The sequence below is a fragment of the Deltaproteobacteria bacterium genome, from assembly GCA_016218975.1.
Classification (GTDB): domain Bacteria; phylum Desulfobacterota; class Deferrimicrobia; order Deferrimicrobiales; family Deferrimicrobiaceae; genus JAENIX01.
On record JACRCO010000080.1, the window covers coordinates 57,222 to 113,305 of the forward strand.

A 56,084-nucleotide genomic window follows, 5' to 3' on the forward strand; every position below is an offset into this window, starting at 1 on the left:
CAGCAGCAGCGCGGCGATCCCCAGGAAAGGGTGGACGAGCGCAAGGATCGCGCCCGCGACGGAAGCCATTGGCCTCAAGGCCCCCCAGAAATAGGCGTCGCCGATCGCGCCCAGCGATCCCATCAGCCCAACCTTGAACGTGCCGATTTCCCTGGGGTCCGCCTCCCCCGCAGCGGCACGCTCCTCGAGCCGCATCGCGGCGCCGAGGATCACACCTCCCATGGCCGGCTGGGTGTTGAAGTACTCCATGTGCCTCTTAAGAGCTTTCACAAGCTCCTCCGGCCGGTCCGCGTAGAGCTCCCTCAAAACCGGGAGCATGCTGTAGGCGAAGCCGACGTTCTGCATCCCTTCGTAGTTCCAGCAACCCTGGATCAGGAACTGGCGTAGCCATGCGCTCCTCATCGCCGTATTGCGCCGCCCTTCCATCTCAGCCGACCCACCGGAAAATGTACGTAGCCGCGAACACAAGCGCCATGGTCAGGTAGAACACGGGAGCAGTCCGGTCGGTCCTGGTGCAGGAGAAAACGGAGGCGGCTCCCAGTAGGGGAAGAATCGGCAGAAGCGCGGCGAACAGCCCCTTGCCGGCGGGGCCGAATCGGGGGAGGAGCAGTTTCCCGGCGGCGACGCCCGCCCCGGTGAACAGAAGCGACAGGATGGCCCCCGAAAGCGCGAACAGCGTGACCCCCGCGAGGAGCCCGTTGTCGACGGCCCGGGTATCGCCTCTCTCCACCGACTCGGCGGTCAGGGTGGCGATCCTTCCGTTGATGCGGCGCACGAGCCGGTCTGCGGCCTTTCCGAGTTCCGCGCAGGGCACCGACAGCAACAGCACCGCGGCGAAGCTTCCCGCGGAGAGCCCGACGGACGAAGAAGCGGCGGCCGCCGCTGCCCCGGCGAACATCGCGGCCCCCGTATCGTCCGGGGGGATCGATGCGCCCACGGGCAGGCGGGCCAGGTATAGGAGCTCCATGACCGCTCCCGCCTGGGCGCCCGCGAAGACGTTCCCGAACACCGCCCCCATGGCGGTGGCGACCACGAGCGGACGGTGCAGCATGACCTGGAACGCCGCCGTGCGGTCAAGATACGCGACCGCCCCGAGCGCCGCCGCGAGCAGGAACCGAAAGGCCATATCTAATCTTTCTCAGGCTCGTATGAGGTTGCCGGCTCGAAGGGGGTGGCCCGGACCTCGACCGCTATTCCTTCGTGGCAGAAGCAGTGGACCGCGTCGAAATCCTCCGGCGAGAAGAACACCGACGGGGATATCTCCACCTTCCCCGCGGCGTAATGGAGGTTGCCGATATTGATGGAGGAGAAATTGACCCCCGCCCGGTGGATCCGGAGCGCATCCGCGAACGTCGCGCAGAGAAGGATGGCCTTCCTTCCCTTCCGGTCGATCTCGTCGAGCGTCCCGGCGGCCTCCGAAAGGCGGCAGAAGACGACGCAGACCGTGGATGGCACGGCCAGTTCCATGACCGAGCGCAGGAAAGGGTTCGACGAGAGCTCATCGTTGGCCACCAGGAGGCAATCGGCCCCCGTGTGCGGGACCCAGGTTTCCACGACCTGCCCGTGTACCAGGCGGCAATCGACCCGTACCAGCGCAAGCGACATGGGCTACTTCTTCTCCGCCCGCTTTTTAAGCATGTCCCCCGGGATGGTGATGTTGCGCTGTCCGTATCCCTGGAGGTGCCTGGCAAGGTCCGAGAGGGACATCGTCACGCGGGCCATCGGAAGCTTGATCATCATCGGCAGGTTGACCCCCGTCACCACTTCCACCTGGTGCGTACCGAGAAAGGAGAGGCCGATGTTCGACGGAGTGCCGCCGAACATGTCCGTGAGAAGGATCACGCCCTTCCCCGACTCCACCGTGCGGATCGCGCCCTCGACAGCCTTGTGGATCTCGTCCATCCCCAGCTTCGGATCGATGTCGACCGCGACCGAGTTCTCGACCTTGCCGACGATGATCTCCGCGGCGCGCAAAAGCTCCGTGGCCAGACGCCCATGCGAGACCACGACGACTCCGATCATGTGACACTCCTGCCCGGATCGGTCGACCGGTGTAGGTCGCGGTGGACCACGACCGGCGCGACCGCGCCGTCGAGGGCCTTCGACAGGGCTTCCGCGACGGCCACGGAGCGGTGCCTCCCGCCGGTGCAGCCGATCCCAAGTGTGAAATAAGCCTTTCCCTCCTTTGTATAAAGCGGAAGGAGGAAATGCAATACGGTGGACATCAGGTCGAGGAACTTCCTGGTGGTGGGAGCGGAGACGACGTATCGCTGCACCTTGCGGTCGAGCCCCGTCAAGGGTTTCAGGGCAGGAACGAAGTTGGGGTTCGGGAGGAACCGTACGTCCAGCACCATGTCGGCCTCCGAAGGTATCCCGTACCGGTAGCCGAACGATACGACGCTGACGCGCAGACCGGCCTTTTCCCCGCCGCGAAAGCGCTCCAGCAGCGTGTCGCGAAGCTGGTGGACGGTGAATTGCGCCGTGTTCAGCACCGTGTCTGCCATTTCCCTCAGCGGGGCAAGGACCTTCCTCTCGCGCTTTATCGCTTCCTTGGCTCCGCCCCGGCCTCCCAGCGGGTGCTTCCTGCGGGTCTCGCTGTACCGCCGCAGGAGCGCTTCGTCGTCGGCGTCGAGGAAGAGCACGTGGACGCCGTGTCCGCGCGTCCGGAGATCTTCGATCACACGGGCGAAGTCCGGGAGGAACTCCTTTCCCCTGACGTCGGCCACGAGCGCGATTTTCGCGCCTTCGCCTCTTGCCTCGGAGACGAGGTCGATGATTTTCGGAAGGAGAACGGGAGGCGTGTTGTCGACGCAGAAATAGCCGAGGTCCTCGAACACCTTCGCCGCGGTGCTCTTCCCCGAGCCTGAAAGCCCCGTCAGCAGGACGAGGCGGGTGCGGTGCCTGGAGCTTTTCGCAGGTTTCACCGGGGAGTCCCCTCCTCGGTCCGGCGCGACTGCCGCTCCACCAGTTCCCTCGCGGCGTGGACCCCCTGCGTCTTCAGTATGTGGTTCCGGACCGCGACCTCCACGATCGTCGCGAGGTTCCTCCCCGGCGAGATCGGGATAAGAAGGGTTGGAAGGGAAACGCCCAGTATCGGCGTCCTTCGGTCCTCAAGCCCGAGGCGGTCGTATTCCTTCCCGGGGTCCCATTCCTCTATCCGGATGACCACCTCCACTTTTTTGAGGTCGGTGATCGCCGAGAGCCCGAACAGGTCGCGGAGGCTTATGATTCCGAGGCCGCGGATCTCCATGTGGTGCCGGGTCAGGTCGCTGCCGCGCCCCAGGATCGTGCTCGGGCCGCGCTTCTCGAGGTGGATGATGTCGTCGGCGACGATCCGGTGCCCGCGCAGGATGAGATCGAGCGCGCACTCGCTCTTGCCGATGCCGCTCGGCCCCTGGAGCAGAACTCCCAGGCCGAGCACGTCCATCATGACTCCGTGGACCGTGGCGGTCTCGGCGAAGATACGCCCGAGGGCCTTGAGCATTTCCTCGATCAGTTCCGTTGTGGGGAGCGGCGACGACAGGACGGGGACCCCGTGCTTGTCGGCTGCGGCGAGCAGGATGGGGGACACGGGCAGCGATCCGCCCGCAACGGCGCACGCCATGGGGCCCGAGAAGAAGGCGTCGGAGATCGCGATCTGCCGCACCTGCGGCTGCCCTTCGAAGTAGGTGACCTCCGTCTCCCCCATGACCTGGATGCGTCCCTGGTGGATCGATTTCACCTCCCCGGTCATCGCGAGCCCCGCCTTCTGGACCCGCTGGTCGGTGATCTCCCGCGCAAGACCGGCGGCCCCGGCCAGTACCTTCAAGCCCAGCTGCGCGGCGCACGCCTGGAGGAACCTGTCGACCGTGATGGGCACTTCCCCCGCCTCCTTTACCTACTCCCCCCGGGTCAGGACTTGTCGTCCTCCTCCTTGAGTATCCTGCGGAGATCTTCGGCGTCCCCGGCAGCGAGAAGCTCCCTGCGGAACCGGGCGTCCTTCAGCAGGCGGGAAACCCGGGCCAGGACCTTCAGGTGCATCCCTGCGGACTGTTCGGGGGCCACGATCAAAAAGAAAAGCTGCGCCGGCTTGCCGTCGCTTGAATGGAACATTACTCCCGAGCGGCTTCGGCCGAATACGGCGGCGAGGCGGGCGAGCCCCGGGACCTTGCCGTGGGGGATCGCCACGCCGTCTCCTATCCCCGTGCTTCCCAGGCTCTCCCGCTCCATGAGGATGGAAGTCAGATTCTGTGCGGAGAGCGACGGGATGCCGGCCGCGATAGTTTCGGACATCTCCCGCAGCACTCCCTCCTTCGTCTCCGCCCGGAGGTCGTCGAGGATGCCTCCGGGGGAAACGATATCCAGGAGCTTCATCGGGCGGAAGGCTCCGTGAACCCTATGTTTCCGTCCTGCTGCCGGAAAACGACGCTGGGCTGGTTTGTCTCCTGGTTGACGAACATCACCACGTCCACCCGGAGGAGATCCAGGTGGTGGGCGGCCTCCTCGACGCTCATCGGCTTGGTGAGGAAATTGTCGGACCGGACGATCCGCGGCCCCTCGGCGCTTTCCTGGATGGTGAGCGAAGAACCGGAGACGACCGGGGCAGGGTAGGCCCCCGTCGCCTTCTCCTTCCTCCGCTCACGGTATTTCTTGAGCTGCCGCTCGACCTTGTCGCACACGAGGTCGATCGCGGAGTACAGGTCTTCGGTGGACTCGAACGCCTTGATCGTTATCCCCTTGCCGGTGGTGAACACTTCGGCGATGTGCCGGTATTTCTCCACCGAGAGGGTGACATGCGCATCGAACGGCTTGTCGACCACCTTCTGGACTTTCGAGAGCTTCTCGATCACGTAATCCTTCAGGGGCTTGCTCGGATCGACGTGCCGGAACGTGACGGTTATGTTGCTCACTCCCAATACCTCCTTTGCGGAAACGGTGTTCTGCGGCGGATCCGGATCCTTTCAGAACAGCTTCTTTCTCCTCGACGACGGGAGCATCCCCAGCTGCGCCCGGTATTTCGTGACGGTGCGGCGGGCGATCCGGATCCCCTGGTTGCGGAGAAGGCGCATCAGCTCCTGGTCGGACAGCGGTTTCTCCCCCCCCTCGGCGGAGATGATCTCGCGGATCTTCTCCTTCACCGATTTGGAGGCGATGTCCTCCTCCCCCCCGTCGCGGTTCAACCCCGAGTTGAAAAAATACTTGAGCTCGAAAATGCCGTGGGGGGTGTAGACGTACTTCCCGCTCGTCACGCGCGAGACCGTGGACTCGTGCATCGAAATGTCCTCGGCGACGTCCCGTAACGTAAGCGGCCGAAGTGCCTTCGGGCCGCGCTCGAGAAACTCGCGCTGAAGCTTGACGATGCTTTCCACGACCTTATAGATGGTCCGCTGCCGCTGCTGGATGCTCTTTATGAACCAGAGCGCCGAGTTGATCTTCTGCTTCAGGAATTCCCGGTCCTCCTTCGGCAGCGAATCCCCCTCCTGCAGGAGCCGTCGGTAATAGGAGCTCAAGCGCAGCCGGGGTTGGCCGTCCTCGTTCAATGTGATCACCCACTCGTTGTCGACCTTGAAAATATGGACGTCGGGGGTGATGTAGTGGACTTCGTCCCCGGAATACTCTCTTCCAGGCTTCGGGGAGAGGGTCGTAAGCTTCTGGTACGCCTCCTTGACCGCCTCTTTCGTTATCCGCAGACGCCGGGAGATCCCCGCCAGGTCGCCCCTGGAAAAGAGGTCGAAATGGTCGGAAAGGATTTTCAGGGAAAGCGTGAAATCCTCTCCTTTTTCCCGTGCCTGGATAATCAGGCATTCCCTCAGGTCCCGTGCGCCTACCCCCAGCGGATCCAGGGTCTGGATCTTCGCGATTGCCCCGTTCACCGCCTCCGCGTTCTCAGAGAGCGATTCGGCCGCCTCCTCGGCGGACACTTTCAGGTATCCGTTTTCGTCGATGTTACCGATGAGATAGGCTGCAATTCGGCGGAGCGATTCGTCCGCGTCGGACAGGCCCATCTGCCATTCGAGGTGCTCGGCCAGATTCGGTTTCCGGGACAGCAGGTTCTCGTAATAGGGACGGCCGTCTTCGTCCTCGCGCTCCCGTTCGCCGCGTCCCTCCGACTGCGCCCCTTCCCCGAAGTAATAGTTCCAGTCGAGCCTGTCGATAAGCCCTTTTTCGGGGCGGTCGGAGTTATCCTCTCCGGCCGCCGCCGTGCTTCCCTCGGGCGCCGCATCGGCATCGCCGGAAGCCGGACGCTCCTCCTGTGCCTCGCCTCCTTCGGAACCCCCTTCCTGGGATTCTTCGAGAACCGGGTTCTTTTCGATCTCTTCCCGGATGGCCTGCTGTAGTTCGAGGCGTGAAAGTTGCAGGAGCTTGATGGCTTGCTGCAGCTGTGGCGTCATCACCAGCTGTTGGCTCAGTTTCAGTGACTGTCTCAGCTCCAGCGCCATTCCGCTCCCATGCCGTCAGAGAGTAAATCCATCTCCGAGATAGATTTCCCGAACGCGCGCCGACGCTGCTATTTCTTCCGGGTTTCCCGATAGCAGGATTTCTCCCTCCGAGATGATGTACGCCCGGTCGCACACCTTGAGGGTGTCGCGCACGTTATGATCCGTTATTATAACCCCGATCCCCGTTTCTTTTAAGCCAAGTATGATCTGTTGGAGGTCGGCGACCGATATAGGGTCGATTCCAGCGAACGGCTCGTCAAGGAGCAGGAATGAAGGCGACATCACCAGCGCACGGGCGATTTCCACCCTGCGCCGCTCTCCGCCGGAAAGCGAATGCCCCCTCGTTCCGGCCACGTGCGAGATCCGCAGGTTGCGCATGAGGTTTTCGAGCCGCTCCTGCCGCTCTCCGTCGGATATGGGAATCTCTTCGAGAAACGCCAGGATGTTCTCGCGGACCGTGAGCTTCCGGAAGACCGACGGCTCCTGCGGAAGGTAACCGAGCCCCATGCGCGCCCGCAGGTGCATGGGAAGGCGGGTTACCTCCTTTCCGTCCAGCAGGACATCGCCCTTCTCCGGAGCCACGAGTCCCACCATCATGTAGAAAACGGTCGTCTTCCCGGCGCCGTTGGGACCGAGAAGCCCGACGACCTCTCCCGGTCCGATGTCGAGCGAGACGCCCCGGACCACTTCCCGCTGGCGATATCGCTTGGAAAGGTCCCTTACGGCGAGAGACTTCAACGGCCGCCCTTCCCCTTGCCGTCGGGCTGCCCCTTCGGCTGGATGACCGCCCGGACGCGGCCGCCTTCCCCGCCCGACACGACTGAACGGTTCTCGCGAAGAAAGACGGTTACCGTTTCGCCTTTAAGGCTGTTACCTGCCTGGGTGACGTCAGCTCCCCCCGAAAGAACTATGCGCTGCTCCAGGTTGTAGAAGACGGCGTGGGGGGCCCGCGCCTCCCTGTCGGCCTGGATCATCCGCACGTTACCCTCCGCCACGATCTTCTCGACGGCGCCGGAAGCCGCGGCGTATTCGACGAAAAGCCGGTCGGAGTAAAGGGTAAGGTCCTCCTGCTTCGCGATCACGTCCCCATCGAAAGTTACAATGTTCCGGCCGCTGTCCGCCTGGAGCCGCGCGGCGGTGATCTCGACGGGCCTGTTTCCCAGGTCCTTCGGAGCCGGGATCCGGCGCTCCTCCGCAATGGCGGCGGAGGCCGCCAGCAGGACCGCAAGGACCGTCAGCGCAAACCGGTGCCGCATCCGTCACCCTTTACCGCCGAGCGCCCGTGCAGGCAGCACACGGGTCTTCGGCCGTTCGAGTTCCATTTTTCCTTCCATCCAATTCCAGACCAGGTTGTCCCCCGCGACCGCCAGGCCGGGACCCGAGAGCCTAGCTTCCCCCGGCGCGGAAAAAACACTGGTCGCAAGGGAAATGCGCGCGGAATCCACGAAGGCCGACCATCCGGCACGGTCCTCGGCGGTTCCTCCCGCGGGAAGGACGATCTGTCCCATCCGCATGTCCCACCGCGCTTCGGGGGCGCGAACGACCACCTCGCCCCTCTTTCCCTGAAGCACCACGGTCACCCCTGAGGCCGATACTTTTTCCGGGATCACCCGATATGTAGCCCGCTCGGAGACCAGCCGGTAAGTCGCTTCCCCTCTCCGGATCTCCCGCATTTCCACATCATGCAGGACGATTTCCGGCCCCGCCGGAGATTCGGCGCCTGCGAAGGCTCCGGAGTCCGTAGTCCCCGCCTGCCGCCACGGGAAGAAAACCGCGAACGCAACCCCGCCCAGGACGGCAAGCAGTCCGGCAAGGAAGATCAGGCGACGACGGCTCATCTACCGCCCGCCTCCGAGGTACTTCGAAGCGGCCTTTTCCCAAGCCCCTCCGGATTTCAGCAGGAACTCGATTATTTCGCGGACGGCTCCCTGCCCGCCTTGCCTGGAGGAGACGTAATCGACCGCATCGCGCACATATTCCTCGGCGTCGGCGACCGAGGCCGAAAATCCCACTTCCCGGAGCAGCGGGACGTCGACGATGTCGTCCCCGACGTAGGAAGTCTCGCGCGGGGAGAGCCCTTTCTCCGCCATTATTTCCCGCCAGGTTTCCACCTTGTCGGTCGCCCCCTGGCGCACGATGGAAATTCCCAACTCACGCGCGCGGACCTCAACCACCCGGGAGGTCCTCCCGGTGATGATCCCCACTTCCACCCCCGCACGCTGGAGCATCTTGATCCCGTGTCCGTCCCGAACGTGAAACCTCTTTATCTCGGTGCCGTCGCCGTCGTAGACGATTCCGCCGTCGGTAAGGACGCCGTCCACGTCGACCAGGAAAAGGCGCACCCCGGCCGCTTTTTGCGCGGCGCCGGACCGGATCACGGGAGCGCTCATCCCACGCCCGCCTTAAGCAGATCGTGGATGTGGACGATGCCCACCAGCCTCGCCGCATCCGCTCCGTCGAACACGAACAGGCTTGTGATCGAGTGCTCCTCCATCTTCCGCAGGGCCGAGGCGGCGATCTCCGTGGACGATATGCGCTTCGGGTCGGTGGACATGACCTCCGCGGCGCGGGTCCTGAAAAGGTCTGTTCCGCGGGCCATCGCCCTGCGGACGTCCCCGTCCGTGATGACGCCCTCCAGCACCCCGGCTCCGTCGAGGACGCCGGTGACGCCGAGCCGCTTGGAGCTGATCGTGAAGAGCGCGTCTTTCAACGGCGTGTTCCGTGAGACCAGCGGTATCTCCTCTCCGGCATGCATGAGGTCCTCCACCGTCAGGAGCTTGCGGCCGAGGGCGCCCCCGGGGTGCAGCATCGCGAAATCGCGCTCGGAAAACCCCTTCTCCTCGAAAAGGACGACGGCGAGAGCATCTCCCATCGCCAGCGCAGCGGTTGTGGATGCCGTCGGGGCAAGCCCCATCGGGCAAGCCTCCTCGGGCACCCCGACGTCGATCACCGCATCGGCGTGGCGGGCAAGAGTGGAATTCCTCTCTCCCGTCAGCGCTATCATCGGAAGTCCCAGGCGTTTGAACACCGGGATAAGCGAGATCACTTCCGTCGTCTCGCCGGACTTGGAGAGCGCGATGACGACGTCCCCGGCGAGCACCATGCCGATGTCCCCGTGCAGCCCTTCCGCAGGATGAAGGAAGAACGCGGGCGTTCCCGTCGACGCGAGCGTCGCCGCTATCTTCCGCCCGATGAGGCCGGACTTTCCCATTCCCGTCACGACGACCTTCCCCGAAGCGTTCAGCAGCAGTTCGACGGCGCGCTCGAAATTATCGTCCAGCCGTTCCTTGAGCCCGAGGATGCCTTCCGCCTCGACCGAAAGAGCGCGGGCCGCGCGTTCCACCATGCTGCGGGTCATGCCCGTCCTCCTTCCGCCGCCGCGTCCTGCTTCTCCGCCGCACCGCGGATCGCAAGGAGGGCCCGCAGCAGCGGCTCCACCTCGGAAAGCGGCAGGCTGTTGGGACCGTCGGAGAGGGCGCGCTCCGGCGCCGGATGGACCTCGAGAAACACGCCGTCCACGCCCGCTGCAACCGCCGCTCTCGCGAGAGGGGCGACGAAACGGCGCTCCCCCGACGAAACCTGCCCTGCCCCGCCGGGAAGCTGAACGCTGTGCGTGGCGTCGAAGATCACGGGGCATATCCCCTCGCGGATCTGCGGGATCCCCCGGAAGTCGACGACGAGGTTGTTGTATCCGAACATCGTCCCGCGCTCGGTGACGAGGACCGACGAATTCCCGGTGGCGACCACCTTATCCACGGCGTTCGCCATGTCCCAGGGAGCCATGAACTGCCCCTTCTTGATGTTCACCGGGAGGCCGGTCCTCCCCGCGGCGACCAGCAGGTCGGTCTGCCGGCACAGGAACGCGGGGATCTGGATCAGGTCGACCACCGTTCCCGCGGACCCGGCCTGTTGCGGGTCGTGCACGTCCGTGGTGACGGGAAGGCCGAACCTTCGCTTGACCTCTCCCAGGATTCGGAGGCCTTCCGCCTCGCCCGGCCCCCTGTACGACTTGCCGGAGGAACGGTTCGCCTTGTCGAAGGAGCCTTTGAACAAAAGGTGGAGCTTCAGGCGCGCCGCGATCCCGGCGAGATGCTCCGCGACGGACATCGCAAGCTCCTCCGATTCGAGGACGCACGGGCCGGCGATGAAGACCGGGGGATTCCCCGTGCCGATCCGGAATTTTCCTGCGATATCGACCTGGCGGATCATGAGGGATTCTTCTTCCGGGAAGCGGTCCATGAGGCTCCGATGAAATCCCGGAACAGCGGATGGGGGGACATGGGCCGGGACTGGAATTCCGGGTGGAACTGGCAGCCGAGGAACCACGGGTGCGCCTCGTCTATCTCGACGATCTCGACGAGGCGGCCGTCAGGCGAAATGCCCGTGATCCGAAGCCCCCTGGAGGACAAGGTCTCCTTGAACTCGTTGTTGAACTCGTAACGGTGCCGGTGCCGCTCAGAGACTTCGGCCGTTCCGTATGCCTTCCGCGCGAGCGACTTGTCCGACAGGCGGCAAGGGTAAGCGCCCAGCCGCATCGTCGCCCCCTTCTCCACTATCCCCCGCTGGTCCGGCATGAGGTCGATGACGGCGCATTCGCTGTTGGTGTCCAGCTCCCTGCTGGTTGCCGCCGCGAGGCCGCAGACGTTCCTCGCGAACTCCACCACGGCGACCTGCATTCCCAGGCAGATGCCGAAATACGGAACGCCGTTTTCGCGCGCGTACTTGACGGCGGCTATCTTGCCTTCCACGCCGCGCGATCCGAATCCCCCGGGAACCAGGATGCCGTCGGCGCCCTTGAGGAGCGCCTCCGCCCCCTGCCGCTCGATCTCCTCGGAGTCCACGAAGCGATGATGGACGCGCACCGCGTGGGAGATCCCCCCGTGGGTGAGCGCCTCGTTCAGGCTCTTGTACGATTCGCGCAGGTTGACGTACTTCCCCACGATCGCGATCGTGACCTCGCCCACCGGGTTCTTCCACTTGTCTACGGTCTTTTCCCACGCGTCGAGCTTCGGCTCCGCGGCCCAGATGTTCAGGCACTCCATGATCTTGTCGTCGAGACCTTCCTGGTGGAAGACCAGGGGCAGCTCGTAGATGTGCTCCACGTCCCGGGCCGTGATGACGGCGTCCTCGGTCACGTTGCAGAAGAGGGCGATCTTCGCCTTGATCTCCTTGGGCAGCGGCCGGTCGCAGCGGCACAGAAGTACGTCGGGCTGGATGCCGATGGAGCGCAATTCCTTGACGCTGTGCTGCGTGGGCTTGGTTTTCAGCTCTCCCGCGGTCCCTATGTACGGGACGAGCGTGACGTGAACATAGAGGGTGTTCTCCTTTCCGCGGTCGGTCCGCACCTGCCGGATAGCCTCGAGGAACGGCAGGCTCTCGATGTCGCCGACCGTGCCGCCCACCTCCACGATCACGAGATCGTATCCTTTCGCCGCCGCGAAGATGACCCGCTTGATCTCGTCGGTGATGTGGGGGATGACCTGGACCGTCCCGCCGAGGTAGTCGCCGCGCCGCTCCTTCGAGATCACAGAGTGGTAGATTTTTCCGGTCGTGCAGTTGTTCTTCTTCGCCATCTTCGACGAGACGAACCGTTCGTAGTGGCCGAGGTCGAGATCGGTCTCGGCCCCGTCGTCGGTCACGAACACCTCGCCGTGCTGGAAGGGATTCATCGTGCCGGGGTCGACGTTAATGTAGGGATCGAGCTTGAGCATCGTTATCCTCAAGCCCCTGGCTTCGAGGAGCGCCCCGATGGACGCCGCGGCGAGCCCTTTTCCGAGAGAGGAGACGACCCCGCCCGTGACGAAGATGAACTTCGGCTTTACCGTACGTTCCGCCCGCATAGCATCTCCTCCACGGCCATCAAGTCTTCGGGGGTGTCCACGCCCACGGAATCGTGCTCCACGTCGACGACGCGGATTTTATACCCGTTCTGAAGCACCCGGAGCTGCTCCAGCCGCTCCGCTTCCTCCAGCGAGGTCGGCGAAAGGGAGGCCACGGCGAACAGGAAATCCTTCCGGTACCCGTAGATGCCCAGGTGCTTCCGGTACCGCCCGGTCCCGGCATCGCGGTAATGCGGGATGGGGGCCCGGGAAAAATAAAGCGCGTCGCCGCGCGCATCGACGACCACCTTCACCACGGAAGGCCGGAGAAACTCCTCAGGGTCCGATCCGGGAAGCGCTGCCGTGGACATCGAAACGGAAGGATCCCGGATCAGGGGAGCGGCCACCGCGTCGATGACGGAAGGATGCATCATGGGCTCGTCGCCCTGGAGGTTGACGACGATCTCCTCGTCGAGGCCCCGCGCCGTCTCCGCCACGCGGTCCGTTCCCGAGGCGCAGGCGGGCGACGTCATCACCGCCTCCCCCCCGAACCCGCGGACCGCCACGGCTATGCGGTCGTCGTCGGTTGCGACCACCACCCGGGTCGCAAGCCGCGATTTCCTTGCCTTTTCCCAAACATACCATATCATCGGGCGACCGTCTAACTGCGCCAGGGGTTTCCCCGGCAGCCGGACGGAGGCGTACCGCGCAGGGATGACGACGGCTACTCCTTTCGCGGGAGCGGTCATGGGAAAAGAGGCGCTCCGCGGAGCCCTTCATCCTCGGGGAACCCCATCATAAGGTTGAAGCACTGGACCGCCGCTCCGGAAGCGCCTTTCACCAGGTTGTCGATGACGGATACCGCGACGACCCTTCCCGATTTCGCGTCGGCACGGAACGCGATGTCGCAGAGGTTGCTCCCCGCGACGTCCTTGGTCGACGGCAGAACGCCCTCCGGGCAGAGCCGCACGAACGGCTCCTTCGCGTACTTCTCGCGGTAGGCCTCCGCCACGGCCTCCTCGGTGACTTTCGGGCGAAGGACGGCGTAGCAGGTCGCGAGGATCCCCCGGATCATCGGGATCAGGTGCGGAACGAAAGTGATCGACAACTTTTCGCCCGCCGCAAGGGACAGCTCCTGGTCCATTTCGGGGTTATGCCGGTGCTTCGGCAGGCCGTACGGCCGGACTCCGCCTTCGACTTCCGGGTAATGGAATCCGGGAGAAGGGCTTCTGCCCCCCCCGGACACTCCCGTCTTGCAGTCGGCAACGATCCCTTTAAGTTCGACCAGTCCCGCGGCGAGGAGCGGGTAAAGCGCAAGGATGACGGCCGTGGGAAAACAGCCGGGAACGGCGGCGAGCCTCGTCTTCCGAAGCGCCTCCCGGTGCACCTCGGGAAGTCCGTACACCGCCTTGGCGCTCAAACCGGGACTTTTGTGGGTCACCCCGTAGACCGACTCGTACAACGGGATGCTCCGGAAACGGAAGTCCGCGGAGAGGTCCACCACGGGGATCCCCCTTGCAGCTATCTTTTCCGCTACGGATGCCGACACCGTGTGGGGGAGGGCAAGGAAAGCGGCATCGAAGCGGGCCGAAAGCATCTCTTCCATCTTGCCGAATGCCGCATCCGCCAAACGCCCGCGGAACGGCGGGAACGCCTGGTCGGCAGGCAGCGCGGAGTATTGCTCCGAGGTGAGCGCCGTGATCTTCACGCGCGGATGGGACGACAGGAGCCGGATAAGCTCGAATCCCGTGTATCCCGTCGCACCGAATATCGCCACTTTCTTCATATCGATCTCCTTAAAAAAAAAGAGGGGAAGGCGGCGGTAGCGGCCTTCCCCTTCGGGAACCGATCGGCGGGGTGGGTATCCCCCTCGCAAATTACCGCTTGGAGAACTGGAACCGTTTCCTTGCCCCCGGGCGGCCGTATTTCTTCCGCTCCTTGATCCGGGAGTCCCGGGTCAGGAACCCGGCGCGCTTGAGCGCAGTGCGAAGCTCGGGGTTGTCCGCCTGAAGCGCCTTCGCCAGCCCGAACTTCACCGACTCGGCCTGGGCCGCGGGCCCCCCGCCGCAGACGTTGACTTCAACGTCGACGGACTGCCGCTTGCCGGTGAGCACGAGCGGCTGGACGGCGACGGCGCGAAGCGCCAGCACCGGGAAGTAATTCTCGAATTCGCGGCCGTTGACGCTTATGCGCCCGCTCCCCTGCTTCACGTAGACGCGCGCGATCGCGGTCTTCCGTTTGCCCGTAGCGTACATTCTCGCTGCCTGTGCCATATCGCTTCGATCCTCTCCTATTCGTTGACCGCCAGCGCCTTGGGCTGCTGGGCCTTGTGGGGATGCTCGGGACCTGCGTAGACTTTCAGCTTGGTGAAGAGACGGTCTCCCAGGCGCGTCTTGGGCAGCATACCGCGAACCGCCCATTCGACGATCCTCTCCGGGTTCTTCGACGCAAGAACTTTCTCGGGCGTGGTGGACTTCAGCCCCCCCATATAACCCGAGTGATGGTGGTAGGCCTTTTCCTTCATCTTGTTCCCGGTCAGTTTTATCTTCCCGGCGTTGACCACGATGACGAAATCGCCGATATCGGCGTTGGGGGTGAACTTCGTCTTGTTTTTCCCGCGAAGGACCTCGGCCACCTTCGTGGCGAGACGCCCCAGGATCATGCCGCTGGCGTCCAGCACGTACCAGGCCTGGTTTGCCTCGTCCCTGGTGAAATATTCCGTCTTCTTCATCGGCGCAAACCTTTCCCCTTGAAAATCAAAGGGTATATTTAATCCCACGCCGCGTTCATCGTCAAGGGGAAAGTGATACGCGCGGCGTTTATGCCGTGCGCCTTGCAACGGGACACCCCCCCTATTATTTCTCCTTTGCCGAATCCTTTCCCTCCTCTTTTGCGGGAAGGGGGATCAGCTTGCACTCGACAATTTCCTTTTCAGCGATTTCGTTCGGTACGACGATCAGGTGGGGACGACCCACGAAAAACCCGACGCCGACCGTCCCTTTCACGAAATACACCCCCCCGGGTTTAACATCGAGCGTAACTGAACTCCTGGACTCGGTCCTCGCCCAGAACTCGTTTTCACCCGTATTCGAGTAATAGGGGAAGTATCCCCCGCTGTGCAACGTGGTGATGACATTGTTATCCGCTGTTTTTATATCGTACGCAACGGCGCCGCCGACGAAACCGCTTGGGCGATAGAAGTACACCAATCCCATTTTTTCCGGGGCTTTGTTGGCCTTTTGGAATGGGGGACCGAGCGTTGCGCAGGCGGATAAGAACAAGATCGCGGAGAAAACAACCGACAGCCGCAACAGTGATTTCCCGTTATTCTGCATACTACCCTCCTTTACCGTTTGGAATGGAATCATGCTTAACGGGGGATCTTCAGTTCGGTCAGAAATTTTCTGTCGAGGTACATCTGGGTTTCTATATTCTTCTTTATCTGCATCAGTCCTTCCCTTCTCAACTCCGTATACGTGTCCCCCTCGTAGAAAAGATTCCTCGTCACCTCGAAGGCGCAGGTCGACGTGTAGGACTTGACGACCTTTTGTCCAACGATGACTTCGAGAGTTCCCCCCACGATGAAGGTATTTCCGCCGATCGGGAAACCGATCCCGGTGAGGGGATTGAACAGCGCCACCGCCTGGTTGATGCTGTCGTCGCCGTAAGCAGAGTTGTAAGTGTATTTGATCACCAGGCGGGCATCGGCGGTATTGTCCCCTGCAACCGTCGCCGGGAGATAGTCCGGCCTACCTTCATATTCGATCTTGCCCAAGATGCGGAAATCCGCCTTGGCCGTCGATTCGACCTGTGGGATGACGACCATTTTGGTCCCGCATCCGCACAGGACGACGATCAGGAACACGATAGTCAATCCGGCATAACGCCGGGATTCACCGATTCGCTTCAACCTCCACCTACCTTTAGCTGTACTGTTTCCTTCGGCGCATCACCGCCCGAAAGGTTTCCCGTCAACGTTTTCACTAACGTCCGCAAGCTCGACGCGGCGCGGATGGTCTTTCGGAAGCGCCTCCAGCGCCATCCGGCGGCATTCCCCGGTGCCATCTTGCCTGCACCACTCGACGATTTCGGCGGCGAGCCTGTCGCCGTAACGGCTATCCGGGTATAACTCGAAGAATCGTTTCGCTTTCTCCATCGACATCAGGGAAACCGCCTCTTCATAAGCTTTTCTGTCGGGAGACACACCACAACCCGAAAGGAAGAGATAACACGCCGAGAAGAAGAGCAGAATAAGCACCGTTTTCCGGCACGATGAAAATGTCGACAAGCACAATGACGATATCGCCCCTGATGGGAATGCACACATTATGGCAAAGCGCAGGGAGATAGCAAGGAACGAATGGCAGAAAGAGGCCTTTGGGCTTAATAGCGCACCGACCAGAGAAAGAGGCCCGTGGCGGGGGCGGTGGGGCCCGCCTCGGAACGGTCCTTCAATGTGAGAAGGTCCCGCAGCCGTTCCGGCGGGATCTTCCCTTTTCCTGCGTCCACGACCGTGCCCACGAGATTGCGGACCATGTGCCGGAGGAAGCCGCTGCCTGCGATGGACACCGAGAAGAGCGCCGGAATTTCCTCCCTCAATTCCGACCGGTAGATAGTCCGGACCGTCGTCTTCGCCGTGCATCCCTGCCCGCGGAAGGCGGAAAAATCGTGCTCCCCCGTCGCGTGAGACAACGCTTCCCGCATCGATGCCAGGTCGAGCGGCTTTTCCAGGTGCCAGGAGTAGCGCGAAAAGAACGGCGACGCCACGGGATGCAGGTGAAGAAAATACCGGTACTCTTTTTCCTTCGCATCGCGGCGGGCATTGAACGATTCCGGAACTTCCGAGGCGGCAAGGATACGTATGTCGGGCGGGAGGAGGGCATTTCCTCCGCGCATGATCGTTTCGACAGACCGTTTCCCGGAATCGCCGAAATCGACCGTCTGCTCGCGCGCGTGGACGCCTGCGTCGGTCCGCCCCGCCGCGCGCAGCTTGACAGGTTCCTGCAGGAGCCGGGAAAGCGCATCCTCCGCCGCCGACTGGATCGTCGGTCCGTTGGGTTGGACCTGGAATCCGCGGTAAGCGGTACCGTCGTAGGCCAGCGTCAGCTTGACCCGCCGCATCCTGTGCTCCCCCACCGTTTGCTGGATTCGTTCCTGTCCGCTGAACCCGTAATTCTTACCAGGGTTCGTCGCGAGGCGGTGGAGACGGGCGTGGGCCGCTCCCGGCCATCCATGGCCTACGCGGCATGCTGCCGTCCTGGCAGCAATACAAGGCGCGCGACCGAGGGCCCCGGAGACGTAGTTTACACTACGTCGAGGAGCCCGACCGAGTGCAACGCAGTAGTCATGCCCGTATCCGCAGCCGCAGCAGAAGCCTGGTAAGAAATGCGGGTTATGCGGGAACCAGGTGGTTCTTCACGAGCAGCTCCCCGATCTGGATGGCGTTCAGGGCCGCCCCTTTCCGGAGCTGGTCGCCGCACACCCAGAAGTTGAGCGCGTTCTCCGCGCTGACGTCCTCGCGGATGCGTCCGACGTAGCAGTCGTCCTTCCCGGCGCAGAAGAGCGGCATGGGGTAGACGTTGTTCGCCGGATCGTCCATAACCTGGCAGCCGGGGAACTTCGCGATCAGCTCGCGCGCCTTCTCGCGGGTGATCTTCTTTTCGAACTCGGCGTTGATGGAGATCGAGTGGGCGGTGAGCACCGGCACCCTCACCGTGGTGCAGGCTACGCGAAGGTTCGGGATCTCCATGATCTTCCGCCCCTCGTTCGTCATCTTCATCTCTTCCTTGGTGTAGCCGTTCTCCAGGAATGCGTCGATGTGCGGGATGACGTTGAAGGCGATCTGGTGCTTGAAGGCCGCCACTTCCATCTTCTCGCCCTTCGCGAAGGACTTCGTCTGCGTGATCAACTCCGCCATTGCCTTGGCGCCGGCTCCGGAGGTCGCCTGGTAGGAGGAGGCCACCACCCTCTTGAGCCTTCCGTAGTCGTGGAGGGGCTTCAGGGGCATGATCGCGACGATGGTGGTGCAGTTGGGGTTGGCGATGATCCCGCGGTTCCTGAACTGCGCGATCGCGTGGGGGTTTATCTCCGGCACCACGAGCGGAATGTCCGGCTCCATCCGGAAGGCGGAGGAGTTGTCGATCACCACCGCGCCCGACTCCCATGCAGCCGCCGCGAATTCCTTGCTCCGGGATGCGCCTGCGGAAAACAGGGCGATGTCGATCCCCTTGAAGGCGGTCTTTTGGAGCAATTCTACCGGAACCTGCTCCCCCTTGAACTTGAGCCTTTTGCCGACCGAACGCTCGGACGCGAGCAGGCGGATGTTCTTCACGGGGAACTTCCGCTCCTCGAGAATTTGCAGCATCACTTCACCGACGGCCCCGGTCGCACCGGCCACCGCGACGTTGAAACTCCTGGCGCTCATCGCTCCACCTCTCCTCTTGTGTTTATCCAGAATGCGCTGCCGAATGCTTACGCCTCAGGACCGTTTCCGTATTTCCTCGCGAACCTTCCCGCCCATTTCTTTCGTCCCCACGCGGCGCACGCCCGGCCCCTCGCGGAAAATGTCCCCGGTGCGGTATCCGTCGGCGAGGACCCGCTCCACCGCATCCTCGATAAGAAGGGACTCACCGGGAAGATCGAAGGAATACTTTAGCATCATCGCGATCGAAAGTATCGTCGCCAGGGGGTTTGCCACGCCCCTCCCCGCGATGTCCGGTGCGCTTCCGTGGATCGGCTCGTACATCCCCACGTCCCCGCCTATCGAGGCCGACGGAAGCATGCCGATGGAGCCGGTGATCATCGACGCCTCGTCGGTCAGGATGTCGCCGAAGAGGTTCGTCGTGACGATGACGTCGAATTGCTTCGGCCAGCGGATAAGCTGCATAGCGCAGTTGTCCACCAGCATGTGGGAAAGCTCCACGTCGCCGTATTCGCGGCCGTGAACCTCGGTCACGATCCTGCGCCACAGCTCCGTGGCCTCCAGCACGTTGGACTTGTCGACCGACATCACCTTGCGGTTCCGTTTTCTCGCCAGTTCGAAGGCGACGCGGGCGACCCGCTCGATCTCCGGCCGGGTGTATATCTCCGTATTGATTCCCGTCTCGACGCCGTTCACTATCCGGACGCCGCGCGGCTCGCCGAAGTAGATTCCTCCCGTCAGCTCCCGCACGACCATGATGTCGATCCCCTCCACGAGCTCCCGGCGGAGGGGTGACGCGTCCAGCAACGGGGTGTAAACCTTCGCCGGGCGGAGATTCGCGAAAAGCCCCAGGTTTTTCCTCAAGCCCAGAAGCGCCCTCTCGGGCCGCACCTCGAACGGCAGCGTGTCCCACTTCGGGCCTCCGACGGCTCCGAGCAGCACCGCGTCCGCCGACTTCGCCAGCGACATCGCCTTATCGGTCATCGGGACCTTGTGGACGTCGTAAGAGGCCCCGCCCAACAGCTCCTCTTCCGTTTCGAACCGGCGGCGGCCCGATATCTCCTCTATCGTCGCCAGGACCGAAAGCGCTTCACGCACGACCTCGGGGCCTATCCCGTCGCCGGGAAACACGCAGATATTGGGCATCGGCTTACTTCCCCTTTCGGCGGGCCGACACGTAATTGAGCAGCCCACCCGCGGCTACCAGTTCCTGCATGAACGGGGGGACGGGAACTATCCGGTACTCCTTCTTGTTCGTCTCGTTTCGCAGGATGCCCTTCTCCATGTCCACGGAAAGGATGTCGCCCTTCCCGATCTCGTCGACCGCCTGCGGGGCCTCGAAGATCGGCAGCCCCATGTTGAAGGAGTTTCGGTAGAAGATCCGGGCGAAGGACCTGGCGATAACCGCGCTTGCCCCGGACGCCTTTATGGAGATCGGAGCATGCTCCCGCGACGAGCCGCAGCCGAAGTTCTTTCCGGCCACGATGAAGTCGCCGGGGGAAACCTTCGACGCGTACTCCGGGTCGATGTCCTCCATGCAGTGCTTAGCCAGCTCCGCCGGGTCGCTCGTGTTGAGGTACCGCGCGGGGATGATGACGTCGGTGTCGACGTCGTCGCCGTACTTCCATGCACGCCCTTTCAGGATCACGTCTGTTTTTCCCCCATTCCGTTTGTAAGTGGTGCGTGTTGGAAGATGATGCAGCTACGGTGGGCTTCGCCCGGCCTTTCCGTTAAAGTCCCAATTCGGCCGGGCTCGCGATGCGGCCGAGGACGGCCGAGGCCGCCGCGACGGCGGGATTTGCGAGGTAGACCTCGCTCTCCGGGTGTCCCATGCGGCCGACGAAGTTGCGGTTGGTCGTGGCGATCGCCCGCTCCCCTTTGGCGAGCACTCCCATGTGTCCGCCCAGGCAGGGCCCGCACGTGGGGGTGGAGAACGCGGCGCCCGCCGTGACGAAGACCTCCATCAGCCCTTCCCGCATCGCCTGGAGGTAGATCTCCTGCGTGGCGGGGAAGATGAGCATCCGCACGCCGTCGTGCACCTTGCGCCCCCGCAGCACGGCGGCCGCGCTTCGCAGGTCCTCGATCCTGCCGTTGGTGCAGGAGCCCACGACCACCTGGTCCACAGGCACGTTGCCCACCTGCGAAAGGGGCCTCGTGTTCTCCGGCAGGTGCGGGAAGGCCACCTGCGGTTCGAGCGACGAAAGGTCCACAGACATCCCGGCGGCGTATTTCGCCTCCCGGTCGGCCTCGACGACCTCGAACTTCCGTTTCGCGCGCGCTTCCGCGTAGGCGCGGGTCGCGGCGTCGAACGGGAAGATCCCGTTCTTGGCGCCCGCTTCTATCGCCATGTTGGATACCGTGAACCGCCACGCCATGGGAAGATGGGCGAGCCCGTCTCCGGCGTACTCCATCGACTGGTAGAGCGCGCCGTCCACGCCGATCTTTCCGATGATGTGGAGGATGACGTCCTTCCCCTCCACCCACTTCCCCGGCTTGCCGGTGAGGACTATGCGCAGGGCGTCGGGAACCTTGAGCCACACCTCGCCCGAGATCATCGCCGCGGCCAGGTCGGTGCTTCCGACGCCGGTTGAAAAGGCGCACAGGGCGCCGTAGGTGCAGGTGTGGCTGTCGGCGCCGATCACGAGGTCCCCGGGAACGACGAGCCCCTCGTCCGGAAGCAGGACGTGCTCGATCCCCATGCGGCCGACCTCGAAGTAGTTGACGATGCCGTATTCGCGGGCGAACTCCCGCATCATCTTCATCTGCCCGGCGGACTTTATGTCCTTGTTCGGGGCGAAGTGGTCCGGGACCAGGGCGATCCTTTCCCTGTCGAACACCTCGCGGACCCCCATCTTACGTACCGCGTCGATCGCGATGGGGCTCGTAACGTCGTTGCCGAGTGCGAGATCTACCTTGGCCAGTATGAGTTCCCCGGGCTCCACCCGGTCTTTCCCCGCATGCTTAGCGAGGATTTTCTCTGTAAGCGTCATGCCCATCCGCGCGTTTCTCGCTTTCCGGTAATTTCCCCCGCCGGCGCCGGACGAAGGCGAACAGCTCGCCGATCGGCCCCGATATGACGTATCCCGCCGTGAAGATGAATATCATCACCTGAGGCTCCGCCGCCAGCAGGAGCGCAAGGAATATGAAGACCACGAGCGTGTTGAACGGCCGCCGCCTGAACGCCTCGAGGTCCTTGAAGCTGTTGTACTTGACCGTGCTCACCATCAGGAAGGCAAGTATGTATATGGCAAGCAGCAGCGCGAGGTGCTTGAGGCTCCCCGATCCGTCGAGATAGTAGAAAAGAAGTATGATCGACGAGACGAAAGTGGCGGCCGCCGGAATCGGCAGCCCGTTGAACTTCCCCTTCTCGACGGTATTCACCTGGACGTTGAACCGCGCCAGCCGGAGCGCGCCGCAGATGAGGTAAAGGAACGCCGCGAGCCACCCCCACCGGCCGAACTGCGACAGCGCCCATCCGTAGACAAGGAACGCGGGCGCCACGCCGAACGAAACGAGGTCCGCCAGCGAGTCGTACTCCACGCCGAACTTCGTGGTGGTGCGGGTCATCCGCGCCACCCGGCCGTCCAGCCCGTCGAGCACCACCCCCGCGATGATCGCCATGGCCGCCTTCTCGAACTGGCCGTTGTAGGTGGACGCGATCGAGTAGAAGCCCGCGAAGAGGGACCCCGACGTGATCAGGTTGGGAAGAACGTAGATCCCCTTGCCGATCCCCTGCTCCCTGCGGATCCTTTTCCTCATGGAATCACCCCCACGATGCTTTCTCCCGCCCGGACCCGGTCCCCCGCCTTGACTCGCAGGACCGCGGAGGCGGGCAGCAGAACGTCCACGCGCGAACCGAACCTGATCATCCCCACGCGCTGACCCTTCATTACTATATCTCCTTGCGACAGGTAACACACGATTCGCCTGGCTATCAACCCGGCGATCTGCACGTACGTGACACGGTGGCCCTCCGCGGTTTCCAGGGCCACGCCGTTCTGCTCGTTTTCCAGCGACGCCTTGTCCACGCTCGCCACGAGGAATTTCCCCGGGTTATACAGCACCGACGCCACTTTTCCCGAGACCGGCGCGCGGTTGACATGGACGTCGAACACCGACATGAACACGCTCACCATCTTCACCGGTTCCGCGGAATATCGGCCCGGCGGAAAATCCCCGCAGAAGACGATCTTCCCGTCCGCCGGGGATATTACAGCGCCCGGCTCGGGCGGAGGGACCCGTTCCGGATCCCGGAAGAACCACGCCATGAAGGCGGTCAGTACCAGCGCGACCGCCGCAAGCGGAACGCTCTTCGGCCACACGAAAAACAGCGCCGCAGTAACACCCGCCGCGCCCAGAACGAAAGGTATGCCTTCCGGGGCGATCAATGCGCTTCCTTCCCGCTGCCCGCCAGCCTCCGGAGCGGGATCAGTTCTTCGACTTGTCAACCAGCCGTCCCTTCGCGATCCACGGCATCAGGGCGCGGAGCCGTCGCCCGACCTCCTCGATCGGGTGCTCTTCTCCCCGTTTCGTGAGCGCGTTGAACATGGGACGGTTGGCCTGGTTCTCAAGCATCCACTCGCGGGCGAAGGAACCGTTCCGGACCTCTTCCAGCATCCGCTTCATTTCCTTCCGGGTCTCATCCGTTATGACCCGCGGGCCGCGCGTCAGGTCGCCGTACTGAGCCGTGTTGCTGATCGAATACCGCATCGTGGAGATCCCGCCCTCGTAGATCAGGTCCACGATGAGTTTCAATTCATGCAGGCATTCGAAGTACGCCATCTCCGGCGCATAACCCGCCTCGACGAGCGTTTCATACCCCGCCAGGACCAGCGCGGTGACGCCGCCGCAGAGGACAGCCTGCTCTCCGAACAGGTCCGTCTCCGTCTCCTCGCGGAAGGTCGTCTCTATCACCCCCGCGCGCGCGGCGCCGATCCCCGCCGCGTAGGCAAGCGCGACTTCCTTGCTCTTCCGTGAGGGATCCTGATGCAAGGCGATGAGAGCCGGCACTCCTTCACCTTTCAGGTACTGCGACCTGACGAGGTGGCCGGGTCCCTTCGGCGCAACCATGATTACATTTATGTCGTCCCCGGGCACGATCTGCCCGAAATGGATGTTGAAGCCGTGGGCGAACAGGAGAAACGCCCCTTTTTTCAGATTCGGCCCGACCGAGTCCCGGTAGATCCGCCCCTGAAGTTCATCGGGGAGAAGCATGCAGACCACGTCCGCCTTCGCGACGGCCGACGACGCGTCGAGCACCTCGAACCCGGCATCCTCCGCCTTCTTCGAAGCGGGGCTTCCCGGCAGCTCTCCGACTATCACGTTCATCCCGCTTTCCTTCAGGTTGTTCGCGTGGGCGTGCCCCTGGCTGCCGTACCCGAGGATCGCTATAGTCTTCCTCTTGAGCGTGGCGAGCTTTGCGTCCTTCTCCCGCAGTATCTTCACCATGGTTCTCCCCTCCCCTCGCATCTTCGTGATGGAATCCGTCCGTTCCGGGCGGATCTCCGCTGCATTTCGTTACATGCCCCGTGCGATCGACACCAGCCCGGTGCGAACGACCTCCTTGATGCCGACCGGCCGGAGAAGCTGGAGGAATGCCTTTACCTTGGCCTCGTCTCCGGTCATCTCGACCGTGTAGCACCGGGGCGCGACGTCCACGATCTTCGCCCGGAATATGTCCACGAGCCGCAGAACCTCGGTCTTCGTCTCCGGGTCGGCGTTTACCTTGATAAGGACGAGCTCCCGGTCCACCGTATCGGCTCCCGTGAGGTCGACGACCTTGATGACCGAGATGAGCTTGTTCAGCTGCTTCAGGATCTGCTCGATGATCTGGTCGTTGCCGCTGGTTACGATGGTCATCCGCGAAACGGAAGGATCCACCGTCTCGGCGACCGAGAGGGATTCGATGTTGAAACCGCGGCCGGAAAAGAGGCCCGAGACGCGGCTCAAAACCCCGAATTCGTTCTCGACGAGCACTGAAATGGTGTGGCGCATCGGCGGCTCTCCTTGACGGCCTGTCGAAGGTCCGTCAGACCAGCAGCATCTTCGTAAGCGGCGCCCCCGCGGGCACCATCGGGTAGACCATCTCGTTCGGGTCGCAGGCGATGTCGATGAACACCGGCCCGTCGGCTTCGAAGCCTTTCTTGAGGACCCCCGCCACGTCCTCCGTGCGGGTCGCGCGGAACCCTTTCGCGCCGTACGCCTCGGCCAGCTTCACGAAATCGGGGATCTGAGGCAGGCACGTCTGCGAATACTTTCCCTGGAAGAAGAGCTCCTGCCATTGGCGGACCATCCCCAGCACCCCGTTGTTCAGGATCACCACCTTCACCGGCTGCCGGTACTGGACCGCCGTCGCCAGTTCCTGGATGTTCATCTGGATGCTGCCGTCCCCGGCGATGTCGACCACGAGTTTCCCCGGCATCGCCACCTGGGCTCCGATCGCGGCGGGGAACCCGTACCCCATCGTACCCAGCCCGCCCGAGGAGAGAAACGTCCGAGGCCTGTCGTACTTGTAGAACTGCGCGGCCCACATTTGATTCTGACCGACCTCGGTCGCTACGATCGCATTCCCTTTCGTGAGCTCATATACCTGCTCGACGACGTACTGGGGCTTGATCTTCCCCTTCGTCTTCTTGTAGCTCAAGGGGTGGGTGGTGGCCCACTTCCTGACCTGCTCCCGCCAGGGGGCGATCTTTTCCCTGTACGCCGCCGCTTCCTTCGTGCCCTTGACGAGCTTTATCATTTTCTTGAGAACGTCTTTAAGGTCCCCCACGATGGGGATGTCGACCGGCACGTTCTTCTGGATCGACGTCGGGTCGATGTCGACGTGGATGATCTTGGCATGCGGGGCGAACTCGTCGACCTTTCCCGTCACCCGGTCGTCGAAGCGCGCACCCAGCGCCACGATCATGTCGCTGTGCGATATCGCCATGTTCGCCTGGTAGGTGCCATGCATGCCGAGCATCCCCATGTACAGCGGGTCGGTGCCGGGGAAGGCCCCCATTCCCATCAGCGTCGGCGTTACGGGGATGCCGAGGATGCGCGCGAAATCCGTGAGCAGGGAGGCGGCGCTCGATAGTATGATCCCGCCCCCCACGTAGAGGACCGGGCGCTCCTTCTCCAAAAGGGCCCGGATGGCGCTTTCCACCTGCTTCGGGTGCCCTTCGTAGTTCGGATGGTAGCCGCGCACGCTGACTTCCTTCGGAAGGACGTATTCGGCCGTGCTCATGAGCACGTCCTTAGGCATGTCGACCAGCACCGGCCCGGGCCTTCCGGTCGATGCCAGGTAGAACGCCTCTTTCATGATGCGTGCCAGGTCCTTCGTCTCCTTGACCAGGTAATTGTGCTTCGTGCACGGACGGGTGATGCCGACGATGTCGGCCTCCTGGAACGCGTCGTTCCCGATCATGAGCGTGGGCACCTGCCCGCTGAACACGACGATGGGGATAGAGTCCATGTTCGCCGTGGCGATGCCGGTAACGGTGTTCGTCGCGCCGGGGCCGGAGGTCACCAGGGCGACGCCGGTCCTGCCCGAGGCCCGCGCGAACCCGTCCGCCATGTGGACGGCTCCCTGCTCGTGCCGCGTCAGGAGATGCCGCACTTTCGTGTTCTTGAACAGCTCGTCGTAGATGTGCAGGACCGCGCCGCCGGGATATCCGAACACCACGTCGACGCCGAGGTCGGCCAGCGCCTTTACGAATATTTCCGCTCCGCTCATCTTCACGGCTTTTCACCTCCATCCGGGAAAACAGGGACAGTCCTGCCATCCCCTTGCGATTGGTCCACCCCGGTCGTGGACTGCGTTCCTTTTACGGCCCTGCCGAGTCCTCTCCCGGGACGTTCCTTATGATATGACCGCGCCGGTGCCGGCAGAGCGCACCAGCTTCGCGTAACGAGACAGGTATCCCGCCAGGATCTTTGGCGCCGGCGCCTTCCACGCCTTCCGGCGGCGGGCCAGCTCCGATGCAGGAACATCGAGCGTCAGTTTTCTCTTCGGTATGTCCAGGACGATTTCGTCCCCGTCCCGGACGAGCCCGATCGGACCGCACTCCATCGCCTCGGGGGATATATGGCCTATGCACGGCCCGTGCGTCCCGCCGGAGAAGCGCCCGTCGGTGATGAGCGCCACCTTCGTCCCGAGCCCCATTCCCATGATCGCGGAAGTCGGCGAGAGCATCTCGCGCATCCCCGGCCCGCCTTTCGGGCCTTCGTACCGTATGACGACGACCATGCCCGGCCGGATCTTGCCGGCCATGATCGCGGCCATTGCGGCATCTTCCGAGTCGAACGCCTTCGCCTTCCCGCGGAACCTGAACATCGAGGGATCGACCCCGGACTGCTTGACGACCGCGCCGCCGGGGGCGAGGTTCCCTCTCAGGATGGCGATCCCGCCCTCTTGCCTAACCGGTGCTTCGAGCCGCCGGATGATTCCGTCGTTCAGCACCTTTCCGCGCCGTGCGATCGAGGTGATGTCCTCCCCCGACACCGTCGGGTTTTTCTTAAGCATCGGCAGGAGCCGGTTCAGCACCGCCGGGATCCCGCCGGAGAATTCCACGTCCTCCATCATGTGCGGCCCCGCGGGCGTGACCGTCGTGAGCTGGGGGGTCTCCCTCGACAGCCGGTCGAAATCATCGAGCGGAAGCTCCACATTCGCCTCGTGCGCGATCGCCAGAAGGTGGAGTACGGAGTTGGATGAGCCTCCCAACGCCATGTCCACCCGGACTGCGTTCTCGAAAGAGGCGCGGGTCAGGATCCGCCGGGGGTTGATCCCCTTGCGGACGAGTTCCACGATCCTCTGACCCGTCGCGTAGCCGATGTGGCGCTTCTTGGACATCCCGGCGAGCGCCGTCGCGCAGCCGGGAAGGGACATCCCGAGCGTTTCCGTAAGGCAGGCCATGGTGTTCGCGGTGTAGAGCCCCTGGCAGGAGCCTTCGCCGGGGCACGCCTCCGCCTCGAGGCGGCGCAGCGTTGCAGCGTCGATCTCGCCGCGCTGGAAGCGCCCCACAGCCTCGAAGGTGTCGCTCACGAGAGACAGGCGCCGGTCCCCCAACCGCCCGGAAAGCATCGGGCCCGCGGTCAGCACGATGCAGGGGATGTCGAGCCGCGCGGCGGCCATCAGCATTCCCGGTGTGATCTTGTCGCAGTTGGTCAGCAGCACCAGGCCGTCGAGCGCGTGGGCCTCGGCGACCGACTCGACCATGTCCGCGATCAATTCGCGAAGAGGCAGGGAATAGTGCATGCCCCTGTGCCCCATGGCGATCCCGTCGCACACCGCCGGAACGCCGAACAGGAAAGGGTACCCCCCGGCGGCGTGGACGCCGTTTTCCACGACACGCTCCAGGCTGCGCATCCCCACGTGGCCCGGCACGAGGTCGGTGAACGAAGTCGCCACGCCGATGAACGGTTTCCCCATCGCGGCCTGCGGCACCCCCGATGCGCAGTAGAGCGCGCGGTGCGGCATCCGCTCCAATCCCTTTTTCGTTCGGTCGCTTCGCATACTTTTTTCAAGCCGCCTTTCCCGAAATAAAAAAAGCCCCTCGTGGGGGAACCCCGCTCAAGGGTCGTACGGTTCCGGATGAAAACGGTCTTCCGGCGGGTCCGCCTATTGGCCGGTAAGAATCTTGGCGATCTGATCCTTTTTGGCCAGCTTCAGTTTCTGCAGACGCTTCCGTTCCATTTCCTCGTCGGGCGTCAGGTAGACCTTCCGGTCGAGTTCCTTCAGTTTATCGTCGAGCATCCGGTGTTCGTGGACCAGGTTCTTGAATTCCGGATTGGTTTCGAGAAGAGCCGCCATTCTGGCTTCCTGGCTCTGTCCCATCGGGACCTCCGGGTTTGAGATGGTTTTTCAGTCTATCAAAGGCGTTAAAATTGTCAATTGAGACGCCTGTATGTGCCCGCATTCGCCTCTGCCTGGCAACGGGAATGGATGCTACCCCCGGCGCTTGACTTCCGCCTCCGGGGAACGGAGGTAGGCGGGGACAAGGGTCCGAACGTCCGCCTCCGCCCCTTCGAGAAGGAGCCGGGAGGCCAGGATTCCCACGCTCGACGCATCGGGACGGCCATTCCCGTCGGGTGGGAAAACCGCCCGGTCCCCGAGACGTTCCACGAAGAACGCCCGGAACGAAAACGCTCCGTCGCCGCAAAAGAAAACCTTGCCGCCGGGCAGGCGGTCCGGCAGGGATTCCGGCGCTACGGCGATGTCGGATTGTATCCGCCTGCACTCTCCGTCATCCCAGCGGAACAGGGCGGAATAGACTTCGTTCTTTTTCGCGTCAAGGACCGGGCACACCGTTCCGCCGGTAAACGGGAAGCGCAGCGCCAGCGCGTGGAGCGTCGGCACCGGGATGATCCGCGCCTCGATGCCGTAGCAGAAACCCTTGGCGGCGGCCATCCCGACCCTTAAACCGGTGAAGGAGCCGGGTCCCGCAGACACTGCAACGTGGGTCACATCGACCGCCGCCGCGCGGGCGTCCCGGAATAGTCCATCGAATGCGGGAATGATCGTCCCGGATGCCTGTCGTCCCTCGGGGAGCCTGGCATTCGCGAGAACGATATCTCCGGAAACGAGCGCGACGCTGCCGCACGGCGTCGCCGTCTCGAGGGCGAGGATCAAAAACCGGGATGCTCCGGCCAAATCGCGCTCCGGAACGTCCTTACCTGGAGATGATGCGCGCGATGTCGTTGTAGAAGACCAGAGCCGTGAGCATGAGGATGATGGCCAACCCCACCTGTTGCGCCATGGCGCGCGCCTCGGGGGAAAGCGGCTTGCGGCGGAGAGCTTCGATCGAGAAGAAGAGCAGGTGCCCGCCGTCGAGGATCGGAATCGGAAGAAGGTTCAGTATCCCCAGGTTCACGCTCAGAAGCCCCAGGAAATAGACGAAAGGCGAAATGCCCTGCCTCGCCTGGTCGCCTGCAAGCTGGGCGATAAGAATCGGCCCCCCGAGCGCTTCCGACGGCAGGACGCGCGTCACGAGCTTCACGACCGTCATGGCGGTCAGTTCGATCAGCTTGCCGGTCTCGCTGCCCGCCCGGAACAGCGCCTGTACCGGACCGAGCTTCCGCTTGACTATCTCCTGCCCCGCGACGATGCCGATCCTCGGCTCCAGCACCTTTTCCCCGAAGATGCTCTTCCCTTCCTTGATCTCGGGGGAGACCGATACGTCGAACTCTTTCCCGTCCCGACGGACCGTAAGGGTCATCTCCTTTCCCGCCCCGGACTTCCGTATCCGCACGGCAAGATCTTCCCATGTGGCGACGTTTTCCCCGTTGATCCGCACGACGACGTCACCGCCCGCAAGACCCGCCTGTGCCGCGGGCGAATCGGCCACCACGCTCCCGATTTTCGGGGTAAGCGTCGGCACTCCGCCAAGGAACACGATCCAGAATACCAGTACCGCGAAAAGGAGGTTCCCCAACGGACCGGCGGCGACGACCGCCATCTTCACCCCGATCGGCTTATGGAAGAAAGACCGCTTCCGCAATTCCTCGGGAACCTTGTCGCCGTCGGTTTCTCCGACGAGCTTCACGTATCCGCCGAGCGGGATCGCCGATACCAGGTACTCCGTCTCTCCCCTCGTCACGCCGAACAGCTTCGGGCCGAATCCGAAGGAAAATTTGGTGACGCCGACGCCGAGTTTTCGCGCGACGATGAAATGCCCGAATTCGTGCACGAATATGAGAATCCCCAGCACCAGGATGAACGCCGCGGGGGTCGTAAGATACTGCGATGCGTAAGATAGGATATCCATCAGTTCCTTTAGCCCCTTTTCCGGGAAATCAATCGCCCGGTCTCCTCCCTCGCGTCATGGTCGGCGCGCAGGACATCTTTCAGTGTAACCGGACGACGTCCCCTCCGCCATCCATCCATAAGGGTACGGACGATTTGCACGATATCGGTAAACCGTATCCGCCCGGCAAGAAACGCTCCGACCGCCACCTCGTTCGCCGCGCTCATCGCGGCGGGGGCCGTTCCCCCCGCTTCAGCCACGGCGTAAGCGAGCGAAAGTGCCGGAAATCTCCGTAAATCCGGCGGCTCGAAGGTCCATCCGTCCATTCGATGCGGCTTGAATCTCGGCAGTTCCAGGGGAAGCCTCTCCGGGTAGGATAGCGCGTACCCTATCGGGATCCGCATGTCGGGAATCCCCAACTGCGCGATAAGGCTGCCGTCGCGGTACTCCACCATGGAATGCACGATCGACTGCGGATGGATCAACACGTCGATCCGCGAGGGGGGAAGCCCGAAGAGCCAGGTCGCCTCGATAACCTCCAGCCCTTTGTTCATAAGGGTGGCGGAGTCGATGGTTATCTTGTTGCCCATCCGCCAGACCGGGTGGCCGAGCGCTTCCGATACCGTCGCAGTCCGCATCCTTCGCACCGTGTGGTTCCTGAACGGGCCGCCGGATGCGGTGAGCAGGATCCGCCGGATGTCCTCACGCCTATGCCCCGAGATCGCCTGGTGCACCGCCGAATGCTCGCTGTCCACAGGCAGGATCTCGGCCTTCCCTTTTCTCGCGGCGGCAATCAGGAATTCCCCCGCCATCACCAGGAGCTCCTTGTTGGCCAGGGCGATCCGCTTCCCCTTCCGCGCAGCGGCGATCACCGGCCGGATGGAGGAAACCCCCGACGCCGCGGCCAGAACGATGCCTGCGCCGTCCGAGCATACAGCTTCGCTCATCCCCTGCTCGCCGAAGACCGCACGGGTCCCGCGTGGAAGGTCCCCGAGCCTGCCCGCAGTGACTTCCTCGGAGAGGCAGACGAGCGAGGGGCGGAAGCGCCGTGCCTGTTCACCCAGCAGCTTCGCATTCTTTCCTGCACAAAGCGCGGTGACCCGGAACCTTTCCGGAAACCGTCCGATCACTTCAAGAGCGCTTCGCCCCACGGATCCGGTGGAACCCAGTATGGCTACGCCTGCCGGGGCTCCCATTTCAGGAGCCTCCCATCGGGTAATTGCAGGCAACAGCCAGCAGATGGAGGACTGGTCCCGCCGCGATGATCCCGTCCACCCGGTCGAGGAGCCCGCCGTGCCCCGGGAGCAAGCCGCCGCTGTCCTTGACGTCCGCCGCCCTCTTCAGCATCGATTCGAAAAGGTCGCCGCACTGGCCTGCGATTCCGACTGCCGCGGAGGCCGCAAGAGAGAACCATGACGGCACATCGGGAAGAAAGTACGCCGCATACGCTCCGCCGAAGATCATGCTGGCGGCGAGGCCTCCCGCGGCTCCTTCCACCGTCTTTTTCGGGGAAACCGTGGGAGCGAGAGGCCTCTTTCCGAAGGCCCGCCCGACGAAATAGGCGAGCGTGTCGCCTGCGGCCACTGAGCCGATCCCGAAGAGGACCCATTGACCGCCTCCGGGGAGGAGGATCGTCCGGGGCCATGTCGAAAGGAAACCGCCGATGTACACCACGCCCAAAACGGAGAACGCCGCCCGGCGCGCCTTCTCTTCCAGGGTCCCGGCGGCGGGAAGGAAATGGAACGCCGCCGCTGCGACGCACAGGAGAAGCCCGGAGAGAGAAGCGGGGAACGGAAGGATGGAGCCGGAGGCGCAGGCGAGAAATACCGCCAGGACGCCCGTCCAGCGGTCCCGTGAAGAAGGGAAAAACATCCGGTAATATTCCTCGGCGCACAGCAAGGCGGCGGCCAGTACAAGAATGGAGAAAGGCCACCCCTTTCCGTACAGGACGGCGGCGACAAGCACCGGGACGAGAACGGCGGCGGTGGCGACCCTCTTCCAGAGCACTACGACAGCCCGCCGGACGGAGGTTCCGCTTGTTCCTCCGTCAGCCCGAACCGCCTGTGACGGCGGGAATATTCGTCGAGCGCCTGGAGGAATTCCGCCTTCCCGAAATCGGGCCAGAGAACGTCGGTAAAAACGAATTCCGAATACGCCGCCTGCCAGAGAAGGAAATTGCTGATCCGCAGCTCGCCGCTCGTGCGTATGACGAGGTCGGGATCCGGCATTCCGGCGGTGTCCAGGCGCTCCGCGAACCCGCTTTCGGTGATTTTTTCCAGGGAGATCCTTCCCTTCGCCGCGTCCTCGGCCAGCCGCCTCGCGGCGCGGAGGATCTCGTGCCTGCCTGCGTAGGAAAGGGCCAGGGTGAGCGTCATCTCCGTGTAGCCTGCCGTAGCCGACAGCGTCCTCCCCAGGACCTCGCGCACGGCCGCAGGGAGTTTCTCCGGCTCGCCGATGACGTTCAGGCGTATGCGTTGGCGTATGAGCTCCGGGAGCTCCTTCAGCAGGAACTCCCGGAGCAGGCTCATCAGTGTGGTTATCTCCGTTGCGGGCCTTCCCCAGTTCTCGACGGAGAAGGCGTACAGCGTCAGGTACGGGATGCCGAGCTCCCGCGCGCATTCCACTACCGCGCGGACCGAGCGGATCCCCATCCGGTGACCTTCCACGCGCGGAAGATTCCGCTGCCTCGCCCACCGGCCGTTTCCATCCATGATGATTGCGACGTGCCGTGGAAGCGCGGCCGCATCGGTTCCGCCGCTTGGCATATTGCTATAGGTCTCGTTTCCCCGGGAGCGTATCAGCTTTCCTGTAAGATGGCTCCGGTCGGGCAGGCGTCGACGCAGGCCAGGCACTCCGAGCAGGTGTCGTTTATCTTGTACTTTTCGCCTTCCTCGATCGACCCGGTGGGGCAGGTCTCCATGCAGGCTCCGCAAGCTGTGCATTCATCGGTGATCTTTACGGCCATGACTTTTTCCTCCTCTTTCTTCTGCGGTATACGCGGATGACACGGAAGCATAAAACCAGGATCAAAAACAGGGACGTTCTTAAAAACTCGGTTGATAGTTTTCCCGCGAGTTTTTAAGAACGTCCCTGTTTTTGACTTTTTTATACTTCCATGATTTCTTGCTCCTTCGCTTTCACGATCTCGTCTATTTTCTTGATGAAGGCGTCGGTCTCCTTCTGTGCCCGCTCCTGACCGCGCTTCATCGCGTCCTCGGAGATCTCCTTCTTCTTTTCCTTCTCCTTGATTCTCTCGATCGCCTCGCGGCGTATGTTGCGCACCGCCACCCGTGCGTCCTCGGCCATCTTCTTCACCAGTTTGACCAGCTCTTTGCGCCGTTCCTCGGTGAGCGGCGGAATGGGGATCCGTACCACCTTGCCGTCGCTGGAAGGGTTCAGGCCCAGCCCGCCGGCCTGGATCGCCTTTTCGATCGGACCGATCATCTTGGCGTCCCAGGGAGTCACGGTGATCAGTCGGCTTTCAGGCACCGAAAGCGTACCCACCTGGGACAGGGGCGTCGAGGTCCCGTAGTAGTCCACCTTGATTCCGTCGAGCAGCGAGAAGGAAGCCCGCCCCGTCCGGACCTTCCCCAAATCCTTCTTGAACGCGTCGATGCTCCGGGTCATTTTGCCGGAAGCGTCTTTTAGCAGGGCCTCCATTCATCGGCCTCCGTGGACGACGGTCCCTATCTTTTCCCCCTTGACCACCCGGACGACGTTCCCCCGCTTCGTCAGGTTGAAGACGACGATAGGGAGACTGTTGTCCATGCAGAGGGAAACGGCCGTGGCGTCCATCACCTTGAGGTTTTTTTGCAGGACTTCGATGTAGGTCAGCTCCGGGAACTTCCTTGCCTTCTTGTGGATCATCGGGTCCTTGTCGTACACGCCGTCAACCTTCGTGGCCTTCAGGATCGCGTCGGCGTTGATCTCCATCGCCCTCAGCGCGGCTGCGGTGTCCGTGGTGAAGTACGGGTTCCCCGTTCCCGCCGCGAAGATGACGACCCTGCCCTTCTCCAGATGCCGCAAGGCGCGCCGCCGTATGTACGGCTCGGCTATCGCCCGCATTTCGATGGCGGACAGGACCCTCGTCGTCACGCCGTCACGCTCGAGCCGCTCCTGCAGGGCCAGGCTGTTGATGACGGTGGCCAGCATTCCCATGTAATCGGCCGATGCGCGGTCGATCCCGTATTCCTTGCTGGTTCGTATGCCGCGGAAGATGTTCCCGCCGCCGACGACCAGGGCAGTCTGCACGCCCAGCTTCGTGACCGCCCGAACTTCCGCGGAAAGGTCGGAGAGCACCCCGGGGTCGATCCCGTATTCCTGCCTGCCCATCAGGGCCTCCCCCGACAGCTTCAGCAGGATCCTGCGGTAGACCGGCTTTGCCACGGCCCCTCCAGGGACGTTCAGATCGCTCAACCCCGGTTAAGCTGTTTCGCCACCTCTGCTGCCAGATCGTCCGACCTCTTCTCCAACCCCTCGCCCACCTGGAACCGCGCGAAACCGGCCACCTTGACCGCGGCGCCGGTCTTCGAAGACATCGCTTTCAGCAGGTCCCCCACCTTGCGGTCGGGGTCCTTTATGAACGCCTGCTCGACGAGGCAGAAATCGCCGTAGTATTTTTCCAGCTTCCCGGTCGCTATCTTGTCCAGTATCTTCTCCGGCTTGCCGGCCGCCAGCGCCTGCTCCCGGTAGATGGCCTTCTCCCGTTCGATCACGTCGACCGGGACGTTTTCCCGGGATACGTAGGTCGGGTTGGCCGCCGCGACCTGCATCGCAAGGTCCTTGGCGAGCGCCGCGAAATCGGCGTTCTCCGCCCCGGCGCCGTGCAGCTCCACGAGCACGCCGATCTTTCCGCCCGCGTGGATGTAAGGGACGACCACGCCGGGCACGCCGCCGGGAAGGGCAAACCTGGCGAACCGGCGGAACGAGATCTTCTCACCGATCTTGGCCACCCGCTCCGTCAGCATGTCTGAAAGCGGGACGCTCCCCGCTGGAAGGGTCAGTGCAGCATCCACGTCACGAGGGGCCTTCTTGTGGACCAGCGCCGCGACTTCCCGTACGAACCCCTGGAAATCGTCGGTCTTCGCCACGAAATCCGTCTCGCAGTTGACCTCCACGAGCGCCCCGGCGGTGTCGTCGACGGACGCGGCGACCGTTCCTTCAGACGCGATGCGGGAGGCTTTTTTCGCCGCGGCGGCGAGCCCTTTCTTGCGAAGGTTGTCGATAGCCTCTTCCATGGCGCCGCCCGCTTCCGCGAGGGCCTTCTTGCAGTCCATCATCCCCGCGCCTGTCTTCTCGCGGAGTTCGCGTACCATCTCGGATGTTATCTGCATTTTTCCCTTCTTGCCGTGCCGAAGCTAAAAAAGCATGCGATCTTCGTCATGCTTTTGAGCGAAGGCCGGTCCTGGTCGAATATCGAAAAAGTATTTGCGGTCCGGGACTGCGGCTATTCCTCCGCCGCGGCGGAAACGCCGGTCGGGGCCTCCGCCGGTTCGTCCTCGGTGGAGATAAGCGACATCGTGACCTCCTGGGCCGCGGCGTCCTTGTCACCCTCGGAAGCCGTCTTCTCCGCATAGGCGGCTTTTCCTTCGATGATCGCGTCCGCAACCTTCGAGAGGAAGAGCTTGATCGCCCGGATGGCGTCGTCGTTGCCGGGGATGACGAAATCTATGAGGTCGGGGTCGCAGTTGGTGTCGACGATCGCGATGATGGGAATCCCCAGGCGGCGCGCCTCGAGGACGGCGATCTGCTCGCGGGAGGGGTCGACGATGAAGAGTGCGTCGGGGACCCGGCGCAGCTCCTGGATTCCGCCCAGGACCTTCTCCATCTTTACCCGCTCCTTGTCCAGCTTGAGCACTTCCTTCTTGGGGAGCTTTTCTGCGGTGCCGTCCGTTCCCATTTCCTTCAGGCGCTGGAGGCGGTCCAGGCTCTTTCTGATCGTCTGGAAGTTGGTGAGCATCCCGCCCAGCCAGCGCTGGTTCACATAGGGCGCACCGGCGCGTCGCGCTTCCTCTTCCACGGCTTCCTGCGCCTGCTTCTTGGTGCCGACGAAAAGGACCGTCTTTCCGTCGGCCGCCATGTCCCGCACCACATCATATGAGTGGCGGAACATCTTCACCGTCTGCTGAAGGTCGATGATGTAGATTCCGTTCCGGGCGGTGAATATGTACTTCTTCATCTTCGGGTTCCACCGCTTCGTCTGGTGGCCGAAGTGGACGCCCGCTTCCAGCAACTGCTTCATCGTGATGACCGAACCGTGACCGTTTGCCATGCCTTCCCTTCCTCCTTACGCTCGGGGTTGTTCCTCCGGGCGTTCCGCCCCTCCCCATCCACCCCGGCCTTTCAGGCCAAAGGGCACCCCGGGGAGAGTCCCGCCCGTGGGAAATGATTGCCTAACCGCAAATATATACCATATTGCGAGCCGCCACTTCAACCTGTCAGGTGCGATACCCCGCGTTGATCCGGATGTAATCGTGAGTCAGGTCCGAGAAATAAAGGAAATGGCTCCCCTTCCCGAGCCCGAGGTCCAGTTCGATGTCGTAGGACTCCCCGCGGATTTTCGGAGCAGCCCTGCGCTCGGCGGCGCGGTCGATCCTCAGGCCACGCCGCAGGACCTTTTCCCCGGCGAACGACAGCTCGATGCGGTCCTGTTCGACCGCCGCCCCCGCGCGCCCTGCGGCAGCGACGACCCGGCCCCAGTTCGGGTCGGCGCCGAATACCGCCGTCTTTACCAGCGGCGAGGTGGCCGCCGCCCGGGCCGCTTTTTCGGCGTCCCGGTCGCTCCGCGCGCCGGTGACCGCGAGGCGTACGACCCTCGTCGTACCCTCGCCGTCCCGCACGATCATAATCGCAAGATCCAGCAGAAGGGAACGAAGGGCCTCCGAAAACGCCGGAAGATATTTCCCCGCGAGGGGGGGCAGGCCGCAGGCGCCGTTGGCGAAGACGGCGGCGGTGTCGTTTGTGCTCGTGTCGCCGTCCACCACGATCCGGTTGAACGAAGCCTCCACGCCGCCGCGGAACGCCGTACGCAGGTCTCCCGGGCGGACGGAAGCGTCAGTGAACACGTAGGCCAGCATCGTCCCCATGTTCGGCGCGATCATCCCGGCTCCCTTGGCGATGCCGCCCAGGGTTATTTCCCCCTTCCCGACATGCACCTTCCGAAGAGCGCGTTTGGGATAGGCATCGGTGGTAAGGATCGCATCCCCGGCATCTCCGATCCCGTCCGCCGAAAGGGATGCGCAGAGGCCGGGGACCGCCGAGACGATTTTTTCCACCGGCAGCCGCATGCCGATAACGCCCGTCGACGACACCAGCAGGGAATCCCCGGGGAGCCCCAGCGCCGCGCAGGCGGCGGCGGAGGTCTTCCGGACCGCCTCGATCCCTTCCTTCCCGGTGCAGGCGTTGGCGTTGCCGCTGTTGACGATCGCGCCTCGCAGGGCGGACCGGCTTCGCAGGCCTTTCCCCCATGCCACGGGGGCGGCGAAGACCCGGTTCCGCGTGAACACCACGTCGGAGGCGCACGGCCGGTCGCTCACGACCATGGCCAGGTCGGCCTTTCCCGTCTTCTTGATCCCGCAGGACGTACCCGCGCCGCGGAACCCCTTGACGGCCACCTTGACCGGTTCGCTCATTCGCCCCCTCCCGACGCCCCGCAGCACTTCTTGTATTTCTTACCGGACCCGCACGGGCAGGGATCGTTCCGGCCCACCTTTTTCTTGACGTGCCGCTGCGTCGTCTGGCCGGCCTTCGAGATGTCTCCGCGGGACAGGTTGACCCGGCGGGGGGCGAGCGGCGCATGCTGTACCGGCCTACCCTCCTCCTCCCGTTGAACCTTAACGTGGTAGAGGCGCTTCAACGACTCCGCCTTGATGCGGAACACAAGGTCCGCGAAGAGGTCGAAGCCTTCCCGCTGGTACTCCTTCAGGGGGTCCTTCTGCGCGTACCCGCGCAGGCCGATGCCTTCCTTCAAGTGGTCCATCGACAGGAGGTGGTCCTTCCACAACGCGTCGATGGTGGAGAGCAGGAACATGCGCTCCAGATAGCGCATCGCGTCCGCGCCGTATTCCTGCTCCTTATTCGCATAGGCGCTTTCCGCGCCCTGCCGGACGAGAACGGCAAGCGTATCCCGGGTGAGCTTCGCGACCTCCTCCTTCGGAATTGCGGGGCGGAACCCGAACTGCGATTGCGCCGCGTCGGCGAGGGCGGAAAGGTCCCAGTCCTCGGGATGCTCCTTGGCGTCGGAGAACCGCTGGCCCAGGTCCTCGGCCACTTCCTCCGTCATCTCCATTACCATATCCCGCAGGTCCTCGCCCGAGAGGACCTCCTTCCGCAGGTCGTAGACGACGGTCCGCTGCCTGTTCATCACGTCGTCGTATTCGAGGAGGTGCTTCCGGATGTCGAAGTTGTGCGCCTCCACCTTCTTCTGTGCGTTCTCCACCGCCTTGTTGATGAGGTTGTGCTCGATCGGCTCTCCCTCCTCCATCCCCAGCTTCGACATGATCGGCGAGATCCGGTCGGACCCGAAGATCCGGAGAAGATCGTCCTCCAGCGACAGGTAGAACCGCGACGAGCCTGGATCTCCCTGACGCCCCGCGCGTCCGCGGAGCTGGTTGTCCACGCGCCGGGACTCGTGCCGCTCCGTACCGACGATGTGAAGGCCGCCCTTGTCCACCACCCCGGAGCCCAGCTTGATATCGACGCCTCGCCCCGCCATGTTGGTGGCGATCGTCACCTTTCCCGGCTGTCCCGCCTCGGCGATGATCTGCGCTTCCTTCTCGTGGTGCTTCGCGTTCAGCACGTTGTGCGGGATTCCGTGCCGGGAGAGGAGAGCGGACAGCTTCTCCGATTTCTCGATGGAGACCGTCCCGACGAGCACCGGGCGCTCATCTTCGTAGAGCTGCTTTACCTCTTCCAGCACAGCGTTGAACTTCTCCCGTTCCGTGCGGTAGATCTGGTCGCCGAAATCAGTCCGTATCATCGGCTGGTTCGTCGGGATAACAACCACGTCGAGCTTGTAGATCTGCTGGAACTCCGCGGCCTCGGTGTCCGCCGTGCCCGTCATCCCCGCCAGCTTCTCGAACATGCGGAAGTAGTTCTGGAAGGTGATGGTGGCCAGAGTCTGGTTCTCGTTCTCTATCTTGACCCCTTCCTTTGCCTCCACGGCCTGGTGCAGCCCGTCCGACCAGCGGCGTCCCGGCATGAGGCGCCCCGTGAACTCGTCGACGATGACGACCTCGCCGTCCTTCACCATGTAGTCGACGTCCCGCTTGAACAGCACGTGTGCCTTGAGGGCCTGGTTTACATGGTGGAGAATCTCGATGTTGTGCGGATCGTAGAGGTTCTCCACGCCGATCAGGCGCTCGACCTTGGGGATCCCGGCATCCTCGGTCAGCATGACCTGCCGGGCCTTCTCGTCCACCTTGTAGTCGGCGTCCTTTTTGAGGTACCCGATGATCGAATTCACGCGGATGTACTTGTCGGTGGCCTCCTCCGCGGGGCCGGATATGATGAGCGGCGTGCGCGCCTCGTCGACGAGGATCGAGTCCACCTCGTCCACGATCGCGTAGTGCAGCTCCCGCTGGACCATGTCCTCCATCCGGAATTTCATGTTGTCCCGCAGGTAGTCGAAGCCGTATTCGTTGTTCGTGCCGTAGGTGATGTCGCACCGGTAGGAGGCCTGCCTCTCGGTGTCGTCCATGCCGTGGACGATCACGCCCACCGACAATCCGAGAAACTTGTATATCGTGCCCATCCAGTCCGCGTCGCGTTTCGCGAGGTAGTCGTTGACGGTGATGAGGTGCACCCCGCGGCCGGTGAGTGCGTTGAGGACGATCGGCAGGGTGGCGACGAGCGTCTTCCCCTCGCCCGTCCGCATCTCGGCGATCTTTCCTTCGTGGAGAACGACGCCGCCCACGAGCTGGACGTCGAAGTGCCGCATCGACAGAACGCGCCTGGATGCCTCCCTCACGGTGGCGAACACTTCCGGAAGTAGGGAATCGAGCGGCTCCCCGTTTTCGATCCGCTGCTTGAACTCCACCGTCTGCGCCGCCAGCCGGTCGTCGGGGAGGGCCGTCACCTTCGCTTCAAGCTCGTTGATGCGGCGGACGACGGGGGCGATCCGGTCCAGGACGCGCTCGTTCGAGGTGCCGAACATTTTTTTGAGGAAATTTCCGATCATCAGGTCGATATCCTGTTCTTCATTCTATCTATCTTAGACGACAAAACAACGGGACAGTCCCAAGTACTCATCCTCCGGTTCCCAAACTGCGCACATCTCGATATCACTTCGCGGGCGAGCCGCCGAGACGGGGTGCCCCTCGCGGGGGGGTGGAGCGACGAAGCGGTAGCCATGGACGGCAGGGCAAGGCGTCCCCCGCGAGGGGTACCCCGCGAGGCGTGCCGAGCCTGCGCATACTATATCAGTTGAGGAATCGGGACGGGTTCACCGGAAGCCCGTTCAGGTGGACTTCGTAGTGGAGATGAGGTCCGGTCGTCCGGCCGGTCGCCCCCACGGTCCCGACGGGATCCCCTTTCTGCACTATTTCATCCACGGCGACACGCCTCTCCGCAAGATGGGCGTACAGGGTCCTGTACCCGTACCCATGGTCCAGAACGACGAGATTGCCGAACAGGGACTCGTAACCGCTCCTCACCACCCTCCCCCCGGATGCCGCCTTTACCGGCGCTCCGGGCCTGGCGATGATGTCCAGCCCATGATGGAACACCTTCGTCTCGGTGAACGGAGAGGTGCGAACCCCGAATCCCGAGGACAAAACTCCCCGCACCGGCCAGAGGGAGGGAGCGCTCTCCAGGACGATCCGCCGGCTGTCCAGTTCCTCGCAGAGGATTTCCAGGTCCTTTACATCCACCAGCACGTCTTTTTTCAACTGCTCGAACCGAAGGTCAAGCAGGCTGTCGAGACGGCCCTCCGCAGATGCCTCCCGTGTCTCGCTCCCGCCTACCCCTGAACTTCGGCCTGTCTTCCCCGCGGTTCCCGGACTCAGCGACCGGTTGATGCTTGCAAGGGATCTCACCCTTGCGTCCACCGCCCGAAGGCGCTCCACCTCCGTTTCCAGGCTTTCGAATTTCGAATGGAGGTCGTAGAGCGAGAGGTTCTGCTCGCTCACCCGCTGGCGGAGAGCTCTCAAATCCCTTAGTTTCGAGAGGTTTTCCCGATAGTCGTAAAGAAAATGCGTAAGGGCGACGAACAGAAGCCCAAGCGCTGCGACAGTGGCTATGAGACCGGTGCGGCCCACGCGGAAATCCCTGGCGCGATCCCCGTAGCCGACTCGCAAGTGAAAATCGTGCGGCGCGCGCACCTGACCCTCCGTCTACATTGGTAAAAAAATGCAGGGGGAAACCGTAACACAGAAAACAATGCGGTGTCAATGAAACGAAAACCTTGATAAATCGTGGATTTATTACGTTTTTAACTGATTGCCCGCTTCTTCGGTTTCTTCTCCTGGCCACGGTTCCTTACCACCACAGGGTCCACTATCTCTCCACAATTCAGGCATCTCCATGCATAGAACAGGTCCAGCATGTCCTGGAACCGTTCGTAAACCATCGCTCCGTTGCATCTCGGGCATCTGAACTGCCGGACCGTTCTTGCCATGATTAACCCCCTCCTTCGCTTCATACCCTTCGATGCCCGAGGCGGGAATTCGGTTCCATCGGCAGTGTTGCGCAATCATGAAAACCATAAAAAAGGAGACGAATGAGAATTTTCTTTGATAAAATTCCACAATTGGGATCGGCAGAGGGAGGCGTAACCGGATGGGCAAGAAACGATTGGGGGAACTGCTCGTCGAGTCAGGGCTGCTGACGGAAGAGAACCTGACTCGAGCGCTTACCGAACAACGTTCCCGGCGGGGCAAGCTCGGGGAAGTGATAGTCGCTCTCGGCATGGCCACAGAGGACGAGATCGCCCAGACCCTGTCCGTCCAACTGGGGATCCCTTTCATCGATCTGACCCAGACTCCGGTCGAGCCCCAGGCGATCGAGCTGATCAACGAAAAAGTCTCCCGCAAGCATCTGATCATTCCGGTGTCGATAGACCAGAAGGACCTCCTCATCGCGATGGCGGACCCGTTGAGTTTCGAGGCGTTCGAAGACGTGCGGTTCGCCTCCGGCTACACCATAAAGCCCGCCATAGCCACCCGGACCAACATCCTCTGGGCGATCGACCAGCATTATCATCTCGGCTCGTCGCTGGACACCATCGTCAAGGACATCGCCGAGGAGCGATTCGTAGAAGTAGTCCAGGAAAGGAAGGAAGGGGATACGAAGGAGGCCGAAGACCTCCGGAAGAAGAGCGAGGCCGCCCCCATCATCCGCATGGTGAACCTTTTCGTATCCGAGGCGGTGGAAAAGGGCGCATCCGACATCCACGTGGAGCCCACACGCTCCGAGCTCATGATCCGTAATCGCATCGACGGGCTTCTCCGGAAATCCCTCGATCTGCCGAAATGGGTGCAGGGCGCGGTGATCTCCCGTATCAAGATCATGGCCAAGATGGACATCGCCGAAAAGCGCCTCCCCCAGGACGGGCGGATCGGCGTCCGTGTGGGGGCCAAGACCCTCGACCTGCGCGTGTCGACGATGCCGACGAGCTACGGGGAGAAGGTCGTCATCCGGATCCTGGATTCCGCCAACTCGCAGATCCCGCTTGAAGCGATGGGGTTGACCCCCGAAGAGCTCATCCAGATCGAGAGCCTGATCCGAAGACCGCAGGGGATCATGCTCGTCACGGGCCCCACCGGGTCGGGAAAGACGACCACCCTCTACGGCATTCTCAACCGGATCAAGAGCATGGAACAGAACATAACGACCATCGAAGACCCGGTCGAGTACGAAATCGCGGGGATCAACCAGGTGGCTATCCAGGAGAAGATCGGGATGACGTTCGCGTCGACTCTCCGGTCGATGCTGCGGCAGGACCCGGACATCATCATGGTCGGCGAGATGCGCGACCTCGACACGGTGAGCATCGCCATGCAGGCCGCCCTGACGGGGCATTTCGTGCTTTCGACGATCCACACCAACAGCTGCACGGCCACCATCACGAGGCTGCGGAACCTGGGGGCCCCTTCGTACCTCATCGCCTCCACCATCAATTGCATCATGGCGCAGCGGCTGGTCAGGGTCATCTGCCCGAAGTGCCGCGTGAAGTACGATCCGCCCGAGCACGATCTCGTCAAAATAGGGTTCCACCGCAGGAAGGAAAAAGCGTCGTTCACCTTCTACCGCGGAGAGGGCTGCTCCGCATGCGAGGGTACGGGATACAAGGGACGCATCGGAATCTACGAGATCCTCCCCTTCACCCAGCCGATCCGGGACCTCGTGGTGTCCAACGCCCCGGAGAGCGCGTTGCGCCAGCAGGCCATCGCGTCGGGAATGCTGACGCTTGCCCGCGGCGCCCTCGAAAAGGTGCGGGCCGGTGTGACCACCCTTCAGGAATTGTTCCGCGTCGTGGAAACGGAAGAGGATTTCGGGACCATATGCCCCGAGTGTCACGGGGTGCTGGGCGCGGACTTCGTAATGTGCCCGCACTGCGGGCACTCCCTGCTGGCCACTTGCGCCTCCTGCAGGAAAACGATATCCCCGGACTGGAAGTTCTGCCCCTACTGCCGCAACACAGTCCAGAAAACGGCGCCGCAGGGGCGGTCCTTCACTTAACCCGCAGATCGTCGTCCGCGCCCGGATCTGCCCGCCGCTTCAGGCTATCAGCTTCTCCAGTCTCGTCCTCTGCCGCTCCAGCTGTTTCCGTCCTTCGTCTATGGCCCCGAGCACTCCCTTCTTCGCATCCCTTGTCAGGTCCTTGCCCTTTCCGAGGATGTCTTCGGCCCTGTCACCCACTACGCCGATCATCCCCGAAACGGATTCGCTGAACTCCTCCACTACGCCTGCCGCACCCCGCTTCGCCTTTTTCGCGTAGCGGGATATGTCGCTCCGGGTTTCCTTTCCCGATTGAGGCGCCAGCAGAAGGGCCGCGCCTGCCCCGATCAACGCTCCCGCCGCCAGTAGAATACCGCCAGTCACCACGCCGTTTCCCTTGTGTTCCATTTCGCACCTCCAGGTCGTGTGTAAAAATTGGATGCCGACGGCCCCCCCTGGATGCAATTTCATTTTACATCAAATATCGATACACATGGATTTAGTTAAACGAAATGGCAAGCGGTGAAGCGGCCGGGAAAGGATTCGCGGAAGACGGGGCAGACCTCTTCGCAGACCTTCTGCGCCATGAAACAGCGGGTGTGGAACCGGCAGCCGGGTGGAGGCGCGAGAGGGCTCGGGATCTCCCCGCGCAGCACTATATTTTCCTGCGGCGCACCCCCTATCATCGGGACCGCTGCCAGCAGACTGCGCGTGTACGGGTGCAGCGGATGCGCGAAAAGCTCCTCCGCGGGGGAGACTTCCATGAGTTTTCCCAGGTACATGACCGCGACGATGTCGCTCATGTGCCGGATCACCCGCAGGTCGTGGGAGATGAACAGGTAGGCCATGCCGTACTCGTCCTGGATGTCCTTGAGCAGGTTCAGGATCTGCGCCTGGACGGAGACGTCGAGCGCGGACACCGGCTCGTCGGCGACCACGAGCTTCGGCGACAGGGCGATCGCCCGGGCGATACCGATCCGCTGCCGCTGCCCCCCGGAGAATTCATGGGGGTACTTGTCCGCGGCATCCTCCGACAGCCCCACGCGAAGCAGCAGCCGGAGCGCCTTTTCCCTGATCTCCCGGCGGCCGGCCACGCCGTGGACGAGCCATCCTTCCCCCACGATGTCGCGGATCCGCATCCGCGGGTTGAGGGAGGAGTAGGGGTCCTGGAAGACGATCTGCATACGCCTCCGTGTCGCGCGCAGTTCCTCCCCTTCCAGGCGCGTGATGTCCCTTCCTTCGAAACGGATCGTCCCGGCGTCGGGATCGATAAGCCGGAGGGCGACTCGTCCCAGCGTCGTCTTGCCGCAGCCCGATTCGCCCACCAGGCCGACGGTCTTCCCCTCCGGGACGCCGAGGGACACCCCGTCGATCGCATGCACCCGCAGCATCTCGCGGGAGAAGAACGACGCCTTGACCGGAAAATACTTGTAGACGTTTTCAAGCGATAGAAGGATCCGCCCGCCGCTGTCCCCGGTCATCCCGTTCTCCCCCCGGATTCCTCGCCGCCCGGCGGCGCCTTCCCCCGCCTGGCCTTCTGGTAATGGCAAGCAGCGAAGTGCCCCGGGGCATACTCCTCGAGCGGCGGGTCGACCCGGTCGCACACCGAAAGTTCGTCTTCGGCCGCCTCTCCGGAACGGAACCGCTCCAGGGCATTTTGCCGGAACGGACACCGGTCTGAGAACGGACATCCGGGGGGGATGCCGCGCAGGTCGGGCACCGTGCCGGGGATCGACGGCAGCCGCTTCTCTCCGACGCTTTTCCCCGGGAGCGAACGGAGCAGTCCCTGGGTATAGGGGTGGATCGGGTCGGCGAAGAGATCGGCCGTTTTCGCGATCTCGACGATCCTGCCCAGATACATGATCGCCACCCGGTCGGCGAACTCGTGGACAACCCCCAGGTCGTGCGTGATGAGCAGGACCGCCATTTTCCGCTCCTGCTCCCGCATCTCCTTCAGGAGCGAGAGGATCTGCGCCTGGATCGTGACGTCGAGCGCGGTCGTTGGCTCGTCGGCGATCAGCAGGGCCGGTTCGAGGGCGAGCGCCATGGCGATCATCGCACGCTGCCGCATCCCTCCGCTCAATTGATGGGGGTATTCCCGGGCGCGCCGCTCCGGGTCCGGCACCTTGACGCGGCGCATCCATTCCACCGCCCGCTCCGCGGCCTCCTTCTTCCCGCACGTCCCGTGCACAGTGAACACCTCAGCCACCTGGTCGCCGATGGTCAGCACCGGGTTCAGGGAGGTCATCGGCTCCTGGAAGATCATGGAGATTTCCTTCCCCCGCACTCCGCACATCCCGGCTTCCGACAGGGCCAGCAGATCCCGGCCCCGGAAATCGACGGTCCCGCCTTCGATCTCCGCGGGCGGCTGCTGAAGGAGACGCAGGATCGATAGGGCGGTGACCGTCTTCCCGCAGCCGGACTCCCCGACCAGCCCCAGCGTCTCCCCGGCCTCGAGCGAGAACGATACGCCGAAAAGCGCGCGCACCTTCCCCCGGTCCGTCCGAAACGCGACCCGAAGGTCCCTGACCGAAAGCAACAGATCTCCCATTACCTATAGCCCCCTCAACCTGGGAGCGAGAACCCAACCGCTTGAGTACATATCGAGGGTTCGAGGTTCAAGGAAGTATTTCATTTACCTGCCCCTTAAGCGGGGATCCACGGCGTCGCGGATCCCTTCGCCGAGGAGATTGTACCCGAGCACCGTGAACAGGATCGCGAGCCCCGGGTAGACGGAGAGCCACCAGGCGAACTCTATGTTGTCCTTCCCCGCGGTCAGGATGTTTCCCCACGACGGGGTCGGCGGCTGAACGCCGATCCCCAGGAAGGAGAGGCCGGACTCCGTCAGGATCGCTCCCGCCACGCCAAGCGTCGCGGACACGAGAACGGGAGCCAGGGCGTTGAGGAGGATGTGCCGGAAAACGATGCGCCTGTCCCCTGCCCCCTGCGCCCTCGCCGCGGCCACGAAGTCACGTTCCTTGAGCGACAGGGTTTCCGCGCGGACCAGCCGTGCGACTCCCATCCAGCTCGTAAGCCCGATGATGATCATTATGTTGTAGATGGACGGCCCGAGAAAGGCGACCGCCGACAGGATAAGAAAAAACGACGGAAAGCAAAGCATGATGTCCACGAACCGCATGAGCACCTTGTCCACGATGCCGCCGTAGAATCCGGCGAAGAGGCCGATGACCAGGCCGATCGCGGTGGCGATGCCGACTGCGACGAACCCCACCTTCAGTGAAATGCCCGCGCCGTGGATCATGCGGGCGTAAACGTCCCGGCCCAGCTCGTCGGTCCCCAGGGGATGCAAGGCGGAAGGGGACTCCAGCACCCGCAGCACATCGATCCTGTTCGGATCCTGCGATGTGAACAGGGAAGGAACGATCGATACGAAAAAAAGGATGAGGATGAAGATCCCGCCCGCGAGGGCGAGCCGGTTTTTCAGGACCAGCCGCAAGGTGTCGATGAAAAGGGAGTGATGCCGGACCACGGCCGTCACTCCGTCCTGATGCGAGGGTCGGCAAGCGCATAGCCGACATCCGCCAGCAGGTTTCCCAACAGCGTAAGGAACGCGGTGATGACGAGCGACCCCATTATCAGCGGATAGTCGCGGGACATGACCCCCTGGTAATAAAGCTGCCCCAGCCCGGGAATGGCGAAGATCGTCTCGAAGATGACCGCGCCGCCCAGGAGACCCGGTACCGAGAGACCCAGGATCGTGATTACGGGGAGAAGGGCGTTGCGCACCGCGTGCCGCAGCACCACCTTGCGCTCGGGAAGGCCCTTTGCCTTCGCGGTGGCGATGTAATCCTGCCGGATCACCTCGAGCATGTTGGACCGCATGTACCGCGACATTCCGGCCAGGCCCCCGAATCCCGCCACGAAGACCGGCATGACGAGATGGCGCGCGCGGTCGAGGATCTTCCCGGCCAGATTCATCGAGTCGTGTTCGAGGGAAGTGAGGCCCGATATCGGCAGCCATCCCAGGTGAACCCCGAAAAGGATCATGAGGAGGAGCGCCAGCCAGAACCCCGGGACTGCGAATCCCACGAACACGGCCACGGTCGAAGCCCTGTCGAACAAGGTGCCCCTTCGGACGGCCGAATAGATCCCCAGGGGAACGGCGACGATTAGGATCAACGCCTCGGACAAGACGTTTATTCCAAGCGTTACCGGTATACGCTCGCGGATCTTGTCCCACACTTTTCGCCCGTCAGGCGCGAAGCTTTCTCCGAAGTCGAACGTCGCAAGGCGGCCGAGCCAATTCGCGTACCTGACGTATATCGGCTTGTCGAGGCCGTAATACGCCTTGAGGCGTTCCCGGTATTCTGCGGTGGCTTTCGGATTGAGGTCGGCGGCGATGCCGATAGGTCCGCCCGGGGCCATGTTGATGACCACGAAAGAGATGAGGCTGATCCCGACGATCATCACCGGGATGACGAACAAACGCCTGCCGATGTACCCGAGCATCCAGCCCCCGTCACCGGTACGTCGTGTACTTCTGCTCCGCCTTCGGCACGTACCACTTGATGAAGTTGTAACTTATACCCGCGGGGGCCGGCTCTATCCCCCGGAACCGCTTGTGGAACGCCGGCAGCGTTTCCGGGGCGTAGAGGAAGACGTATGGCTGCTCCTCCGCCAGGATTTCCTGGATCCTGAAGTAGGCCTTCCTGCGCTTCTCCATGTCGAAGGTGCGGCGGCCGGCTTCGAGCAGCCGGTCCACTTCCGCGTTCGCGAACCCCACGTGGTTGAGTTCGTCCGGACCCGTCTTGGTTGAGCTCCAGATGTCGAACTGGTCCGGCTCCGGCCCCGTCGACCACCCCAGGATCAGCGCGTCGAACTTCCGTTTCTTGACGAACTCGTTGATGAAGGCCGCCCACTCCAGCGTGCGGATCTCCATGCGGATGCCGACGGCGGCGAGCTGCTGCTGAATGATGGTCGCCGTCTTCGAGCGGCTCTCGTTTCCCGCGTTGGTGAGGACGGTGAAGGCGAACTTCCTTCCCTCCTTCTCCATCGTGCCGTCCGCCCCCGGCTTCCACCCCGCCTCAGCGAGGAGGCCTTTTGCCTTCCCCGGATCGTACGGGTAGAGGCGCACGTTCGGGTTGTACACCCAGTGGCCCGGCTTGTACGGGCCCGTGACCTCCCGCCCCAGCCCGAAAAGGACCCCGTCGATCAGCTCCTTCTTGTTGATGGCGTGGGCGAAAGCCTGCCGGACGCGCTTGTCCTTGAAAAACGGATGATCGAGCCGGAAGCCGAGGTAGGTGTAGACGAACGAGAGGTAGCGGTACTTCCGGAAGTTCTTCCGGAACTCCTCCGTTTCGGTCTGCCTCGAGTATTGCAGCGGGGTGAGCGTCATAGAGTCGATGCCGCCGGATTTGAGCTCGAGGAACGTCGTGGCCTGATCCGGGATTACGCGGGTGACGACCCTGCCTATGTACGGCCTCCCTTCGAAGTAGTCGGGATTGGCGTCGAAGACGATCTTCTCCCCCGGCTTCCATTCCGCGAATCTGTACGGGCCGGTGCCTATCGGGCGGGACGTGTTGATGGGGCTCCGCTTGATGTCCGGGTATTTTTCGAGAAGGTGCTTCGGCAGTATGTTCATCCCCCAGGATTCCAGTGCGGGTGCGTACGGCTTGTCGTAATCCGCGACGACGGTGTAGGCGTCCGGCGCAGTCACGCGCCGCACCTGCTTGAAGGACTCGCCGTACGCCGTCGGGGTATTCGGATCGATCATCTTCCGGTAGGTGAAAAGCACGTCCCCGGAGGTGAACGGCACGTTGTCGTGCCACTTCACGTTTTTCCGGAGATGGAACGTGATCTTTTTCCCGTCAGGGGTGACTTCCCAGGATTCGGCAAGGTCCCCTTCGAGCTTCAGGTCCTTGTCGTACTTCACGAGGCCGTTGAAGATGTAGCTCGCGGCCGCGTGGGATGCGGTGTCGGAGGTCACGGCGGAAATGAACCCGCTGACGTCGCCGATGCTCCCCTCGACGAGCGCGTCCCCGTAGGCGGGGGTATCCTGCCTTGCGGCGTCCGCCGCGCCCGGGGCTTCCTTTTTATCCCCGGAACATCCGCCCGTCAATGCGGCAACCAGGAAAATCGCGACCGGCAAAAAATTCGCGCGTCTCATTCCACGTCCCTCCGCATCAAGATCTTCGCACCGTCGATCTCGATCGCCACCACCGGAGGCGGCCCCGACGATTCCCGTCCGGGATAGGACACCGTCACCCGCTTCCCCCGGAACCTGTACTCCGCGCGCGACAGGAATCGACGGAACGCGTCGGAGAACAGCGCCTGCCTCCCGTCCTCCAGGACCCACTCTCCTCCCCGCGTCCTGCCCGGATCCCCCGCATCCACGGAATACCCCGGGGCGCCCGCGAGTATCCTGGCCAGGGACACCGGCCCCGCGGGCACCGGCGGAATGTCCGGAACAGGGAAATCGCCCGCGGCCTGTCCGCGCAAAACCGCTATGGCGTTCCCGTCGTTCACGAGGAAGAGGACCGGACCGCCCAGGGGGTCGTAGAACCCTGCGATCTCCCCTCCGGGGGCCGGTGAGTTCACCCCCGCGACGAACGGCCAGGCGCGCCCGGAAACTTCCGCGACGCCGGAAAACGAGGCTTCTATGGGGAAGGGAACCGCCGCCGTGGAGGCGAAAAACCGCCGGGCGTCCCGCGCCTCGTCCCCCGCCAACCGATGGCGGAAGGGAGCGCAGCCGGGCGCCAGGGCCAGCGCGCAGACGACACAGAGGGCCGAAGCCGCGCCGAAGAACCGTCGCCGGACCGGGCAAACGTCACTTCGCGGTCGAGCCCTCTTTGACGCGGCTGAGTTTATTCCTGACTTCCTCCGGTTTCTCGTGCCCCTTGGCGATCGCCTTCTCGAAGACGTTTGCGGCCTCGGTTCCTTTCCCCTGGCTCACGAGAACGTCGCCCAGGTGCTCGAGCACCACTGGGTCGTCCGGCACGAGAGTGAGCGCCCGCCGCAGCTCGGTTTCCGCCCGCGCGAATTCCCCCTGGCGATAGTGCACCCATGCGAGGCTGTCGATGAAATAGCCGTCGTTGGGCCGGATTTCCAGGGCCTTCAGGATCAGCGACTCCGCTTCCTTCAGGTTCAAGTTCCGGTCGGCGTAGGAATAGCCCAGGTAGTTCAGGGCCACGGCGTGCCGCGGATCGAGCTCGATCGCCTTCTTCATCGAAGCGGCCATCTTCTCGAAGTTCCCGACCTTGTCGTAGACGACGCCCATGGAAAAGTGGGGCGAGGGGTTCTTCGGGTCCTTCACGGCCGCTTCGGCCAGGATCGCCAGCGCTTCCTCGTATTTTTTCGCCTCCTCGAGCTGCCCGCCGAGGAACACCAGCAATGCGACGTCTTCGGGGAATTTCGCCCGAAGCTTCCGCGTCACATCGAGCGCTTCCTCGAGCTTCTTGCCGCGGGAAAGCGTCATCGCCAGGTGAAGCATCGCATCCCGGTAGACAGGCGAAGTTTCCGGAATTCCGCGGAACTGCTCCTCGGCTTCCGCCAGCATCCCCTTCTCCTGGTACGCGGTGCCCAGGAAGAACTGCACCTGGACGTTACCGGGCCTGGCCGACAGGACAAACCGGAATTCGTTGATGGCGTCGTCGAAGCGGTCCCGCTCGAGGTATAGAATGCCGAGCCTCGTCCGGAATTCCAGGTTGTCGCTCGAGAATTTCTTCAGTTCCTCGTAATGACCCACGGCCTGGTCGATCTTGTTCTCCAGGATCAGCACGCGGCCCAGCCGCTCGCGTATAAGCGGATTGTTCGGGGAAAGCTCCAGCGCCTTCTTGTACCGGACTTCCGCCTCGGCGTTCTTGCCCATCATCTCGAGGACTCCGCCCGAATCAAGGAGGGCGCCGTCGAAGGAAGGCTGGATCTCCAACGCCTTGTCGAAATCCTTCAGCGCCTCGGGAAGCTTCTTCTGCGCCGCTGACAACCGCCCGCGGTAGTAATAGCCGAGAATCGATTCGGGGTTGTTCGCGATCAACTCTGCCAGGTACTCTTCGGCTTTTGCGAAATCCGACTTTTCCGCCGAAAGGGTGGCAAGGTGTACGTATACCTCTTCGTTCTCCGGGTCGTCGGAGAGGACCCGCCGGTAATGTTCCGCGGCCTTTTCCTTCTCGCCCGTCGTCGCCAGGATGCCCGCCAGCAGGTATCGCGACCGGATGTGCTCTTCGTCCATGGCGAGCGCTTTTTCCAGGACCTCCCTTGCTTCCCCGAGCTTTCCCTTTTTGACTAGGACGCTGCCGACCTCGTAAAGAATCGCCGGCTCGTCGTCCGCGTAACGGAGCGCCTTGCGGTACGAATCGAGGGCCGCGTCGAGGTTCCCCTCCCGGTAGGACAGGTACCCCTGAAGGAATAGCGCGTATGCCCTTCCCTGCGCGCGCGTGCCCATGGCGGTGCCTGCTCCGTGGAACGCAACCGCCTCTCCCGATAAAAGAAAAAGGGCCAGGGCCCCCAGCACGAATAATCTTTTCATCCGCTACCTCAAGTAAATACCGCGATAGTTGTATTATACACAAAACCGGTAATTGCCCGCATTTCCCGCCCGGCTCCCGCCGCGGCGGCAGGAGGTTGCGATGCTTGCCAAGATGCCGATCGAAAGGATCCTGTCCGCCCTCCTGTCACGCGGAGGGGAGTACGGCGAGTTGTTTTACGAGGAAGTCCGCTCCCTCACGGTCCTGCTTGAAGGCGGAAAGATCGAGAGGGTCGTTTCGGGCACCGATGCGGGAATCGGGATCCGCCTGATCTGCCGCGAAAAGACATTCTACGCTTACACGAACGAAACGGAGGAACAGGCGCTCGTTTCGCTCGCGGGCGACCTGTCGCGATACGCCGAGGGAGGGGGCGCACCCGTCGTCCTTCCGGCTTCACCTGCCGCCGCCCTGACTCCATCCCCCGTCCGCGTTCCGCCTTCCGCGCGGGGGATCGCCGAAAAAACGGCACTCGTAACGCTCATGGATCGCGTCGCGAGGAGCGTTTCCCCGGAAATACGCCAGGTCCGCGCGACGTACGGGGAGGCGGAGCGCCGCATCGAAGTGGCTGCGCATCCGTTCGGATTCGCTTCCGACGTCCAAACCTCGACCCTGCTCACCGTACAGTGCGTGGCGGGTAACGAGTCCGGGCTCGCGACAGGCTACGAGTCCGGCGGAGGGACTGCCGGCTGGGAGTTCCTGGAGGAATTCGTCCCCGAAACCCTCGCCCGCAAGGCCGCCCTCCGGGCGTCGAGGACTCTTTCCGCGCAAAGGATTCCCGGGGGACGGATGCCTGTAGTGCTCTCCGCGGAAGCGGGCGGGACCATGGTGCACGAGGCGATCGGGCACGGGCTGGAAGCGGACCTGGCGCGGCAGGGAATGTCGGTTTACAAGGACGAACTTGGCAAGCAGGTCGCAAGCCCTCTCGTCTCCATCGTCGACGACGCCACCGTGCCGTGGAAACGCGGTTCGTTCGGCATGGACGACGAAGGAATACCCGGCGGAAAGACCGTTCTCGTTGAAAACGGCATCCTCAAGGGATTCCTGCACGACCGGCTTTCTGCAATGAAAGAGGGCGCGCGCGCGACCGGGAACGGGCGCCGGGAATCGTACCGGCACAAGCCGATGCCGAGGATGAGCAACACGATCGTTCTTCCGGGGACGACGCCGCCGGAAGAGATCCTTGGGTCCGTGGACCGCGGCCTCCTGGTGCTTAAAATGGGGGGCGGCCAGGTCAACACGGTCGCAGGCGACTTCATGTTCGAAGTCGCGGAAGGTTACCGGATAGAGAACGGAAAGCGGGGAGAGCCGGTCCGGGGCGCCACCATAACGGGAAACGGGCCGGAACTGCTGAAGATGATAGACCGGGTCGGGAGCGACCTCGGGTTCGGGCTCGGAACCTGCGGCAAGGAGGGGCAGTGGGTGCGGGTGGGAGACGCGCAGCCCACCCTGAGCATCGGACCGCCATGGATCACGGTGGGTTAGCAGGCATGCCGCTTCGGGCCTGTACTTTCCCATTTTCCATTTTCCGGCCTTTTTTGTATATACTGTACACAGTTCGCCGCCGTAGTCCGGCCTACCGCCGAAAAAAGGAGGGTCGCGACATGCATCCACGGAATTTCCTACCGCGGTTCTTCCTCACCGCCGTCCTGTTGGCCTTCTTCTTCGCCTTCGGCGCGGCCGCACCCCTTCATGCCCAGGACCCGGAGGTACTGAAAGGGACGATCAAGTCCCTCGATCCGGGCGTCATCATCCTGAAGGACGTGAACTTCAAGGATGAATCCCTGCAGCGCAAGGACGTAAAAGTCCTCTGGGACAAGGAGACCGCCTTCTACTACGGGGGGACAAGGGTGCCCAAGGAGGAGGTCGTTCCCGGGTACCTCGTCCTGGTAAAGTGCGCGCAGGCGGGATCCGAGCGGAAAGCCCTCTCGGTCCGCGTCATCAAGGGGAAATAGCAGGGCCACCACCCGGCCATTCCGCGCGCCTGTCAGTCTGCCGTCGAGCCGGAGAAATCCACTACACCTGGAGTGCACCCATTGGTCACCCGCATACTGGAAGCTCTCGCGTCATTCGTCATATACGTGATTTCCCTTATGGGACTTCCCGGCATCGTGCTCCTGATGGCCATCGAGTCCGCCTGCATTCCCCTGCCGTCCGAAGTGATCATGCCCTTCTCCGGCTATCTCGTTTACCTGGGCAAACATTCGCTCTGGGAGGTCGGGCTGGCGGGAGCGATCGGTTGCGTCGTGGGTTCGGTGCCTGCCTATTATCTCGGAATGTACGGCGGGAGGCCGCTCATCGAGAAATACGGAAAATTCATCCTGCTGTCGCACCGCGACCTGGATCTCGCGGACCGCTGGTTCGAGCGGCACGGCGAGGCGACCGTCTTCTTCGCGAGGCTGCTTCCTGTGATCCGGACCTTCATCGCTTTCCCCGCCGGCGTGGCGCGCATGGAAATGAAGAGGTTCATCGCATATACGTTCGCGGGGTCCCTTCCGTGGTGCCTGGGGCTTGCCTACGTCGGGATGGTCATGGGAGAGCAGTGGCCGACGCTGAAAGGATATTTCCACAAATTCGACGTTGTGATCGGCGCGCTCCTGCTTGCCGGGATCGTCTGGTACGTCCGGCGGCACCTCAAGCACGCAGCTTAGAAGACACCTCGAGCGCTTTTTTCCAGAACGATTCCTCTACCGGGGCCATTTGAAGGAGAAGCGCAGACACGTCCCGGAGCCGTGAGGCATCGCCCGACTCCGATATTTCCTTGAGCACGCCGGCGATCTCCGTCCACCTGTCGGCCAGGACCGTCATGGCGCCGGGAAGCCCCGCGGCCGCGATCTCCGGATGGGTTGCGGACGCCTCTTCAAGGTACCGCGCGTAAAGCCTGCGGAAAAACCCGCCGCCCGTCCCCCGCTTCTCTATCACCTGGTAGCCGAACCGCGCCGCGAAAATCCATTGTCCGGTCCGGCCCGGCCAGCCGGTGATTTCCGCCGCGGCTTTCCGCATTCCTGCGATGCCCAGGGAGTCTCCCTCCCGGAATGAAAGCATCTCCGTCGCATTCTTTCGCAATGCCAGGGGGATCGCTTCGGCGATCGGCCTCGGGGGCCGCGAAGGCGCGATCACGCACCACCTGTTCCCCATCGGATAGGGAGGGATGTCGGAGGACCTGGACCGTTTCAGCGATTCCACCGGCACGCGCTGCGGCTCTTCCCGTTCCGAATCGGACAGGATCGCGTCACCCCGCTCGTCGTCGAAGCCGAAAAGAACAACGCGGTGTCCGGCGAAGTGCGTCCGGGTGTCGAAGTATTCGAGGTAGGCCAGGTCGGTGTTTATGACTACAGGATTGCCCGCGGCGACGGCCTCGCGGGCCCTTTCCCATCCCGCTGTCGCGTCCGGCTCCTCCCGCTCGGGGAACGGGAGCGCCAATGCATCGCAGAGCTCCCTTTCCATTTCCATGATCCGGCCGTGGAAAGTGACGAACGGAGGTACGGGCATGTCCTCCACGTAGAGGAAGCCGGCGCCCGAACCAAGGCCGAAACACATGGGCTCCGACAGGTCGATCCCGC

Annotated in this window: 62 protein-coding genes (2 of these 62 cut by a window edge); 4 read left to right on the forward strand and 58 right to left on the reverse strand. The window is 63.1% G+C overall.

Features of this window, described 5'->3' with window-relative positions:
- From HY896_11965 to HY896_12205, 49 genes are all read right to left on the reverse strand, one after another.
- Window positions 1-402: the 5' portion of a PTS system mannose/fructose/sorbose family transporter subunit IID gene (locus HY896_11965; protein ID MBI5577063.1), read on the reverse strand. 324 nt of this gene lie to the left of the window's left edge; the window shows 402 of its 726 coding nt (coding positions 1-402); the start codon lies at window positions 400-402; the stop codon falls past the left edge of the window.
- A 25-nt stretch (window positions 403-427) separates the two neighbouring features.
- Window positions 428-1,126, reverse strand: a complete 699-nt coding sequence (locus HY896_11970; GenBank protein MBI5577064.1) for a PTS sugar transporter subunit IIC — start codon at window positions 1,124-1,126, stop codon at window positions 428-430.
- A 2-nt stretch (window positions 1,127-1,128) separates the two neighbouring features.
- Complete coding sequence (locus HY896_11975) at window positions 1,129-1,605, reverse strand: PTS sugar transporter subunit IIB (protein ID MBI5577065.1); 477 nt, start codon at window positions 1,603-1,605, stop codon at window positions 1,129-1,131.
- A 3-nt stretch (window positions 1,606-1,608) separates the two neighbouring features.
- Window positions 1,609-2,022, reverse strand: a complete 414-nt coding sequence (locus tag HY896_11980; GenBank protein MBI5577066.1) for a PTS sugar transporter subunit IIA — start codon at window positions 2,020-2,022, stop codon at window positions 1,609-1,611.
- The gene (gene rapZ / locus HY896_11985; protein MBI5577067.1) at window positions 2,019-2,924 is read right to left on the reverse strand and encodes an RNase adapter RapZ; all 906 of its coding nucleotides are present in this window, start codon (window positions 2,922-2,924) and stop codon (window positions 2,019-2,021) included. The genes HY896_11980 and rapZ overlap by 4 nt, the downstream gene beginning before the upstream one ends.
- A complete protein-coding gene (gene hprK / locus HY896_11990; GenBank protein ID MBI5577068.1) occupies window positions 2,921-3,859 on the reverse strand; it encodes an HPr(Ser) kinase/phosphatase in 939 nt (312 codons plus the stop codon). The genes rapZ and hprK overlap by 4 nt, the downstream gene beginning before the upstream one ends.
- A gap of 32 nt (window positions 3,860-3,891) precedes the next feature.
- Entirely contained in the window at window positions 3,892-4,353 is a 462-nt protein-coding gene (locus HY896_11995) for a PTS sugar transporter subunit IIA (GenBank protein MBI5577069.1), read from the reverse strand.
- On the reverse strand, window positions 4,350-4,880 hold the full coding sequence (gene raiA / locus HY896_12000; GenBank protein MBI5577070.1) for a ribosome-associated translation inhibitor RaiA: 531 nt from the start codon (window positions 4,878-4,880) through the stop codon (window positions 4,350-4,352). Before raiA ends, HY896_11995 begins: the two co-directional genes overlap by 4 nt.
- Window positions 4,881-4,940: 60 nt before the next feature.
- Window positions 4,941-6,419 carry an RNA polymerase factor sigma-54 gene (gene rpoN / locus HY896_12005; protein ID MBI5577071.1) on the reverse strand — a complete coding sequence of 493 codons (1,479 nt, stop codon included), beginning with the start codon at window positions 6,417-6,419 and terminating at the stop codon, window positions 4,941-4,943.
- Window positions 6,420-6,434: 15 nt separating this feature from the next.
- Entirely contained in the window at window positions 6,435-7,157 is a 723-nt protein-coding gene (gene lptB / locus HY896_12010) for an LPS export ABC transporter ATP-binding protein (GenBank protein ID MBI5577072.1), read from the reverse strand.
- The gene (gene lptA, locus HY896_12015) at window positions 7,154-7,675 is read right to left on the reverse strand and encodes a lipopolysaccharide transport periplasmic protein LptA (GenBank protein ID MBI5577073.1); all 522 of its coding nucleotides are present in this window, start codon (window positions 7,673-7,675) and stop codon (window positions 7,154-7,156) included. Before lptA ends, lptB begins: the two co-directional genes overlap by 4 nt.
- Before the next feature lie 3 nt (window positions 7,676-7,678).
- A complete protein-coding gene (locus HY896_12020; GenBank protein ID MBI5577074.1) occupies window positions 7,679-8,257 on the reverse strand; it encodes a hypothetical protein in 579 nt (192 codons plus the stop codon).
- Window positions 8,258-8,809: an HAD-IIIA family hydrolase gene (locus tag HY896_12025; GenBank protein ID MBI5577075.1), complete on the reverse strand. Its 552-nt coding sequence runs from the start codon at window positions 8,807-8,809 to the stop codon at window positions 8,258-8,260. It abuts the gene before it with no gap.
- Window positions 8,806-9,765 (reverse strand): KpsF/GutQ family sugar-phosphate isomerase, encoded by a 960-nt coding sequence (locus HY896_12030; GenBank protein MBI5577076.1) that lies wholly within the window; start codon window positions 9,763-9,765, stop codon window positions 8,806-8,808. The genes HY896_12025 and HY896_12030 overlap by 4 nt, the downstream gene beginning before the upstream one ends.
- A gap of 8 nt (window positions 9,766-9,773) precedes the next feature.
- Window positions 9,774-10,628, reverse strand: coding sequence for a 3-deoxy-8-phosphooctulonate synthase (gene kdsA / locus HY896_12035; protein ID MBI5577077.1), 855 nt, complete (start codon window positions 10,626-10,628; stop codon window positions 9,774-9,776).
- Window positions 10,625-12,259, reverse strand: a complete 1,635-nt coding sequence (locus HY896_12040) for a CTP synthase (GenBank protein ID MBI5577078.1) — start codon at window positions 12,257-12,259, stop codon at window positions 10,625-10,627. The genes kdsA and HY896_12040 overlap by 4 nt, the downstream gene beginning before the upstream one ends.
- Entirely contained in the window at window positions 12,238-12,987 is a 750-nt protein-coding gene (gene kdsB / locus HY896_12045; GenBank protein ID MBI5577079.1) for a 3-deoxy-manno-octulosonate cytidylyltransferase, read from the reverse strand. Before kdsB ends, HY896_12040 begins: the two co-directional genes overlap by 22 nt.
- On the reverse strand, window positions 12,984-14,024 hold the full coding sequence (locus HY896_12050) for an N-acetyl-gamma-glutamyl-phosphate reductase (protein ID MBI5577080.1): 1,041 nt from the start codon (window positions 14,022-14,024) through the stop codon (window positions 12,984-12,986). Before HY896_12050 ends, kdsB begins: the two co-directional genes overlap by 4 nt.
- Before the next feature lie 91 nt (window positions 14,025-14,115).
- Window positions 14,116-14,511, reverse strand: coding sequence for a 30S ribosomal protein S9 (gene rpsI, locus HY896_12055; protein MBI5577081.1), 396 nt, complete (start codon window positions 14,509-14,511; stop codon window positions 14,116-14,118).
- A 17-nt stretch (window positions 14,512-14,528) separates the two neighbouring features.
- Window positions 14,529-14,969 carry a 50S ribosomal protein L13 gene (rplM, locus tag HY896_12060; protein MBI5577082.1) on the reverse strand — a complete coding sequence of 147 codons (441 nt, stop codon included), beginning with the start codon at window positions 14,967-14,969 and terminating at the stop codon, window positions 14,529-14,531.
- Between the two features lie 124 nt (window positions 14,970-15,093).
- The gene (locus HY896_12065; protein ID MBI5577083.1) at window positions 15,094-15,444 is read right to left on the reverse strand and encodes a hypothetical protein; all 351 of its coding nucleotides are present in this window, start codon (window positions 15,442-15,444) and stop codon (window positions 15,094-15,096) included.
- Window positions 15,445-15,608: 164 nt separating this feature from the next.
- On the reverse strand, window positions 15,609-16,148 hold the full coding sequence (locus HY896_12070) for a hypothetical protein (GenBank protein MBI5577084.1): 540 nt from the start codon (window positions 16,146-16,148) through the stop codon (window positions 15,609-15,611).
- Between the two features lie 39 nt (window positions 16,149-16,187).
- Window positions 16,188-16,496, reverse strand: coding sequence for a hypothetical protein (locus tag HY896_12075; GenBank protein ID MBI5577085.1), 309 nt, complete (start codon window positions 16,494-16,496; stop codon window positions 16,188-16,190).
- A 125-nt stretch (window positions 16,497-16,621) separates the two neighbouring features.
- The gene (gene truA / locus HY896_12080; protein ID MBI5577086.1) at window positions 16,622-17,359 is read right to left on the reverse strand and encodes a tRNA pseudouridine(38-40) synthase TruA; all 738 of its coding nucleotides are present in this window, start codon (window positions 17,357-17,359) and stop codon (window positions 16,622-16,624) included.
- A gap of 271 nt (window positions 17,360-17,630) precedes the next feature.
- Window positions 17,631-18,662, reverse strand: a complete 1,032-nt coding sequence (locus tag HY896_12085; GenBank protein MBI5577087.1) for an aspartate-semialdehyde dehydrogenase — start codon at window positions 18,660-18,662, stop codon at window positions 17,631-17,633.
- A 54-nt stretch (window positions 18,663-18,716) separates the two neighbouring features.
- Entirely contained in the window at window positions 18,717-19,805 is a 1,089-nt protein-coding gene (gene leuB, locus HY896_12090; protein ID MBI5577088.1) for a 3-isopropylmalate dehydrogenase, read from the reverse strand.
- Window positions 19,806-19,809: 4 nt separating this feature from the next.
- Window positions 19,810-20,307: a 3-isopropylmalate dehydratase small subunit gene (leuD, locus tag HY896_12095; GenBank protein MBI5577089.1), complete on the reverse strand. Its 498-nt coding sequence runs from the start codon at window positions 20,305-20,307 to the stop codon at window positions 19,810-19,812.
- An 82-nt stretch (window positions 20,308-20,389) separates the two neighbouring features.
- Window positions 20,390-21,655, reverse strand: coding sequence for a 3-isopropylmalate dehydratase large subunit (gene leuC / locus HY896_12100; GenBank protein ID MBI5577090.1), 1,266 nt, complete (start codon window positions 21,653-21,655; stop codon window positions 20,390-20,392).
- The gene (gene pssA, locus HY896_12105; GenBank protein MBI5577091.1) at window positions 21,621-22,418 is read right to left on the reverse strand and encodes a CDP-diacylglycerol--serine O-phosphatidyltransferase; all 798 of its coding nucleotides are present in this window, start codon (window positions 22,416-22,418) and stop codon (window positions 21,621-21,623) included. Before pssA ends, leuC begins: the two co-directional genes overlap by 35 nt.
- On the reverse strand, window positions 22,415-23,047 hold the full coding sequence (locus tag HY896_12110; GenBank protein ID MBI5577092.1) for a phosphatidylserine decarboxylase family protein: 633 nt from the start codon (window positions 23,045-23,047) through the stop codon (window positions 22,415-22,417). Before HY896_12110 ends, pssA begins: the two co-directional genes overlap by 4 nt.
- 40 nt (window positions 23,048-23,087) lie before the next feature.
- Window positions 23,088-24,104, reverse strand: coding sequence for a ketol-acid reductoisomerase (ilvC, locus tag HY896_12115; protein MBI5577093.1), 1,017 nt, complete (start codon window positions 24,102-24,104; stop codon window positions 23,088-23,090).
- A 72-nt stretch (window positions 24,105-24,176) separates the two neighbouring features.
- Window positions 24,177-24,653, reverse strand: coding sequence for an acetolactate synthase small subunit (ilvN, locus tag HY896_12120; GenBank protein ID MBI5577094.1), 477 nt, complete (start codon window positions 24,651-24,653; stop codon window positions 24,177-24,179).
- Window positions 24,654-24,687: 34 nt separating this feature from the next.
- Entirely contained in the window at window positions 24,688-26,382 is a 1,695-nt protein-coding gene (gene ilvB, locus HY896_12125; protein MBI5577095.1) for a biosynthetic-type acetolactate synthase large subunit, read from the reverse strand.
- A 120-nt stretch (window positions 26,383-26,502) separates the two neighbouring features.
- The gene (gene ilvD, locus HY896_12130; protein MBI5577096.1) at window positions 26,503-28,155 is read right to left on the reverse strand and encodes a dihydroxy-acid dehydratase; all 1,653 of its coding nucleotides are present in this window, start codon (window positions 28,153-28,155) and stop codon (window positions 26,503-26,505) included.
- 105 nt (window positions 28,156-28,260) lie between these two features.
- Window positions 28,261-28,452 (reverse strand): YdcH family protein, encoded by a 192-nt coding sequence (locus tag HY896_12135; GenBank protein MBI5577097.1) that lies wholly within the window; start codon window positions 28,450-28,452, stop codon window positions 28,261-28,263.
- A 135-nt stretch (window positions 28,453-28,587) separates the two neighbouring features.
- Window positions 28,588-29,292 (reverse strand): tRNA (adenosine(37)-N6)-threonylcarbamoyltransferase complex dimerization subunit type 1 TsaB, encoded by a 705-nt coding sequence (gene tsaB, locus HY896_12140; protein MBI5577098.1) that lies wholly within the window; start codon window positions 29,290-29,292, stop codon window positions 28,588-28,590.
- Window positions 29,293-29,311: 19 nt separating this feature from the next.
- A complete protein-coding gene (gene rseP, locus HY896_12145; GenBank protein ID MBI5577099.1) occupies window positions 29,312-30,406 on the reverse strand; it encodes an RIP metalloprotease RseP in 1,095 nt (364 codons plus the stop codon).
- Between the two features lie 8 nt (window positions 30,407-30,414).
- Window positions 30,415-31,581 carry a 1-deoxy-D-xylulose-5-phosphate reductoisomerase gene (locus HY896_12150; protein MBI5577100.1) on the reverse strand — a complete coding sequence of 389 codons (1,167 nt, stop codon included), beginning with the start codon at window positions 31,579-31,581 and terminating at the stop codon, window positions 30,415-30,417.
- A 1-nt stretch (window position 31,582) separates the two neighbouring features.
- On the reverse strand, window positions 31,583-32,392 hold the full coding sequence (locus HY896_12155; GenBank protein MBI5577101.1) for a phosphatidate cytidylyltransferase: 810 nt from the start codon (window positions 32,390-32,392) through the stop codon (window positions 31,583-31,585).
- A complete protein-coding gene (locus HY896_12160; GenBank protein MBI5577102.1) occupies window positions 32,392-33,150 on the reverse strand; it encodes an isoprenyl transferase in 759 nt (252 codons plus the stop codon). Before HY896_12160 ends, HY896_12155 begins: the two co-directional genes overlap by 1 nt.
- 32 nt (window positions 33,151-33,182) lie before the next feature.
- Window positions 33,183-33,350, reverse strand: coding sequence for a 4Fe-4S binding protein (locus tag HY896_12165; GenBank protein MBI5577103.1), 168 nt, complete (start codon window positions 33,348-33,350; stop codon window positions 33,183-33,185).
- Window positions 33,351-33,490: 140 nt separating this feature from the next.
- Window positions 33,491-34,045 carry a ribosome recycling factor gene (frr, locus tag HY896_12170; protein ID MBI5577104.1) on the reverse strand — a complete coding sequence of 185 codons (555 nt, stop codon included), beginning with the start codon at window positions 34,043-34,045 and terminating at the stop codon, window positions 33,491-33,493.
- A complete protein-coding gene (locus tag HY896_12175) occupies window positions 34,046-34,771 on the reverse strand; it encodes a UMP kinase (GenBank protein MBI5577105.1) in 726 nt (241 codons plus the stop codon).
- A 26-nt stretch (window positions 34,772-34,797) separates the two neighbouring features.
- Complete coding sequence (locus HY896_12180) at window positions 34,798-35,718, reverse strand: elongation factor Ts (protein ID MBI5577106.1); 921 nt, start codon at window positions 35,716-35,718, stop codon at window positions 34,798-34,800.
- A gap of 113 nt (window positions 35,719-35,831) precedes the next feature.
- Window positions 35,832-36,656: a 30S ribosomal protein S2 gene (gene rpsB, locus HY896_12185; GenBank protein MBI5577107.1), complete on the reverse strand. Its 825-nt coding sequence runs from the start codon at window positions 36,654-36,656 to the stop codon at window positions 35,832-35,834.
- Window positions 36,657-36,822: 166 nt separating this feature from the next.
- Window positions 36,823-38,016 carry a bifunctional glutamate N-acetyltransferase/amino-acid acetyltransferase ArgJ gene (gene argJ, locus HY896_12190; protein ID MBI5577108.1) on the reverse strand — a complete coding sequence of 398 codons (1,194 nt, stop codon included), beginning with the start codon at window positions 38,014-38,016 and terminating at the stop codon, window positions 36,823-36,825.
- Entirely contained in the window at window positions 38,013-40,562 is a 2,550-nt protein-coding gene (secA, locus tag HY896_12195; protein ID MBI5577109.1) for a preprotein translocase subunit SecA, read from the reverse strand. The genes argJ and secA overlap by 4 nt, the downstream gene beginning before the upstream one ends.
- 241 nt (window positions 40,563-40,803) lie before the next feature.
- The gene (locus HY896_12200) at window positions 40,804-41,703 is read right to left on the reverse strand and encodes a M23 family metallopeptidase (protein ID MBI5577110.1); all 900 of its coding nucleotides are present in this window, start codon (window positions 41,701-41,703) and stop codon (window positions 40,804-40,806) included.
- Between the two features lie 110 nt (window positions 41,704-41,813).
- Entirely contained in the window at window positions 41,814-41,999 is a 186-nt protein-coding gene (locus HY896_12205) for a hypothetical protein (GenBank protein ID MBI5577111.1), read from the reverse strand.
- Window positions 42,000-42,160: 161 nt separating this feature from the next.
- Here HY896_12205 and tadA point away from each other — a divergent pair, with 161 nt between their 5' ends.
- Window positions 42,161-44,062, forward strand: coding sequence for a Flp pilus assembly complex ATPase component TadA (tadA, locus tag HY896_12210; GenBank protein MBI5577112.1), 1,902 nt, complete (start codon window positions 42,161-42,163; stop codon window positions 44,060-44,062).
- A gap of 39 nt (window positions 44,063-44,101) precedes the next feature.
- On the opposite strand, the gene HY896_12215 is transcribed toward tadA, so the two are convergent.
- The 8 genes from HY896_12215 to HY896_12250 all read right to left on the reverse strand — a co-directional run bounded on the left by HY896_12215 (window position 44,102) and on the right by HY896_12250 (window position 52,526).
- On the reverse strand, window positions 44,102-44,449 hold the full coding sequence (locus HY896_12215; protein ID MBI5577113.1) for a YtxH domain-containing protein: 348 nt from the start codon (window positions 44,447-44,449) through the stop codon (window positions 44,102-44,104).
- Between the two features lie 95 nt (window positions 44,450-44,544).
- Entirely contained in the window at window positions 44,545-45,522 is a 978-nt protein-coding gene (locus HY896_12220; protein ID MBI5577114.1) for an ATP-binding cassette domain-containing protein, read from the reverse strand.
- A complete protein-coding gene (locus tag HY896_12225) occupies window positions 45,519-46,592 on the reverse strand; it encodes an ABC transporter ATP-binding protein (protein ID MBI5577115.1) in 1,074 nt (357 codons plus the stop codon). Before HY896_12225 ends, HY896_12220 begins: the two co-directional genes overlap by 4 nt.
- Before the next feature lie 84 nt (window positions 46,593-46,676).
- On the reverse strand, window positions 46,677-47,507 hold the full coding sequence (locus HY896_12230; GenBank protein MBI5577116.1) for an ABC transporter permease: 831 nt from the start codon (window positions 47,505-47,507) through the stop codon (window positions 46,677-46,679).
- A gap of 29 nt (window positions 47,508-47,536) precedes the next feature.
- Window positions 47,537-48,511, reverse strand: coding sequence for an ABC transporter permease (locus HY896_12235; protein MBI5577117.1), 975 nt, complete (start codon window positions 48,509-48,511; stop codon window positions 47,537-47,539).
- A gap of 10 nt (window positions 48,512-48,521) precedes the next feature.
- Window positions 48,522-50,168: a peptide-binding protein gene (locus tag HY896_12240; GenBank protein ID MBI5577118.1), complete on the reverse strand. Its 1,647-nt coding sequence runs from the start codon at window positions 50,166-50,168 to the stop codon at window positions 48,522-48,524.
- Window positions 50,165-50,728, reverse strand: coding sequence for a hypothetical protein (locus HY896_12245; protein MBI5577119.1), 564 nt, complete (start codon window positions 50,726-50,728; stop codon window positions 50,165-50,167). Before HY896_12245 ends, HY896_12240 begins: the two co-directional genes overlap by 4 nt.
- 100 nt (window positions 50,729-50,828) lie before the next feature.
- Entirely contained in the window at window positions 50,829-52,526 is a 1,698-nt protein-coding gene (locus HY896_12250) for a tetratricopeptide repeat protein (protein MBI5577120.1), read from the reverse strand.
- A gap of 100 nt (window positions 52,527-52,626) precedes the next feature.
- Here HY896_12250 and HY896_12255 point away from each other — a divergent pair, with 100 nt between their 5' ends.
- The 3 genes from HY896_12255 (at window position 52,627) to HY896_12265 (ending at window position 55,172) form a co-directional block, all read left to right on the forward strand.
- Window positions 52,627-54,006, forward strand: coding sequence for a TldD/PmbA family protein (locus tag HY896_12255; protein ID MBI5577121.1), 1,380 nt, complete (start codon window positions 52,627-52,629; stop codon window positions 54,004-54,006).
- A gap of 119 nt (window positions 54,007-54,125) precedes the next feature.
- Window positions 54,126-54,476 carry a hypothetical protein gene (locus tag HY896_12260; protein ID MBI5577122.1) on the forward strand — a complete coding sequence of 117 codons (351 nt, stop codon included), beginning with the start codon at window positions 54,126-54,128 and terminating at the stop codon, window positions 54,474-54,476.
- Window positions 54,477-54,557: 81 nt separating this feature from the next.
- Window positions 54,558-55,172: a DedA family protein gene (locus HY896_12265; GenBank protein ID MBI5577123.1), complete on the forward strand. Its 615-nt coding sequence runs from the start codon at window positions 54,558-54,560 to the stop codon at window positions 55,170-55,172.
- On the opposite strand, the gene HY896_12270 is transcribed toward HY896_12265, so the two are convergent.
- Window positions 55,156-56,084, reverse strand: partial view of a BtrH N-terminal domain-containing protein gene (locus HY896_12270; protein ID MBI5577124.1) — the 3' portion only. 22 nt of this gene lie beyond the right edge of the window; only the last 929 of its 951 coding nucleotides appear in the window; its start codon lies off the right edge, out of view; its stop codon occupies window positions 55,156-55,158. The genes HY896_12265 and HY896_12270 overlap by 17 nt on opposite strands.

What these genes read in the sequence shown, in the direction of transcription:
- HY896_11970 (MBI5577064.1), bottom strand. Translation starts at nt 1,126, where the DNA reads ATGGCCTTTCGGTTCCTGCTCGCGGCGGCGCTCGGGGCGGTCGCGTAT.
- HY896_11975 (MBI5577065.1), bottom strand. Translation starts at nt 1,605, where the DNA reads ATGTCGCTTGCGCTGGTACGGGTCGATTGCCGCCTGGTACACGGGCAG.
- HY896_11980 (MBI5577066.1), bottom strand. Translation starts at nt 2,022, where the DNA reads ATGATCGGAGTCGTCGTGGTCTCGCATGGGCGTCTGGCCACGGAGCTT.
- HY896_11995 (MBI5577069.1), bottom strand. Translation starts at nt 4,353, where the DNA reads ATGAAGCTCCTGGATATCGTTTCCCCCGGAGGCATCCTCGACGACCTC.
- rpoN (MBI5577071.1), bottom strand. Translation starts at nt 6,419, where the DNA reads ATGGCGCTGGAGCTGAGACAGTCACTGAAACTGAGCCAACAGCTGGTG.
- lptA (MBI5577073.1), bottom strand. Translation starts at nt 7,675, where the DNA reads ATGCGGCACCGGTTTGCGCTGACGGTCCTTGCGGTCCTGCTGGCGGCC.
- HY896_12020 (MBI5577074.1), bottom strand. Translation starts at nt 8,257, where the DNA reads ATGAGCCGTCGTCGCCTGATCTTCCTTGCCGGACTGCTTGCCGTCCTG.
- HY896_12025 (MBI5577075.1), bottom strand. Translation starts at nt 8,809, where the DNA reads ATGAGCGCTCCCGTGATCCGGTCCGGCGCCGCGCAAAAAGCGGCCGGG.
- HY896_12030 (MBI5577076.1), bottom strand. Translation starts at nt 9,765, where the DNA reads ATGGTGGAACGCGCGGCCCGCGCTCTTTCGGTCGAGGCGGAAGGCATC.
- kdsA (MBI5577077.1), bottom strand. Translation starts at nt 10,628, where the DNA reads ATGATCCGCCAGGTCGATATCGCAGGAAAATTCCGGATCGGCACGGGG.
- HY896_12040 (MBI5577078.1), bottom strand. Translation starts at nt 12,259, where the DNA reads ATGCGGGCGGAACGTACGGTAAAGCCGAAGTTCATCTTCGTCACGGGC.
- kdsB (MBI5577079.1), bottom strand. Translation starts at nt 12,987, where the DNA reads ATGACCGCTCCCGCGAAAGGAGTAGCCGTCGTCATCCCTGCGCGGTAC.
- HY896_12050 (MBI5577080.1), bottom strand. Translation starts at nt 14,024, where the DNA reads ATGAAGAAAGTGGCGATATTCGGTGCGACGGGATACACGGGATTCGAG.
- rpsI (MBI5577081.1), bottom strand. Translation starts at nt 14,511, where the DNA reads ATGGCACAGGCAGCGAGAATGTACGCTACGGGCAAACGGAAGACCGCG.
- rplM (MBI5577082.1), bottom strand. Translation starts at nt 14,969, where the DNA reads ATGAAGAAGACGGAATATTTCACCAGGGACGAGGCAAACCAGGCCTGG.
- truA (MBI5577086.1), bottom strand. Translation starts at nt 17,359, where the DNA reads ATGCGGCGGGTCAAGCTGACGCTGGCCTACGACGGTACCGCTTACCGC.
- HY896_12085 (MBI5577087.1), bottom strand. Translation starts at nt 18,662, where the DNA reads ATGAGCGCCAGGAGTTTCAACGTCGCGGTGGCCGGTGCGACCGGGGCC.
- leuB (MBI5577088.1), bottom strand. Translation starts at nt 19,805, where the DNA reads ATGCCCAATATCTGCGTGTTTCCCGGCGACGGGATAGGCCCCGAGGTC.
- leuC (MBI5577090.1), bottom strand. Translation starts at nt 21,655, where the DNA reads ATGGGCATGACGCTTACAGAGAAAATCCTCGCTAAGCATGCGGGGAAA.
- pssA (MBI5577091.1), bottom strand. Translation starts at nt 22,418, where the DNA reads ATGAGGAAAAGGATCCGCAGGGAGCAGGGGATCGGCAAGGGGATCTAC.
- ilvN (MBI5577094.1), bottom strand. Translation starts at nt 24,653, where the DNA reads ATGCGCCACACCATTTCAGTGCTCGTCGAGAACGAATTCGGGGTTTTG.
- ilvD (MBI5577096.1), bottom strand. Translation starts at nt 28,155, where the DNA reads ATGCGAAGCGACCGAACGAAAAAGGGATTGGAGCGGATGCCGCACCGC.
- HY896_12135 (MBI5577097.1), bottom strand. Translation starts at nt 28,452, where the DNA reads ATGGCGGCTCTTCTCGAAACCAATCCGGAATTCAAGAACCTGGTCCAC.
- rseP (MBI5577099.1), bottom strand. Translation starts at nt 30,406, where the DNA reads ATGGATATCCTATCTTACGCATCGCAGTATCTTACGACCCCCGCGGCG.
- HY896_12150 (MBI5577100.1), bottom strand. Translation starts at nt 31,581, where the DNA reads ATGGGAGCCCCGGCAGGCGTAGCCATACTGGGTTCCACCGGATCCGTG.
- HY896_12160 (MBI5577102.1), bottom strand. Translation starts at nt 33,150, where the DNA reads ATGCCAAGCGGCGGAACCGATGCGGCCGCGCTTCCACGGCACGTCGCA.
- HY896_12165 (MBI5577103.1), bottom strand. Translation starts at nt 33,350, where the DNA reads ATGGCCGTAAAGATCACCGATGAATGCACAGCTTGCGGAGCCTGCATG.
- frr (MBI5577104.1), bottom strand. Translation starts at nt 34,045, where the DNA reads ATGGAGGCCCTGCTAAAAGACGCTTCCGGCAAAATGACCCGGAGCATC.
- HY896_12180 (MBI5577106.1), bottom strand. Translation starts at nt 35,718, where the DNA reads ATGCAGATAACATCCGAGATGGTACGCGAACTCCGCGAGAAGACAGGC.
- rpsB (MBI5577107.1), bottom strand. Translation starts at nt 36,656, where the DNA reads ATGGCAAACGGTCACGGTTCGGTCATCACGATGAAGCAGTTGCTGGAA.
- argJ (MBI5577108.1), bottom strand. Translation starts at nt 38,016, where the DNA reads ATGAGCGAACCGGTCAAGGTGGCCGTCAAGGGGTTCCGCGGCGCGGGT.
- secA (MBI5577109.1), bottom strand. Translation starts at nt 40,562, where the DNA reads ATGATCGGAAATTTCCTCAAAAAAATGTTCGGCACCTCGAACGAGCGC.
- HY896_12205 (MBI5577111.1), bottom strand. Translation starts at nt 41,999, where the DNA reads ATGGCAAGAACGGTCCGGCAGTTCAGATGCCCGAGATGCAACGGAGCG.
- tadA (MBI5577112.1), top strand. Translation starts at nt 42,161, where the DNA reads ATGGGCAAGAAACGATTGGGGGAACTGCTCGTCGAGTCAGGGCTGCTG.
- HY896_12215 (MBI5577113.1), bottom strand. Translation starts at nt 44,449, where the DNA reads ATGGAACACAAGGGAAACGGCGTGGTGACTGGCGGTATTCTACTGGCG.
- HY896_12220 (MBI5577114.1), bottom strand. Translation starts at nt 45,522, where the DNA reads ATGACCGGGGACAGCGGCGGGCGGATCCTTCTATCGCTTGAAAACGTC.
- HY896_12225 (MBI5577115.1), bottom strand. Translation starts at nt 46,592, where the DNA reads ATGGGAGATCTGTTGCTTTCGGTCAGGGACCTTCGGGTCGCGTTTCGG.
- HY896_12235 (MBI5577117.1), bottom strand. Translation starts at nt 48,511, where the DNA reads ATGCTCGGGTACATCGGCAGGCGTTTGTTCGTCATCCCGGTGATGATC.
- HY896_12240 (MBI5577118.1), bottom strand. Translation starts at nt 50,168, where the DNA reads ATGAGACGCGCGAATTTTTTGCCGGTCGCGATTTTCCTGGTTGCCGCA.
- HY896_12250 (MBI5577120.1), bottom strand. Translation starts at nt 52,526, where the DNA reads ATGAAAAGATTATTCGTGCTGGGGGCCCTGGCCCTTTTTCTTTTATCG.
- HY896_12255 (MBI5577121.1), top strand. Translation starts at nt 52,627, where the DNA reads ATGCTTGCCAAGATGCCGATCGAAAGGATCCTGTCCGCCCTCCTGTCA.
- HY896_12260 (MBI5577122.1), top strand. Translation starts at nt 54,126, where the DNA reads ATGCATCCACGGAATTTCCTACCGCGGTTCTTCCTCACCGCCGTCCTG.